We start from the raw sequence: 47,114 nt of genomic DNA on the forward strand, positions 1-47,114 counted from the left end.
GGGTGGGTTTGTTTTTTTTTTTTTGATACTGGGGGTGTCTTTGTGGGCCTTTAGTTTTTTATAATACCATGCTTGTGGCCCCAGGGAAGCGCTTCCCAGGGGCCACAAGTGTACGTTCGCGCCGGGCGTGTTGCCCGGACCGTGTTACCCGGGCGCGGAACAGGACACTAAAGTGGCTCTTGAGTGCGCTGCTGCGCACCCGGGTGCCGGCCAGCGGCACCCCGTACGCCAAGGGGTGACGGCCGTGCAGAACGACGCCAGCGGAACGGGCGCCATCATCGACTGGGCTGCCCTCGAAGGCGCCGCGCTCGCGGCCATGAAGAACGCCTACGCGCCCTACTCCGGCTTTCCGGTGGGGGCCGCGGCCTTCACCGCGGACGGCCGGATGGTAAGCGGCTGCAATGTGGAGAACGCCAGCTATGGCCTCACGCTGTGTGCCGAGTGCGTCCTCGTCGGGAACCTGCAGATGACCGGCGGCGGCCTCCTGCGCGCGTTCTACTGCGTGGACGGCAGCGGCAACGTGCTCATGCCCTGCGGACGCTGCCGGCAGCTGCTGTACGAGTTCCGGGCCCCGGGCATGGAACTCATGACCACGCAGGGGATTATGACCATGGACCAGGTGCTGCCTGACGCATTCGGTCCCGAACAACTGGAGGGAACCCGGTGACCCAGAGCAGCGAGCCGTTCGACGCCGTCGAGATCATCCGGACCAAGCGCGACAAGGGCGCACTCAGCCCCGAGCAGATCGACTGGACCATCGACGCGTACACCCGCGGTGTCGTCGCGGAGGAGCAGATGGCGGCCCTGAACATGGCCATCCTGCTCAACGGCATGGACCGCGCCGAGATCTCCCGTTGGACTGCGGCGATGATCGCCTCGGGCGAGCGGATGGACTTCTCCGGCCTCCGGCGGCCCGACGGAGGCGTGAAAGTAACCACCGACAAACACTCCACGGGCGGGGTGGGGGACAAGGTCACCCTGCCGCTGGCGCCCCTCGTCGCGGTATTCGGGGTGGCGGTGCCGCAGCTGTCCGGGCGCGGGCTGGGCTACACCGGCGGCACACTGGACAAGCTCGAGTCCATTCCGGGCTGGCGCGCGGACCTGGGCAACGATGAAATGCTGGCCCAGCTCCAGGAGGTTGGCGCGGTGATCTGCGCTGCCGGACCGGGGCTGGCCCCGGCGGACAAGAAGCTCTATGCGCTCCGGGATGTCACTGGCACCGTCGAGTCCATCCCGCTGCTGGCGTCGTCGATCATGAGCAAGAAGATCGCGGAGGGCACGGGCTCGCTGGTGCTGGACGTCAAGGTGGGCAGCGGGGCGTTCATGAAGGACGAGGCCGGCGCGCGCGAACTCGCCGAAACCATGGTGGCCCTTGGCAAGGACGCCGGGGTGGAAACCGTGGCCCTGCTGACCAACATGGGCACGCCGCTGGGGCTGACAGCCGGCAACGCCATCGAGGTGGAGGAATCCGTCGAGGTCCTCGCCGGCGGAGGCCCGGAAGACGTCGTCGAACTGACGGTGCGGCTCGCTGAGGAGATGCTGAGGTGCGCCGGTCTTCCCGACGCCGATCCGGCCGCTGCGCTCAGGGACGGCCGGGCCATGGACGTCTGGAACCGGATGATCGCGGCGCAGGGCGGGGACCCGCGGGCCAAGCTGCCGGCGGCCAAGGAGGCGGAGACCATCTACGCGCCCGCAGACGGCGTCCTCGTGGAGCTTGACGCGTTCGCCGTGGGTGTGGCGGCGTGGCGGCTCGGCGCCGGCCGGGCCCGCAAGGAGGATCCGGTGCAGGCAGCCGCGGGTGTGCGCCTGCACGCCAAGCCCGGTGCCTTGGTGCGTGCCGGCCAACCGCTGATGACCCTGCTGACGGACACGCCCGGGAGGTTTGCCCGGGCCAAGGAGGCGCTCGAACACGCCGTCACGATCGCCCCTGGGGGTTCCCGGCCTGCGCAGCAGCTCATCATCGACCGCATCGCCTGACCGTGCAGGCCATCAATGACTTCATCCTGGCGGCCGCCGGCCAGCCCTGGGTCCTGTTCATAGTCCTGGGCTGCTGCATCATCGACGGCTTCTTCCCGCCCATTCCCAGTGAATCGGTGGTGGTGGGGCTGGCCGCCGTCGCCGCGACGGCAGACGTTCCGAATCCGTGGCTGCTCGCCGCCGTGGCAGGGCTGGGCGCCTTCACCGGCGACAACGCGGCCTATCTCATCGGCCGGGGAGTGGGCATCCAGCGCTGGGCGTGGATGCGCGGGCCGCGCATGCAGCGGGCGTTCCGGTGGGCCGGGCGGGAACTGCGCAAGCGGCCGGCCTCGCTGATCCTCGTGGCGCGGTTCGTCCCGATCGGCAGGGTGGCCGTCAACCTGACCGCGGGTGCCACACACTATTCGCATGCGCGCTTCGTCGGGCTGACTGTGCTTTCCGCCACGCTCTGGGCCTCGTATTCCGTGGCCATCGGGCTGTTCTTCGGCCAGTGGTTTGAGGAAAACCACCTTCTTGGGGCCGTGATTGCCATTGTTTGCGCCATCGTGCTGGGCATCCTGGTGGACCTCGGCATCAACCGGCTCCGGGGCCGCATTCAGGATCCGCTCGAAGAACGTTGACTTTCCATTCAAGGCGTAGCGGACTATCCTCCCGCCGTGCGACACTAGAGAGCGATTTGCGTCACCTCATGTCTTGTTATATGCCCTAGGAGCAACAGCCGCGTGGAGTTTATTAATGAGGCCGTGCTCCATGCAGCGGGTCAGTGGTGGATTTATCCCATCTTGCTCATGTTCTTCTTCGTTGACGGGTTCGCCATGGTGGTCCCCAGCGAGACGCTCATCGTGGCGCTGGCGGCCTTCTCCCGGCACAGCGGCGAGCCAAATCTCTGGATCCTCGGCCTGACGGCCCTCACCGGCGCCATGGCCGGTGACAACATGGCCTACATGCTGGGCCGGAAAATCGGCCTGGAGCGCTGGAAGTGGATGCGCCGGCCCAGGGTGCAGAAGGTCTTCGGCTGGGCGCGCTACGAGTTGGAGAAGCGCGGCGCCGTGCTGATCTTCACCGCACGCTACATTCCGTGGGGGCGCGTCGCCGTGAACTACGTCGCCGGCACCACCGGATACCCGCACCGCAGGTTCTTCGTGCTGGATGCCTTCGCCTGCTTCACGTGGGTGGGATATTCGATAGGCATCGGCCTCGTCGCCAGTTCCTTCCCGTGGCTCCACCACAACCCCCTGCTGGGGGCCGGCATCGCCGTGGTGTTCGCCATTATCCTGGGCATCATCATCGACCACGCCCTGCGCTGGTGGCACAAGCGGCTCGGCCGCAACGACGCCGCCGCGCCGGAGAAGGGCAACGTCGCGGAGAAGGGCAACGTCCGGGCAGAGCGCAGCGTCCCGGAAAACACCGGCCGCGTGGCCTGACAGGAAGGCCCGGCGTGCGGTTCGGCGGCCTCCCGGGGCTGCCTGTAGCTGCGCCGTGTGCGCGTTGGCATTGCCGCCGGTCCAACCCTAGAGTTGGTACGTGACTGAGCCAATCGTTGACGCCGCCCCTGCCCTTGACTTCGACCTGAAGAGCCTGCCCAAGGTATCCCTTCACGACCACCTGGACGGCGGCCTGCGCCCTGCCACCATCATTGAGCTGGCGGAAGCGGTGGGGCACACCCTCCCGTCCACGGACCCGACAGCCCTGGGTGAATGGTTCCGCGAGTCCGCCGACTCCGGCTCGCTGGTCCGCTACCTTGAGACGTTCGACCACACGGTCGCCGTCATGCAGACCAAGGAAGGACTGTTCCGGGTCGCCAAGGAGTTCGTGGAGGATCTGGCGGACGACGGCGTGGTGTACGGCGAGGTGCGCTGGGCACCTGAGCAGCACCTCCAGAAGGGACTGACCCTGGACGAGGTTGTCGAGGCCGTCCAGGAAGGCCTCGAGGCCGGCGTCGAAGCCGTGGCCGAAACCGGCCGCGAGATCCAGGTGGGCCAGCTGATCACGGCCATGCGGCACGCTGACCGCGGCCAGGAAATCGCAGAGCTCGCTGTCCGGCACCGGGACAAGGGCGCCGTCGGCTTCGACATCGCCGGCGCCGAAGACGGCTTCCTGCCCTCGCGCTTCCGGGACGCCTTCACCTACCTGGCCGAAAACAACTTCCCGGCCACCGTGCACGCCGGTGAAGCCGCCGGACTGGACAGCATCCAGTCCGCCCTGGTTGACGGCCGCGCGCTCCGCCTGGGCCACGGCGTCCGCATCGCCGAGGACATCACAGTGGAGTTCGACGAGGACGACACCGACGACGAGGACAGCGACAACATCGGCCTGGTCACCCTCGGCAACCTGTCCAGCTGGATCCGTGACCGCGGCATCGCCCTGGAGATCTGCCCTTCCTCGAACCTGCAGACCGGCGCCATCGCCGGCTTTGGCGAGGGCATCGAAAGCCACCCGCTGGACATGCTGTACCAGCTGGGCTTCAACGTGACCATCAACACGGACAACCGCCTCATGAGCGGCGTGACGCTCACCGACGAGTTCGAGCTGCTGGTGGAAACCTTCGACTACGACCTCGACGACCTGCTGGAGCTCACGCTCAACGCCGCCGAGGCGTCCTTCCTGCCCCTGGAGGAAAAGGAAGCCCTCGTGGAATACATCAACGACGCCTACGGCGACCTTGGCTGAAGCCGTCCGGCAGCCTGAACCCGCCGGCCCAGTGGGGGAGCTGCTGAGGGTGATCGCCGCCCTCCGAGAGCACTGCCCCTGGATGGGAGCCCTCACCCACGAGTCGCTCGTGGAGTACCTGCTGGAAGAGGCCTACGAAGTGGCCGAGACCATCGAGACCGGGGCGGACGAGGCTGAACTGAAAGGCGAGCTGGGCGATGTGCTGCTCCAGGTGGTGCTCCACGCCCGGCTCGCCCAGGAACGCGGGGTGTTCGGTTTTGGCGACGTCGCCCGCGGCCTGACCGAGAAGATGATCCGCCGCAACCCCCACGTATTCCGCCCGGACGGTTCCCTCCAGGACTCCTTCCCCGCCACGGTGGAGGAGATCGTGCTGAAGTGGGATGCCGTGAAAAAGGCCGAAAGCCCGCAGCGCAGCACGCCGTTCGAGGGCATCCCGGTAGCTCTGCCTGCCTTGGCCCAGGCCCAGAAAACCCTGGACCGGGCCGAACGGGCAGGGCTCCAGGCCACAGAAAAGCCGGCGGTCGAGCTCGCCGGCTCAATCGAAACCGAAGCCGAACTCGGCGAGCTGCTGCTCGCCGTCGTACGCTCTGCCCGGAGCAGGGGGTTCGACGCCGAACGCGCCCTCCGCGGGGCCGTGCGGCGGTACCAGAACGGCCAGCCGGAAACTTCCGCGCCCGGATCATGACGTCCGGGTTCTGGATAGGTTTCCGTAACGTGCACCACTCTCGACTACGCTAGTCCCTGACGAGGACGTCGAGATTTTCCGCTAGAAACCCCCGTAATATCGCCCACAAGGAGCAAATCCATGGCGCTTATCGATGCCATCCACGCCCGCGAGATCCTCGATTCCCGTGGCAACCCCACCGTTGAAGTTGAAGTTCTCCTCTCCGACGGCCAGATCGGCCGCGCTGCCGTTCCGTCCGGTGCCTCCACCGGCGAGCACGAAGCAGTTGAACTGCGCGACGGCGACAAGGGCCGCTACCTCGGCAAGGGTGTCCAGAAGGCCGTTGACGCCGTCATCGACCAGATCGCACCGGCCCTGACCGGCTTTGACGCCACCGACCAGCGCAGCATCGACCAGGCCATGATCGACCTGGACGGCACCGCCAACAAGGGCAAGCTGGGCGCCAACGCCATCCTCGGTGTCTCCCTGGCCGTTGCCAACGCCGCAGCAGCCTCCGCCGACCTGCCGCTGTACAAGTACCTGGGCGGCCCGAACGCGCACGTCCTGCCGGTTCCGCTGATGAACATCCTCAACGGCGGCTCGCACGCGGACTCCGACGTCGACATCCAGGAATTCATGATCGCCCCGATCGGCGCCGAGACCTTCTCCGAGGGCCTGCGCTGGGGCGTTGAGGTGTACCACAACCTCAAGTCCGTGCTGCAGCAGAAGGGCCTCTCCACCGGCCTCGGCGACGAGGGCGGCTTCGCCCCGAACCTGCCGTCCAACCGCGCTGCCCTGGACCTGATCCAGGAAGCCATTCAGAACGCCGGCTACACCCCGGGCACCGACATCGCCCTGGCCCTGGACGTCGCCTCCTCCGAGTTCTTCAAGGACGGTGCCTACCAGTTCGAAGGCAAGGCCCTGAGCGCCGCCGAGATGAGCGCCTACTACGCCGAACTCGTTGCCGACTACCCGCTGGTTTCCATCGAGGACCCGCTGGACGAGAACGACTGGGATGGCTGGAAGATCCTCACCGACACCATCGGTGACAAGGTCCAGCTGGTGGGCGACGACCTGTTCGTCACCAACCCCGAGCGCCTGCAGCAGGGCATCGACGCTGCCACGGCCAACTCCCTGCTGGTCAAGGTCAACCAGATCGGCTCGCTGACCGAAACCCTGGACGCCGTTTCCCTGGCCCAGCGCTCCGGTTACACCACCATCACCTCGCACCGCTCCGGTGAAACCGAAGACACCACGATCGCCGACATCGCCGTTGCCACCAACGCCGGACAGATCAAGACCGGTGCTCCGGCCCGCTCCGAGCGTGTTGCCAAGTACAACCAGCTGCTGCGCATCGAAGAGGAACTCGACGACGCCGCACGCTACGCCGGCCGCAGCGCGTTCCCGCGTTTCAAGGCCTAGTAGCCAAAGAAACAGCTGACCGGTGGCTATGGTGGAAAGACCATAGCCACCGGTTTTGTTTTTGGTGCCACACGTTACAGGAGTGTCATGGCTACCCGCCGTCCCAAAGTTCCCAGGGTGACCCCACCAGCACAGCAGACCACCGCCGAATCGGCCGGGGGAGACGTTATCCAGGCGGACTTCGGCGGCCCGCGCCCAGGGCATGCCGCCCACGAAACAGGCACGGGACACGGTGGCAAGGCGGAGGGCAGGCCCGGCGGTACCCAGGCGGGTGCGGCGACCCGGACCGCTTCCAGATCAACGGGCACCGCCACCAAGGGAGCAGGTGCGAAAGCAGGCGCCGCCGCAAAAGCCGGCGCTTCCGCGAAAACTGCCGCAGGCAGGACAGGCAGCACGGCCGCGGGGAAATCAGGCAGTGGCCGCACGAAGTCCGGGTCCTCTGCAGCCGCGGCGGAGGCAGACAACCTCGACCCCGTACCTGCCAAGGCATTCTCCGGCCGCATGCTGGCGCTGGCTGTGGTGATGGTTGCCATCACCATCATGCTGGCCCCCACCGTGAAGATCTTCATCGACAAGCGGGCGGAAATTGCGGCCCTGGAATCGGACATCGCGGACAGCAAATCGGACCAGGACAACCTCAAGCGGCAGGTTTCGCGCTGGCAGGATCCCAACTACGTCAAGCAGCAGGCGCGCGACCGCATTAACATGGTTATGCCGGGAGAGACCGGCTACTGGGTATTCGGCAGCGACCTGCCGGCCGGCGCTACAGGCAGCGAGCCCAGTGCAGCAGAAACAGAAGACCCCGCCGACGTGCCCTGGGTGGATTCCCTCTGGGAGTCCATCAGGCGCTCGGCAACAGACTAGGAGCGGTGCCCGCCGCCGGACTGCCTACCGGATTCTCGGGGCAGCCAGATCCGGGCAGGAAGGACGGCCACGCCAGTGGACGACAACACGGCAACCGCCCCCGGTGAATCCAGGCAGCCATCAGCGCAGGACCTCGATGTGCTCAGCCGCCAGCTGGGGAGGCCGGTGCGCGACGTTGTGGAAATCCCGGCGCGCTGCGTCTGCGGCAACCCGCTCGTCGCCGCAACATCCCCGCGCCTGAGCAACGGGACTCCCTTCCCCACGACGTTCTACCTGACCCACCCCGTCATCACGTCGGCGGTCTCCCGCCTTGAGGCGGCCGGCCTCATGAACGAAATGAACGACCGGCTTGCCGCCGATGAGTCCCTGGCTGCCGCCCACCGGGCTGCCCACGAGGCCTACCTCGCTGCCCGTGCCGAGATCGGGGCGCGGTCGGGGATCGGTGCCGTGCCGGAGATCGACGGCGTCTCCGCCGGTGGCATGCCAACCCGCGTCAAGTGCCTGCACGTTCTGGTGGGACACTCGCTGGCCGCCGGGCCGGGAGTGAATCCGCTGGGCGACGAGGCCATCGCGGCCATCAGCGAATGGTGGACCGTGGACCGCTGCTACTGTGGGGGTGCCTGGGACACGGCCGGTGAGGCCCCGTCGCGGGACCTGAGCCGCCACGGCCCGCAGGGCCTACCGGGGATCGTCGGCCGCCCGGCGCCCGTCCGCAAATCCAAGACAGATGCCACGGTGGAACCACGAAAGACGGAGGCCGGCGCATGACCCGGGTGGCCGCCATTGACTGCGGAACCAATTCCATCCGCCTGCTCATCGCCGACATCGACCGCAGCAACGGCGCCACCAAGCTGACCGACGTCGTGCGTGAAATGCGCGTGGTGCGGCTCGGCCAGGGCGTGGACGCCACCGGCGAGCTGGCGCCCGAGGCGCTGGAGCGCACCTTCGCGGCCACGGCGGACTACGCCGCGCTCATCCGCGAATACCAGGCCCAAAAGGTGCGCTTCGTTGCCACCTCCGCCAGCCGGGACGCCCGGAACCGCCAGGTCTTCGTCGACGGCATCCGGAACCTCATCGGCGTGGAGCCCGAGGTGATCACGGGCCACGAGGAAGCCGCGCTGTCCTTCGCCGGCGCCAGCAGCGTGCTGCCCATTTCGGCGGAGGACAAGGTGCTGGTGGTGGACCTCGGCGGCGGCAGCACGGAGTTCGTGCTCGGCGACGCCAACGGCGTGATCGCCGCACGGTCCGTGGACATCGGCTGCGTCCGGCTGACCGAACGCCACCTCATCTCCGACCCGCCCACGGCCGAGCAGATCGCCGCCGCGGAGGCCGACGTGGATGCCGCCATCGCCGAAGCGCGGCTGGACGTTCCGCTGGAACGCAGCACCGCCGTCGTCGGGGTTGCCGGGTCCATCACCACCATCACGGCCCATGCCCTCAAGCTGCCCGAATACCTGCCCGCGGCCATCCATGGCGCCGAACTGTCCATCTCCGCCGTGCAGGCGGCGGCCACCGACCTGCTGCAGATGCCGCGGGCGCAGCGGGCGGAACTGCCCTACATGCATCCCGGCCGGGTGGACGTCATCGGCGCCGGCGCGCTGGTCTGGCGGCGCATCCTCACCCGGATGGGCGAGCTCAGCGGCGGCCGCATCATTACGGCTACGGCCAGCGAGCACGATATTCTTGACGGAATTGCCCTGAGTGCCGAGGCACAAAGCTAAACCGAGTATTGGATCCTGAATGACCAGCGCAACAGCCCGGCTCCGCCGGACGGTCTCGGCCCTTCTGTCCGCGGTGCTTGCCGGTGGCATCGCCGCGTCCGCAGTCGCCACCGCACCTGCCGCGCAGGCGGACTCCTGGCGGGACAAGGAGTACTGGCTCAAGGAAGCCGGCATCACCAAGGCGTGGGAGGTGTCCAAGGGCGCCAACGTGAAGGTGGCCGTGATCGACAGCGGCGTTGACGGCAACCATCCCGATCTCAAGGGTGTGCTGGCGGGCGGCCACGACGTCTCCGGCGCGGGCGAGCCCGACGGTGAGAAGAGCATCGGTGCCAAGCCCGAGCACGGCACGCTAGTGGCCACCATGCTTGCGGGCCGCGGGCACCAGGCGGCGAAGAAGGCCACGGCAAGCGCCAAGCCTTCCCCGAGCGCGTCTGCGTCCAAGGCCATGCCCGACGGCATCATGGGCGTGGCCCCCGAGGCACAGATCCTCTCCGTGTCCACCTGGCTGGGCTCAGCCAACCCCGGCGGCAAGAGCGACCAGGACCAGATCCCGGAGGCCGTGCGCTGGGCCGTGGACAACGGCGCGAAGGTCATCAACATTTCGCTGGGCAGCACGTCGCCGGAGTGGCCGCAAAGCTGGGATGCGGCTTTCCTGTACGCCGAGCAGAAGGACGTGGTCATCGTGGCGGCGGCCGGCAACCGGGTGGGCGGCAACGTTCAGGTGGGGGCCCCGGCCACCATCCCCGGCGTGCTGACCGTCGCAGGCCTGGACAAGAACGGACAGGCGAGCACCGACTCCTCCTCCCAGGGCATCAGCATCGGCGTCGCCGCGCCTGCAGAGAAGCTTGCCGGCGGACTGCCCGGCGGCAGCTACGCGGAGTGGGCCGGCACGTCCGGCGCCACCCCCATCGTCTCCGGTGTTGCGGCACTGATCCGTTCCAAGTGGCCGGAGATGAGCGCCAAGCAGGTCATCAACAGGATCGTCTCCACCGCCAAGGACGAGGGCGCACCTGGCAAGGACCCGCTGTACGGCTTCGGCGTCCTGAACGCGGAAGCGGCCCTGAAGGACGATGTGGCCGAAACGAAGGCCAACCCGCTGGGGTCCATCGCGGACTGGATCCGCGTCCACCGGCGCGGGAACCTCGCCACGCCCGCTCCCGAGCCGACGGCCGAGGCACCCGCACCGCAGGCCACGCTGCCCAGGGCGACCGTGCCCGTTGCCCAGCCCCCCTCGCAGCTGGACAGCGCGCTGCCGGCGGCCGTGGTCATCGGGTTCGGTGCGCTTTTCATCGCCATCATCGCGGCCGCGGCGGTACAGCTGCGGCGCGCCTACCGGGCGTCCGGCCGGGGAACGGAGGAGCCGGAAACCGGTGCAGTGACACGGGTGGACCAGGCCGACCGGACCAGTTAGTGAAGATTTTCACAAAGTACTGTACTCTGAAGATATGGCAACCACCCCACAGCTCCAGGATCGTCCGCGTGTGCTCGTCGTCGGCGGCGGGTACGTCGGCCTCTACGTAGCCCTCAAACTGCAGAAGAAGATCGCGAACGCAGGCGGCATCGTCACCGTCGTTGATCCGCTGCCCTACATGACATACCAGCCCTTCCTGCCGGAAGTTGCCGGCGGAAACATCGAGGCCCGCCACGCAGTGGTCTCGCACCGCCAGCACCTCAAGCAGACCGAGCTCATCCAGGGCCGCGTCCTCTCCATCGACCACGCCAACCGCACGGCAGTGGTTGCCCCGGCTGACGGTGGCGAGAACTTCGAGATCCCGTACTTCGACGTCGTGCTTGCCGCCGGCGCCATCACCCGCACGTTCCCGATCAAGGGCCTGGCGGACAAGGGCATCGGCCTGAAGACCATCGAGGAAGCCGTTGCGCTGCGCAACAAGGTCCTCGACCGCATCGAGCGCGGCTCCACCATGACCGACCCCGCCGAGCGCGCCCGTGCCCTGACCTTCGTCGTGGTGGGTGGCGGCTTCGCCGGCATCGAGTGCATCACCGAAATGGAAGACCTCGCCCGCGCCGCGGTCAAGAACAACCCGCGCGTCAAGCAGGAGGAAGTCCGCTTCGTCCTGGTCGAGGCCATGGGCCGCATCATGCCCGAGGTCACCGCGCCGCAGGCCGAGTGGGTTGTGGAGCACCTCCGCAGCCGCGGCATCGAGGTCCTGCTGAACACCTCGCTGGACAACGCGGAGGGCTCCCTCAAGCTCATCAACCTGCCTGACAAGTCCCCGGCCCAGGAATTCGAAACCGACACCCTCGTGTGGACTGCCGGCGTGCAGGCCAACCCGATGGTCCGCTCCACCGACTTCCCGCTGGAGCCCCGCGGCCGCGTCCGCGTGCTGCCGGATCTGCGCATCGGCGGCGACGAAGGCATCATCGACAACGCCTGGGCTGCCGGCGATATCGCCGCGGTTCCCGACCTCACGGGCGGCGGCCTGCCGGACGGCACCTGCGTTCCCAACGCCCAGCACGCGCTGCGCCAGGCCAAGCGCCTCGCCAAGAACCTGTGGGCCTCCCGCTGGGAGAAGCCGCTCGTTGACTACAAGCACAAGAACCTCGGTGCTGTGGCCGGCTTCGGTGAGTGGAAGGGTGTTGCCAACATCAACCTGCTCGGCCGCATCGGACTCAAGGGCCCCCTGGCCTGGCTGGCACACCGCGGCTACCACGGCATGGCCATGCCGACCTTCGAGCGCAAGTTCCGCGTGGTCTTCAACTGGATCCTGAGCTTCTTCGCAGGCCGCGACACCACCCAGCTGCTGGACCTGGACAACCCGCGCGGCGCCTTCGTGGCCGCTGCAACCCCGGCTCCGAAGCCCGCGGCCCCCGCCGCTCCGGTTCCGGCGGAGAACTCCGCAGCCCCTGCCCAGGGCGGCGCCAAGGACCCCGTCACGGCCGAGGCCAAGTAACAAATTACGACGGCGGCCGTTCCCTTTCGGGGGAACGGCCGCTTTGTCGTTTGCCGGGCTTCGTTGTTGCTTGGGTCTCCCGGCGGCGTCCCGGTGCACCCATAGACTGGCTCCATGACGGGTGAAAAGAACCTCCAGACGCTCCTTGCCTCGATGCATCCGGTGCTCCGGAAAGGGGAGTACGTCTACGTTCTCTGGCCTCACGGCAGGCCGCTCGCGGGGCACATCGAGGCCGCCGTCCGGGAAGCCGAAGGGCTCACGGTGGTCCTGCCCCGGGCCGAGGCGGACGCGCTGGACCTGCCCTACGACTTCGTGGCGGCCTGGATCACGCTGGAGGTCCACTCGGCGCTGGAGGCAGTGGGCCTGACCGCGGCTGTCAGCAGGGCACTGACCGAGGCCCGGATCAGCTGCAACGTGCTGGCCGGCTTCCACCACGACCACCTCCTGGTGCCGGTGGCGGACTCTGCCCGTGCGCTGGAGGTCCTGGCCGAGCTGGCGGCCGCCAACGTCCCCGGGCCCGAACCCGTGCGGGAAGTCATCCTGCGCAGCGAGGAACCAGGCGACCGTGAGGCCCTCCTTGCCCTGACCGCCGAAGCCTTCGCCGTTTCCCCGGTTACCGGCTTGCCTGTCGAGGGGGAGCCCGTTGAGGTCAAGGTACTCCGGGAGCTGTTCGTCGCCGAGGAATATCTGCCGGAGTTCAGCATCGTCGCCGAACTCGACGGCGAAATCGTGGGCCACGTGATCAGCACCCGCGCCTGGGTGGAGGACCTCGAGCTCCTTGGCCTCGGGCCCATTGGGGTGACGCCGCGGCTGCAGCGCCACGGCCTCGGCTCCGCGCTCATGCGCGAAACAGTCACCCGGGCCAACGCCGCGGGGGAGAAGGGCATCGCGCTGCTGGGATCCACCGAGTATTACCCCCGGTTCGGCTTCGTGCCGGCGTCGTCCCTGGGCGTGCAGGCGCCCGACACCAACTGGGGCGACCATTTCCAGATCCTGCCCCTCGCGCTGTGGCCCGGCGGAGTCCACGGCACCTTCCGGTACGCGGGGCCGCTGGCCGCCCTCTGAGGCGATACGATTGACCGGGCGCCCCAGTAGCCCAATTGGCAGAGGCAGCGGACTTAAAATCCGCGTGTTGTGGGTTCGAGTCCCACCTGGGGTACTACTTTCCTCCTTCGCGCCGCCGGTGTTCCAATATGCAACGAGTGTTATGAGGATGTGACCTTAGTCACTTATGTTCCCGCTCGAATTGGATTAGCTTGAACTTAGCTCAGGAACCCCTGACCAAAATCGCATCAAAGGCCGTTCGCACCTTTCGATCGAGGAGACTCTAAATGATTTCACTCCCCCAGGCGGCGCCAAGGGTCGCTAAGCTCACAGTGCTTGGCATCGGCGTCGCCCTTTTGGCCACGGCTTGTGGTGGCGGTTCCACCCCAAGCGCGACCGAATCCTCAGCAGGAGCGACTGGCGGCATCGCGTGCCCTGCTCCCAGTGCCACGGCCGGGGCAACCAGCAGTTCCACAGAGACCGGCAACGTGCCGGCAGCAACCACCACCACACCCACACCGCTGAAACTTGGATCGCTCCTGCCGACGACGGGGTCGCTGGCGTTCCTCGGCCCACCCGAAATCGCCGGTGTTAACCTCGGCGTCAAGGAAGTCAACGCCGCCGGCGGCGTGCTCGGCAAGCCCATCCAGGTGGTCCACCGCGACTCCGGCGACACCAAGACGGACATCGCCACGCAGTCCACCACGGCACTCCTCGGCCAGGGCGTCAGCGCCATCATCGGTGCCGCCTCCTCCGGTGTGTCCAAGACCGTGATCAACCAGATCACGGGCGCCGGTGTCATCCAGTTCTCGCCCGCGAACACGTCCCCCGACTTCACCACCTGGGACGATAAGGGCCTGTACTGGCGCACCGCTCCGTCCGACGTGCTGCAGGGCAAGGTCCTTGGTAACTACATGGCCACCTGTGGCGCCCAGACGGTGGGCATGATTGTCCTGAACGATGCGTACGGCACGGGCCTGGCGAAGAACGTCAAGGCAGCCTTTGAGGCAGCCGGCGGCCAGGTTGTGGCCGAGGAGCTCTTCAACGAGGGTGACTCGCAGTTCAGCAGCCAGGTGGACAAGGTCATTGCCGCCAAGCCGGACGCGATTGCCCTGATCACCTTCGACCAGGCCAAGAGCATCGTTCCGCTGATCACCGGCAAGGGCATCAAGCCCACGCAGCTGTTCATGGTGGACGGCAACACGTCCGACTACAGCAAGGATTTCAAGGCCGGCACGCTGAAGGGCGCGCAGGGGACCATCCCCGGCACCTTCGCCAAGGAGGACTTCAAGAAGAAGCTCCTGGCCATCGATCCGGCCCTGAAGGACTACAGCTACGCGGGTGAGTCCTACGACGCCGTCAACCTGATTGCACTCGCGTCCGAGGCCGCCAAGAGCACCAAGGGCACGGAAATCGCCAAGCAGCTCAAGGCAGTCTCCGAGGGCGGTGAAAAGTGCACCGACTTCCCGTCCTGCGTCACCCTGCTCCGCAATGGCAAGGACATCGACTACGACGGCGAATCCGGTCCGGTGACCTTCTCCGACGCCGGTGACCCGACGGAAGCCTCCATCGGCATCTACGAGTACCAGGACGACAACACCTACAAGCCGTCCAGGGAAGAATTCGGCAAGCTGTAAGCCGCTTCCCGCCGCACGACAGGAAACCCCCGGCCAGTTCAACCTGGCCGGGGGTTTCCTGTTGTGCGGTGACTGGTTATGCGGGGCCTAGTCCTCGTCCGCCAGCGTGCCGAGGTACAGCTGGATGACCTTCGGGTCTTTCATGAGCTCGCGGCCCGTACCCGTGTACGCGTCCCTGCCCTGGTCCAGGACGTAGCCGCGGTCGCAGATCTGCAGGCAGCGGCGGGCATTCTGTTCCACCATGATGACGGACACGCCGGCCCGGTTGATCTCGTGAACGCGCAGGAAGGTCTCGTCCTGCTTGACGGGGGAGAGGCCTGCGGACGGTTCGTCCAGCAGCAGCACTGCCGGCTCCATCATCAGGGCCCGCCCCATCGCCACCATCTGGCGTTCGCCGCCGGACAGGGAGCCGGCACGCTGCGCCCGGCGTTTTCCGAGTTCCGGGAACAGGCTGGTGACGAACTCGAAGCGCTCGGCGAAGTCCTTGGGCCGCTGGAACATGCCCATCTGCATGTTCTCCTCAATGGTGAGCGTGGCGAAGACGTTGTTGGTCTGCGGCACGAACCCCACTCCCTGGGTCACCAGCTTGTTGGCCTTCAGCCCGGTGAGGTCGCGTCCCCGGACCATCACGGATCCGGAATGCACCTTGACCAGCCCGAACATGGCCTTCAGCAGGGTGGACTTGCCGGCCCCGTTCGGGCCGATGATGCCGATCAGCTCGCCCTTCCGGGCCTCGATGCTGCACCCGTTGAGGATGTTGACGCCGGGGAGGTAGCCGGCCACCAGGTCCGTGACCTTGACGACGACGCCGTCCTCAGCTGCGCTGCTTGCGGCCGGGGCCGCGCTCGTGGCACTCATTCCTTGTCCTTTTCTGCCTGTGCGGCAGGCTCTGTGCGTCCCGCGGTCTCTGCACGTACGGGAGTTGTGCGTCCGGCGTCGGGATCGGCCTCGGTGATCGTGGGCGCCTCGGCATCGAAGGCGATGATGCCCGCGTCCTCGGTGCCGACGATTGATTCGTCATCCGCCGCGAGTTCCTGTTCCAGTTCCCTGATGCCCTCGGTGTCGCCAAGATCGACGTCGTGGTGGGCGCCCAGGTAGGCGTCGATGACGGCGGGGTCCTTCATGACCTCGCCCGGAGGGCCCTCGGCCACGATCTTTCCTTCGGCCATGACCACCACCCAGTCCGCGATGTGCCGGACCATGTGCATGTCGTGTTCCACGAAGAGGACGGTCATGCCCTCGGACTTCAGGTTCTTGATGTGGTCCAGCAGCGACTGCGTCAGCGCCGGGTTGACCCCTGCCATCGGTTCGTCCAGCATCACCAGCTTGGGCCGGACCATCAGCGAACGTGCCATTTCCAGCAGCTTGCGCTGGCCGCCGGAGAGGGAGGCCGCGTAGTCGTCCTTCTTGGTGTCGAGCTTGAACTTCTCCAGCAGGACGTTGGCGTGCTCGGTGATTTCCTTCTCGCGCCCGCCCCAGATGTTCTTGAACAGGGCCTTGGACAGCCTTTCACCAGGCTGGTTGGACGCGCCGAGCCGCATGTTCTCCATGACGGTCAGCTTGCCCATGACCTTGGTGAGCTGGAACGTGCGCACCATGCCCATCCGCGCCACCTTGTAGGAGGACACCCCGGCGATGCTGTGGCCCTCGAACTGCCACTTGCCCGAGTTCGGCGTATCAAAGCCGGTGAGCAGGTTGAACAGGGTGGTCTTGCCGGCCCCGTTGGGCCCGATCAGGGCGGTGATCTTGTGCCGCGGGATCTCCAGGTAGTCAACGTCGACGGCGTTAATGCCGCCGAAGCTGCGGGTGACGTTTTCGGCGACGACGATCGGATCCCGCTTCTTGCAGCCGGGGGCGTTGTCCCCGACGGCGATCGGACGGGTGTCGGTCATGTAGTCGACGCCCTCTTCCACTGATTCCTCGCTGTATTTGCTCATGCGAACGCCAGCTCCTTCTTATTGCCAAAGACGCCCTGCGGCCTGAAGATCATCAGCAGCATCAGCGCGATGCCCACCAGGATGTAGCGCAGCTGGCCCGCCTGGACCGTGGTCAGCCAGGTCACCGCGCCGGATTCGATGAGACCGTACAGGACACCCTGCGTGAGGGACAGGACCACCCAGAAGATCATGGCGCCGATCACCGGTCCGAGGACCGTGGCCATGCCGCCCAGCAGCAGGCAGGTCCACAGGAAGAACGTCAGCTCGGTGCCGTAGTTGGCCGGCTGCACTGCGCCGCGGGGGAGCGTGAAGATCATCCCGGCCAGTGCACCGAACGTGCCGCCGATCACGAGCGACTGCATCTTGTGGGCGTAGACGTTTTTGCCGAGCGAGCGCACCGCGTTCTCGTCCTCGCGGATGCCCTTCAGCACGCGGCCCCAGGGGCTGCGCATCAGGAGCCAGACGAGGACGCAGCCCACAGCCACGAGTCCCCAGCCCACCACCCGGATGAAGAAGTCACGGTTGTTCATGCCGAAGTAGGAACCCTCGGGGAACGGGTTCATCGAATAGAACCCGCCCTCGAAGGCAGCGAGCCCGTTGGCGGAGCCGGTCACGGAGGTGAGCTGGTTGGTGGTGACGACGTAGCGGACGATTTCCGCTGCCGCGATGGTGACGATGGCCAGGTAGTCCGCCCGGAGGCGGAGCGTGGGAATGCCGAGCACCAGTGCAAAGAGCACGGAACAGACGACGGCGATGAGCAGGCCCACGAAGAACGGCACCCGGAAGGTGAGCGTGGAGATGGCAAAGCCGTAGGCCCCGACGGCCATGAACCCGGCCTGGCCGAAGTTCAGCAGGCCTGAGTAGCCGAAGTGAACGGCGAGGCCGAGGGCGGCAAGAGCGTAGGCCGCCGTCGTCGGGCTGAAAAGTTCACCGGCCGCGCTGGAAAGGATAAATCCGAAGTCCATGGCTGTCTCCTAACCCACGCGCTCGCGACGGCCCAGGATGCCCTGCGGCCTGAACAAGAGGACAACGATCATGATGAAGAGTGCTCCCACGTACTTGAGGTCGGCGGCGAGGCCGAACACGGTGGTCAGTTCGACGAAGATGCCCACGATGACTGATCCGACGAGGGCGCCGAAGACGGTGCCCAGGCCGCCGAGGGTCACGCCGGCGAAGATGAGCAGCAGGATCTGCGAGCCCATGTCGAAGGTGACGCCGGGGCGGTAGTAGGCCCAGAGGATGCCGCCCAGCGAGGCCAGGACACCGCCGACGATCCAGACCAGGCGGATGACGCCGTCGACGTCGATTCCGGAGGCGGCGGCCAGAGCGGGGTTGTCTGCCACCGCGCGGGTGGCCTTGCCCAGCCTGGTCTTCAGCAGCACGATGCCGATGAGGGCGATCACGGCGGCGCTGATGACCAGGGACCACAGGTTGTTGGGGGAGATGGAGACCGGGCCGAGCTGGATTTCCGCGCTCTGCGCGAACGGCAGCTGCTGTGTGGCCCCGCCGAAGTAGAACTGGATGATGTAGCGGATGGCCAGGGCAAGGCCGATGCTGACGATCATCATGGGTACCAGGCCGGTGCCGCGGCGGCGCAGCGGGCGCCAAAGCCCGGCGTCCTGCGCGTAGCCGAACAGTCCGCCGCCGAGCAGGGCCAGGATGATGGCCAGCCAGAACGGCAGGTTCAGGGCGCTGAATCCAAAGACCAGCACGGCGCCGAGGGTCACCATCTCGCCATGCGCGAAGTTGGTGAGCCCGGTGGTGCCGAAGATCAGGGACAGGCCCACTGAGGCCAGGGCCAGCAGCAGGCCGAAGCTCAGCCCGGCCACGAGCCTGTTGAGCAGGTTCTGGCCAAAGTCCTGCTGCTGGACCACGATGCCCTTGCCGAAGGCGAAGATGACCGAGAGGTTCGACGTCTGGCTGAAGGTGACGGTGCGGGGATTCGACTGGCCTTCGGCGAGCTTGATCCCCTTAGGAAGGGTTGATTCGTCCAGCCGGATCTCATAGGTGCCCTGCTGGGGAACACCAATGCTCCATGCCCCGTTGGCGCCTGACTTGGCCTCGCCGGTGAAGGACCCGCTCTTTGCGGTGATCTTGACGCCTTCAAGGGGGCGCCGTGAGTCGTCGCGGAGGAAGCCGCTGATGGTGTCTGTGAACTGCTGGTTCGACGGGGGTGGTGTCGGAGCTGGAGTGCCTGCCTGCGATGCCGGTGCTGCGACCAGCAGAAGTGCCACGACGGCGGAGGCAATGGCCCCCCATACCTTCAGCAGCCCGGCCGGCCGCCGGATAGGCAGCCCTCTCGGTGTGCGTCTCAAAATGAAAACCTCCACAGGGGGGTGGTTACGGCTGCCTCATTGCAGCCGCTGCGAACGGAGGACGACGGATATACCTGCTGGTGGAACGGGTCTTGACTAGCTGTGATATCCGTCACCCTGACCCGATTATCGTACAGCGCAAGCAGTACAAACCGCGTGGGCGGAGCTGACCATCAGATAGCGATCCGGTAACAACTGAAACGCACGTCCACCAGCAGGAACTTTCCCTGCCGCCGGTCCGTGGAACTTGGTAGCGTGACCAGTAGATTCATCACTCAACCCCATACATGGAGGACACCCGCAATGGCACTTGGCGGAAACCCGATCTTCAACGGAAAGAATTTCCGTGGAGCCACCCAGGCGCCGCCTGTCCCGCAGGCGTACGGCCAGAACTACTACGGCCAGGGGCGCGCTCCCGGCTCGGTCATGGACGCCCAGTCCGGCTGGATGTCGCAGCAGCAGCACATGACCAATGACCAGCTGCAGCAGATGTACAACCGGCCTGCCGCCGGCCCCGCCGAAACCGGGCGGATGACCTTCGACGACGTCATCGTCAAGACCGCCATCTGCCTCGCCGCAGTGGTGGTCGGCGCCGCCGTCACCCTCACGGTGAGCCTGTCGCTCGCCAGCATGCTGATGATCGTGGGCGCGCTGGGCGGCTTTGTCCTGGCCCTTGTGAACACGTTCAAGAAGCAACCCTCGCCGGCCCTCATCCTGGCCTACGCCGCCCTCGAGGGCTTCTTCCTCGGCGGCCTGACCCGCATCCTCGACGGGATGTACCCGGGCGTCGGCCTGCAGGCGGTCATCGGCACGCTGTCCGTCTTCGCCGTGACCCTGGTGCTGTTCAAGAGCGGCAAGGTCCGTGCCACCCCCAAGGCGATGCGCTTCTTCATGATCGCCACCATCGGCTACGCGGTCTTCGCCCTGATCAACATGGTCATGATGTGGACCGGTGCCGTGGATTCGCCCTTCGGCCTGCGCACGAGCTTTGAGATCTTCGGCATTCCGCTGGGCGTTTTCATCGGCCTGCTCGCGATCGGCCTCGCCGCCTTCTCGCTGATCATGGACTTCACCAGCATCGAGGCCGGCGTCCGCGCCGGAGCCCCGGAGCGCTTTTCCTGGACCGCTGCCTTCGGCCTGACCGTCACGCTCGTGTGGCTGTACGTTGAAATCATCCGCCTGCTGGCCATCCTCCGCGGCGACGACTAGAACAAAACCCGGCGCACCGCCGTCGTGCGTCCTTAAGGGAAGTGGGTCCCGCCAAACCGGCGGGGCCCACTTCCGCGTTACGGCTGGAGTTTTTGTCCACTTGTCACGACTTCGGGGGCCTTTTGGGGCCATTATCTGTACAAAAACTCCAAGCAAAACAGTTAGGTGAGGCGCTCCAGCACCACGGCCATGCCCTGGCCGCCGCCGACGCAGAGGGTGGCAAGGCCCATGGTTCCGTCCGTTTCGCGCAGGCCGTTGAGCAGCGTGGCGGTCATCCGGGCGCCGGTCATGCCGAAGGGGTGGCCCAGCGCGATGGCGCCGCCGTGCACATTGAGTTTCGCGGGATCGATTTTCAGTTCGCGGGCGCTTGCCACCACCTGGACGGCAAAGGCCTCGTTGAGCTCCACGAGGTCGATGTCCCGCATGTCCAGGCGGGCACGGGCCAGCGCCTGGCGGGAGGCCTCCACCGGACCCATCCCCATCAGTTCGGGGGACAGCGCCGTGGCGGCGGTGGAGACGATTCTGGCCAGCGGCGCCAGTCCGAGGTCCCGGGCCAGGTCGTAGCTCATGACCACCAGGGCTGCGGCGCCATCGTTGAGCGGGCACGCGTTGCCGGCCGTGACGGTGCCCTCCCGGCGGAAGACCGGTTGCAGGGCGCTGACGGCGTCGAGGGTCACGCCGGGCCGCGGCGAATCGTCCCGGTCCACCACGGTGCCGTCGCGCCGCTTGTACGGCGTGATTTCGCGGGCATAGAAGCCGGAGGCAATCGCGGCCTCGGCCCGGTTCTGGCTCAGCACGGCCCATTCATCCTGGTCGGCGCGGCTGATCCCGTAGGACGTGGCCACGTTCTCGGCCGTCTGGCCCATGGCGATGTAGATGTCCGGCATCCTGCCGCCCAGCCGCGGATCCGTCCAGGGCGTGTTCGACTCTGCGCGAGCGGCCGAGCGCTGCCGGGCCGGTTCGAACCATGGGTTGTGGTTTTGAGCCCCGGTTTCGCCAGCCCCGGCCCAGTCCTGGTAGCGGGACACGGCCTCGACGCCGGCGGTGACGAACGCCTGGCCCTCGCCCGCGCGGATGGCATGGAAGGCCATCCGCAGGGTCTGCAGGCTGGAGGCGCAGAACCTGTTGACGGTGGCGGCGGGCACGTTGTCCAGGCCGGCGAGGATGGTGACGACGCGGGCCATGTTGGAGCCCGCTTCGCCGCTGGGTTCGGCGCAGCCGAGGTAGAGGTCATCCAGCCCGGGCCCGGTGTCCCCGGTGGGGTCGAAGGCCGGCAGTTTGGCCAGTGCCGCCCGGACCATGGCCGCCGCCATGTCGTCCGGCCGCTCATCCTTCAGAGAGCCCTTGAATGCGCGGCCGATCGGGCTTCTGGCGGTTGAAACAATGACTGCTTCAGGCATGCGACCAGCCTACGCCCGTGCCCTGTGCATTAACCGCTACGCCAGCCGCATGGCCCCCGCCGCCGGGGTGACCGTGAAGATGTCCGGTGCCGTGTACCCCGCCTCCGCGAAGGCACGTACGACGGCGGCACGCACCTGCTGCTCGCCGCTCACCGGAGTCAGGGCGATGGCCGCCCCGCCGAATCCTCCGCCGGTCATCCGGGCACCGATGGCGCCGCCCGCCCGTGAGCTCTCGACGGCCAGATCCAGTTCCGGGCAGGAGATCTCGAAGTCGTCGCGCATGGAGGCATGGCTGGCGTCCAGCAGGGGGCCGATGGCCGACGGTCCCTGCTGCGCCAGGAGTTCCACGGTCTGCAGCACGCGGTCGTTCTCTGTGACGACGTGCCGGACGCGGCGGAACGTGACCTCGTCCAGCAGCCCGCTGGCCTCCTCGAGATCGGCCGGTGCAACATCGCGCAGTGCCTTGACGCCCAGCACCTCGGCGCCCAGTTCGCAGGAGGCACGGCGGGAGGCGTAGCCGCCGTCGGCGTGGGAATGGGACACCTTGGTGTCGATGACCAGCAGGACAAGTCCAGCGGCCTCGGCCTCGAAAGGGACCAGCTGGACGCTCTGGTCGCGGCAGTCCAGGAACACGGCATGGCCCTTCGAACCGCGCAGCGAGGCGGACTGGTCCATGATGCCCGTGGGCGCGCCGACGAAGTCGTTCTCCGCGCGCTGGGTGGCCAGAACCATGTCCTCCGGGCCCATGCCGGCGCCGGTGAGGTCGTTGAGCGCGGAAATCACCGCGCATTCGATGGCGTGCGAGGAGGACAGGCCGGCGCCGAGCGGCACGTCGGAGTCAAGCAGCAGGTCCAGCCCCGGGACGTCGATGCCGCGCTGCTGCAAGGCCCAGATGACGCCCAGCGGGTACTTGGTCCACCCCTTGGCCGCTCCGCCCTCCAGCGAAGCGGTGTCCGCCGTCGTGATTCCCTGGTCGCCGTAGGTCGAGAGCATCCGGACGGTGGAATCGGGCCGGACCGCCACGGCCACGCGGGCGGTCCTGTCGATCGCGAACGGGAGCACGAAACCCTCGTTGTAGTCCGTGTGTTCGCCGATCAGGTTGACCCGGCCGGGGGCCTGCCACACGCCGTCCGGCTGGCGGCCGTACGCGGCGGAGAACCGGGCCCCGAAGTCGGTGGTGGCGGGGGCGGTCATGCGTGGGCTCCTTCGATGAGGTCCGGTTCGGTCAGTCCGGGGGCAACCGGGGCGAGCGCTTCGGCCGGCGATGCCGGAACCGTGACCGAGCGGAGCCGCTCCGCCACCTGTTCGGGCGTGGTGTCGTTGATGAAGGCGCCCATGGCCGCCTCGGAGCCGGCGAGGAACTTCAGCTTGTCCGCCGCGCGGCGCGGGGATGTCAGCTGCAGGTGCAGGCGGCTGGCCGGGCGGAGCAGGTCGTCCACCGGGGCCTGGTGCCAGGCCGAAATGTAGGGCGTCGGGGTGGGGTAGAGGGCGTCCAGACGCTTGAGCAGGTCGAGGTAGACGTGGGCCAGCTCGTCCTTCTCCTCCCCGGTCAGCCCGGCCAGGTCCGGGACCTGGCGGTGCGGGACGAGGTGGATCTCCAGCGGCCACCGGGCAGCAAACGGAACGTAGGCGCTGAAGCTGTCGCTTTCCAGCACCATCCGGCTGCCGTCCTCCCGCTCGGCGCGCAGCAGCGAGCCGGTCAGCGTTTCCTGCCCGCCGGCGTCGTCATAGAACCTGCGGGCGGCGGCGCCCATGACGGCGCCGCGCGGCGTGACGTAGGGGTAGGCGTAGATCTGGCCGTGCGGGTGGTGCAGGGTGACGCCGATGTCCGCACCACGGTTCTCGAACGGGAAAACCTGCTTGATGCCGGGCAGCGCGCTGAGGGCCGCCGTCCGGTGAGCCCACGCCTCCACCACTGTGCGGGCTCGGGTTTCACTCAGGCCGCTGAAGGATCCCGTGTGCTCCGGGGTGAAGGTGACCACCTCGCAGCGTCCGAACGCCGGGCCGGTGGTTCCCCAGCCCGGGTTGGCGGGGACCGGACCCACTGCCGGGCCGAGGGAGGGGAAGCGGTTCTCGAACACCACGACGTCGTAGTCCGGCGCGGGGATCTCGGACGGGTTGGCGTCCGTGGTGGGGCAGATGGGGCACTGGTCCGCGGGCGGCAGGTGGGTGCGCGTTTGCCGGTGCGCGGCCACGGCCACCCATTCGCCGGTCAGCGCGTCATACCGGACTTCGCCCGGCTCGCCGCGGGGCGGGAGGTCCCGGCGGTCCCGGGGGAGCTCCACGGAGCGCGGCCGGGTTGAACCGGCGTCGTCGAAATAGAGCAGTTCCCGGCCGTCGGCGAGCTGGGTGCTGGTGATGTGGGTCATGCGTCGTGTCCTTTGAACGCGGGTGGCTTGGATGCCCGGTTGGTGGGTGTTTGGTTCGCGGGTGTTTGGTCTAACGGCGCCAGCCGCAGCTCGCCGACCGACTGCCGGAGAAGGTCCTCGGTGGCAGGGTTGGCGGGGCCTGTGCGGATCCGGTCGTCGGTGATGAGGATGCCGACGGCGGACAGCGGGGCGATCCCGGCGAGGCCTACGGTCCCGAACTTGGTGGCGTCGGCGAGTACAGCCAGCGTGTCCGAGGCCCCGATCATGGCGGCATTGACCTCGGACTCGAGGAGGTTCGGCGAGGTGATGCCGGCCTTCGGGTCGAAGCCGTGCACGCCCATGAAGCAGAGATCGGCGTGCAGGTTGTCCAGCGCGTGCACCGTCACCGGACCCACGAGGGCCTCGGACGGTGTGCGCTGGCCGCCGAGGACCACGGTGCGGATGCCGCCGTCAGCGGCCGCCGCCAGCGCGCTGGCCACCATAAGGGAGTTGGTGGCCACCGTGAGCCCGAGATCCTGGGGGAGCAGCCGGGCCAGCTCGTGGGTGGTGGTGCCGCCGGAAACCAGCAGGGTCATGCCCGGGCGGAGCAGGGTGAGCGCCTCCGCGGCGATGGCCTGCTTCGCCTCCGTTTCCCGTGCCGACTTTGCGCCGAACCCCGGTTCGATGGCGCTGAACGAGGAAGCACGGGTGGCGCCGCCGTGGACCCGCAGCAGCAATCCTTCGGCGTCGAGCGCGTCGATGTCGCGCCGGACGGTCATTTCGGACACCCGGAGCACGTCCGCGAGTGCCGCGACCCGGACTGTGCCTTCGGCGTCGAGCTCCTGGAGGATCCGGTGCTGCCGCTGCGTTGCGAGCACGTGGCTCCTCCTTTCCCTGCGGCTCAGCTTCGTGTGGGCCCCGTCACCTTGGGGCACCCCTCCATTGTCACACAAAGCGATCAAAAACAAATACTTTCTAACAAAAGATAACAAGATCCCGAGGGGCGGCGTGCGTTGTACGGTAGGTCCATGACTTCCGGCGCCACATCCGAAACCAGCGAATCCCTCCAGTCCCAGCGGCGGTACGCCACGGGCAGGCAGTACGAGCTCAGGCGGGGCGACGCGCTCGCCGTGGTCACCGAGCTGGCCGCCGGGCTGCGGTGGTACAGCCGGGGAGAGGTGCAGCTGACCGAGTCCTACGGGGATTCCGACATTCCGCCCGGCGCGACGGGCATCACCCTGGCGCCGTGGGCCAACCGCGTGGAGGACGGGGTATGGCACCTGAACGGCAAGAAACAGCAGCTGGACATTACCGAGGTGTCCAAGAACAACGCCAGCCACGGGCTCCTGCGCAACGCGTCATACTCGCTGGTCGCCGAATCCGAGTTTGCGGTGACCCTGGAGGCCCCGGTGTTCCCCCAGCACGGCTACCCGTTCCTGGTGCGGCACCGCGTGGAGTACTCCCTGGCCGAAGACCTGGGCCTGGAGGTGCGGCAAACGCTGATTAACGATTCCGACGCCGAGGCGCCGTTCGTGCTGGGGGCGCACCCCTATCTCCGGATCGGCGATGTTCCCTCCGAGGAGCTCACCCTGACTGTGAACGCTGCAACGCGGCTGGTGGCGGATGAGCGGCTTATTCCGCGCAGCGCCGAACCCGTTTCGGCAGACAGTGACCTGCGGGGTGGCAAGACTGTGGGGGACCTGGATCTCGACGCCGCCCTGACGGATCTGGCGTTCGACGGCGGGACCGCCCGCCACACGCTGACCGCGCCGGACGGCCGCAGCGTCAGCCTCTGGCAGGACGGGACCTGCCCGTTCGTCCACGTGTTCGTCAGCCGCACCTACCCCGGCCGGCCGGCAGCCGTGGCACTGGAACCGATGACAGGCCCGGCCAATGCCTTCAACTCCGGGGACAGCCTCCGCTGGCTGGCCCCCGGGGACTCGTTCACCATCACCTGGGGCATCCGCGCTGACCTGGGGTAGGACGGGCGAGCCTTGTTTCCCATAGCCGGGCGGCTAGGGAAGTATTGGGCTATGACGCCAGCAAAGGACGCCACACCAGACGACGCAGCCAACACGACAAGCGCGGCCCGGCCGTTCGGGCGCGGCCCGTTCGAGCGCCTCGAACCGCGGCGCATCCGGACCGACCGTGACTTGGAGCAGGACATTCCCTATGGGGTGCGCATTGCGGCGGCATGGTCCTGGCGGTTGGGCCTGATCCTCCTGGTGATCGGGGCGCTGGTCTGGCTGCTGGCCAAGGTCAGCTTCCTCATCATTCCCGTCATGGTGGCGGCCCTGCTGGCCGGCCTGCTGAGCCCCGTGGTGCGGTGGCTGCGGACGTCGCACATCCCGCAGGGACTGGCCGTCGCCATCACGGTCCTTGGCTTCATCGGCCTCATCGCAGGTTCCCTGGCCCTGGTCGGCCGGCAACTGGCCCTCGGCTTCCAGGAGCTGTGGGGTGAGGCGCTGACCGGCGTCCAGCAGGTGCAGGACTGGCTGGCCGAGGGCCCGCTGCACCTGACGGCCACCCAGATCGACCAGTACATCCAGGAGGCCACGGCCGCGCTGCAGAACAACAGCAGCAGCATTCTCAGCGGCGCCCTGTCCTTCGGGAGCACCGCCGGCCACTTTGCGGCGGGACTGGTCCTGGCGCTGTTCATCCTCATCTTCTTCCTCCTGGAGGGCAGCCGCATCTGGGGGTTCCTGGTCCGGCTCCTGCCGCGGCAGGCGCGGATCCCCGCCGACGGCGCCGGCCGGCGCGGGTGGACCTCCATGGTCAGCTATGCCCGGATCCAGCTGTTCGTGGCCTTCGTGGATGCCGTGGGCATCGGCGTCGGTGCGGCCATCATCGGTGTCCCGCTGGCCCTGCCGCTGGGCGTGCTGGTGTTCATCGGCTCCTTCATCCCCGTGGTCGGTGCGCTCGTGACGGGCGTTATCGCCGTACTCCTGGCCCTGGTGGCCAACGGCCCGATCAACGCCCTGATCATGCTGGGCATCGTGCTGCTGGTGCAGCAGCTGGAAAGCCACATCCTGCAGCCGCTGGTCATGGGCAAGGCCGTTGCCCTGCACCCGGTGGCCGTGATCCTCTCCGTTGCCGCCGGTTCCTACCTCGCGGGCATCCCCGGGGCACTGTTCTCGGTCCCCATCCTGGCCGTAGCAAATTCGGCGATTCGGTATATTGCTGCCAGAACGTGGGAACATGAACTTGTGCCGGCTGCCGCGGGTACCGCAGACCTGGCCGCTGCCGACGAGGACAACACGTTCAAGAATGTCCGGCTGCCGGGCCCGCATTCCGGCCACGGCAACCCCGCCGGCACTGCACACGGCGCCCCGGACGGCAAGGCCGCCCCGGGTGCCGAGGCCGAATCACCCAAAGGAGAATAGTTCGTGAACACCCCCGAAAGCCTTCCCGTCACGCTGGACGATGTCCTTGAGGCGCAGAAGCTGCTGGACGGGATTATTGCGCGGACCCCGGTGGAGTCCTCCCGGGCCCTGGGTGCCATGGTGGGCGGCGAGGTCTACTTCAAGTGCGAGAACCTGCAGCGCGCCGGTTCCTTCAAGGTGCGCGGCGCCTACGTGCGCATGGCACGCCTCTCCGAATCTGAAAAAAGGCGCGGCGTGGTGGCCGCTTCCGCAGGCAACCACGCGCAGGGCGTGGCCGTCGCCGCCAAGAGCCTGGGCATCAAGGCCCGGATTTACATGCCGCTCGGCGTGGCTCTGCCCAAGCTCGCCGCCACCCGCAGCCACGGCGCCGAGGTGGTCCTGCACGGGCACAACGTGGATGAGGCTTTGGCCGAGGCCCAGCGGTATGCCGACGACACCGGAGCCGTCTTCGTCCACCCCTTCGACAACGTGGACGTGGTGGCCGGCCAGGGCACCCTGGGCCTGGAGATCCTCGAGCAGGTGCCCAACGTCGACACCATCCTGATGGGCGTCGGCGGCGGAGGCCTGCTGGCCGGCGTCGCTGTGGCCGTCAAGGCCCGCGCCAAGGAACTCGGCCGCGAAATCCGCATCATCGGCGTGCAGGCGGAGAACGCGGCCGCGTACCCGCCCTCGCTGGCGGCGGACGCCCTGGTGCCGCTCAAGAGGGTTTCCACCATGGCCGACGGCATCGCCGTGGGCCGGCCCGGGCAACTGCCGTTCAGCATCATCCGCGAACTGGTGGACGATGTGGTCACGGTCAGCGAAGACTCCCTGGCGCGCGCCCTGATCTTCCTGCTGGAACGCGCCAAGATGGTGGTGGAGCCCGCCGGTGCGGTGGGCGTGGCGGCCCTCATGGACGGCAAGATCGAGAACCCCGGAACAACCGCCGTCGTGCTGTCCGGCGGCAACATCGACCCCATGCTGATGCTCAAGGTGATCCAGCGCGGCCTGTCCGCCGCCGGCCGCTACATGACCGTGCGCATGATGCTTGATGACCGCCCGGGCTCGCTGGCCACCATCGCCCGCATCATCGCCGAGAACGACGCCAATGTCACCGGCCTCGACCACACCCGCGTGGGCGGCTCCATCAGCATGGGCGACGTGTCCATCACGGTGAACCTGGAGACCAAGGGCCACGAGCACGGCGAACAGGTCCTCGGTGCCCTGCGTGCCGAGGGCTTCCAACCGATCGTGGTGCACTAGGAGCGGCCATGCTGGACAGGCCGGGGGAGGCGCCCGCCACCAGGCAAACGGCGGCCGCCCGTGCCAAGGCCGGACTGCTGGTGGTGGGATCGTTCGTGGCGCTCCTGTTCGCCATCGAGCTGCTCAACACCGTGCTGCTGCACTCGCTGAACGGCGTCTTCGGGCTCAGGCCCAGAAGCGCCGACGGCATCCTGGACGTGTTCACGTTCCCGCTGCTGCACGCCAACCTCAACCACGTGCTGTCCAATGCGCTGCCGCTGATCATCTTCGGGTTCCTGGTGTTCCTGTCCGGGATCCGGGTCTTCCTCACGGCGGTCGCCTGCAGCTGGCTGGGCTCCGGCCTGGCCGTCTGGCTGTTCGGCGCCGGCGGAGTCACGGTGGGCTCCTCCGGCCTGGTCTTTGGCCTGTTCGCGTTCCTCCTGGTGCGCGGTTTCTTCAACCGCAGCTGGTGGCAGATTCTCCTCTCCGTGGTGCTGTTCCTGGCCTACGGCAGCATCCTTTTCGGGATCATTCCGAACGTGGCCGGCTACGTGTCCTGGCAGGCCCATCTGGGCGGCGCCGCCGGCGGCGTCCTGGCCGGCGTGGTGCTGCGGGTACGGGCCACCCGGCGCTGAACGCTGTTGCCCGTCCCAAGCAGAACTAAGGCGATTTAAAGCACGACGCCGGCCGTCCCCGGAAAGGGGGAGGCCGGCGTCGTGCGTTTGCTGCGACCGCGGACGGAGGCTGTGTTAGCCCGAGTAAGGCTTGGCGGAAATAATCTCCACCGAGATGTCCTTGCCGTTGGGGGCGGTGTAGCTGAGCTTGTCGCCCTCCTTGTGGCCCATGATGGCGGAACCGAGGGGGGACTTATCGCTGAAGACGTCCAGGTCGGAGTCGCCCGCGATTTCGCGGGAGCCGAGCAGGAAGGTCTCCTCGTCGCCGGCGATGCGGGCGACGACGATCATGCCGGGCTCAACGATTCCGTCATCGGCAGGTGCCTCGCCGACGTGGGCGTCGCGGAGCAGGACGGTCAGCTGGCGGATGCGGGCCTCGATCTTGCCCTGCTCTTCCTTCGCAGCGTGGTAACCGCCGTTCTCCTTGAGGTCTCCCTCCTGACGGGCAGCGTCGATCTTCTGGACGATTTCCGCACGGCCGGGGCCGGAAAGGTGGTCCAGCTCTGCCTTCAGGCGATCAAAAGCTTCCTGGGTAAGCCAAGCTGCGGGCGCACTGTTAGTGGTAGACACGGACTTCTCCTCTAGTGGGTGTACAGGCGGTCATACAAACAAAGACCCCGCCACGGTGGCCACCTGTGGAACTCAGCAACCATCTCAGCGGGGTAAAGGTATTGATCCATTGTAGTCAATCCTGTGGAGTAAACCCAATAACCAAGCGGCGTGGGTCACACGGCTTCTTCCGCTGCCCGTTTCCCGGCTGCCCTGTGGGCGGGCGATCAGGCCGCGGGCTTAGGGATCCAGCAGTTGTCCACGACGCCCGAGACGGCCTGCGATTCGGTGCGCAGGACAACCCGCTGGGCGACGGTGCGCCCGCCGTCGGTGCTCTGGCCCTGCGCCTCATCGACAGGCGGAATGTCGACCACCTTCCAGCCGACCACCGCGAACTTGGAATCGAGCGCCTTGATGGCGCACTTGACCGCGGTGCCGGGTTCCCTGGTCACCTGGAAGTCCACCTCGGCCTGGGTGGCATCGGTGGTCCGGTAGCCGATGTCCTTGAACGTCACCGACGCCGTGGCATTGGACGTGGAAACCCAGGCCAGAAAGCCCATCCCGACTGCCAGCGCCGCAATTATGGCCCAGCGCCTGGCTTTTCCGGACAGTCTGCGCTTTGGACGGCCATAGCGATTGGCTAGGCTAATGTCTGCAGGCTGGGCAGTGGCCGACTTGTCCTCGGTAGTCACCCTTCCAGTTTAGTGGCGATCAACCCGGGAAAAATCCGGCGCCAGCATTGCAGTCCGTCCCAGGAGAAAGAGGAGCAGTCCCAGATGACAGCGTCCCCCAGCCAGTCGTCCAAGCTTCGCCTGCTGGCAGTCCACGCCCACCCGGATGACGAATCCAGCAAGGGCGCAGCCACCATGGCGATGTACGCCGCGGCCGGTGTGGACGTGATGGTCGCGACCTGCACGGACGGTTCGCGCGGTGACATCCAGAACCCCGCCATGGAGTCCGCGCCGCATCCGAAGCGGGACATGGCAGGCGCCCGCCGCCTGGAAATGAACGAGGCCGCCCGGATCCTTGGCATCCGGCAGCGCTGGCTGGGTTTCGTGGATTCGGGGCTGCCTGAGGGCGATCCGCTCCCGCCGCTGCCGGCCGGCTGCTTCGCACTGCAGCCGCTGGAACGCGCCGCGGCCCCGCTCGTGAGGCTGATCCGGGACTTCAAGCCGCACGTCATGGTCAGCTATGACGAAAACGGCGGCTATCCGCACCCGGACCACATCATGGCGCACCGGGTTGCGGCCGAAGCCTTCGACGCCGCGGGGGACCCCGCCAGGTATCCGGGCACCGGGGAAGCCTGGGAGCCCAGCAAGCTCTACTACGACCGCGCGTTCAGCCCGGAACGCTTCCGTGCCCTGCACTTTGCGCTGGAGGAGGCCGGGCTCCAGTCGCCCTACGCCCAGCGCCTTGCTGCCTGGCTCGAGGCCGACGCCGAAGGGCACACGCCGCCGCTGCCCACCCACGAAACCACCACCCAGGTGGACTGCGGCGCCTTCTTCGAGACCCGTGACGACGCGCTCAGGGCCCACCGGACCCAGGTGGACCCGCTGGGCTTCTTCTTCGCTGTCACGGCGGAGATGCAGGCGCGCGTCTGGCCCTGGGAGGACTACACGCTGATCCGCTCGAACGTGGCCCCGGAGCTGCCGGAAAAGGACCTCTTCGCGGGGCTAAGATAGAGACAAGAGACATTTTCTATCCCGTGTAGAAAATGCTCATTGGAAGACCCCGCGTACAAGACCGTGTGGCGGCCGAAGCGGCCGCGCGCGTACCAGCGGGCCGGACGCCAGCCCAGACGGCCGACGGCGGCCCCAGCCTTGAGAAGGTTTGAACAGTGCACCATTTGCTCATTGCCCTGGCATCGTCCCCGGCACCCTCGCCGTCGCTGCGCCCCGGGCTGTCCCAGGATCAGGTCACGCCCGGACTCCTGGGCTTCCTGCTGACCGCCTTCATCGTGGTGCTCACCGCGCTGCTGATCGTGGACATGGTGCGCCGCATCCGCCGCGTCCGGTACCGTGCGCAGGTTGAGGAAGAACGCCAGGCCGCCGCCGAGGCGGCGGACATCGCCCGCGACGACGCCGCCAACGGCAATGCAGGCCGCACCGACACCTGATCCCGCATCAGGGCAGCCCGGGCCGGGGGAGCGCAACGCCCTCGGCACCGAGCCTTCTGCCTACCTGCGCCAGCACGCCGGCAACCCGGTGCACTGGCAGCCCTTCGGGGACGCCGCCTTTGCGGCCGCTGAGTCCCGGGACGTCCCGGTGTTCCTGTCCATCGGCTACGCCGCCTGCCACTGGTGCCACGTCATGGCCCGCGAGTCCTTCGAAGACCAGGGCACTGCTGAGTACCTGAACAGCCATTTCGTGGCGGTCAAGGTGGACCGCGAGGAACGTCCGGACGTTGACGCGGTCTACATGGCCGCCACGCAGGCCATCAGCGGTGAGGGCGGCTGGCCCATGTCCGTCTTCCTGACCCCCGCGGGCCTGGCCTTCCACGCGGGCACCTACTTCCCGCCGCGGCCCATGCCCGGACGTCCGTCCTTCCGCCAGGTCCTCCAGGCCGTGTACGAGGCCTGGACCGAACGCCGCGATGCTGTTGAGGACAACGCCCGCTCGCTGGCACAGAACATGGGCCAGGTGCAGCTCGCGGCCGCCGTGGACGTCTCCCGTCCCCCGGAACCGCCCGACGCCGGCCTGCTGGCTGCCGCGGTCCGTTCCCTGGCAGAGTCCGAAGACCCCGACGACGGCGGGTCCGGTACCGCCCCCAAGTTCCCGCCGTCGGCCGTTCTGGAGTTCCTGGTCCGGCACGCGGCGGTTCCCTCCGATACCGCCGAAGAGGCCCGGGAGATGGCCGGGCGCACCCTCGCGGCCATGGCCCGCTCGGCTCTCTTCGACCAGCTCGACGGCGGCTTCGCCCGGTATTCGGTGACGCGCGACTGGTCCGTTCCGCACTTCGAAAAGATGCTGTACGACAACGCCCAGCTGCTGCGGACCTACGTCCACTGGATCAGGCTCGGCGGGACAGCTGGCCTGCCGGCGGCGGAGGCTGCGGATGTGACGGCGCGGACCGCCGACTGGATGCTCTCCGCGCTGGGGCTGCCGGACAGTGGACTGGCAGACGGTGGACTGGCAGACGGTGGACTGGCGTCCTCGCTGGATGCGGACTCTGTGGTGGACGGGGAGCACCGCGAGGGGGCCAGCTACCTCTGGACTGCAGGCGGTCTTGAGCTGGTGCTCGGTGCGGAGGATGCCGCGGCCGTCGCCTGGATGATGAATATCGGCACCCGCGGCACCGTCTCGGAGCTCGGCTCGCCGCTGCACCCGGGCCGGGCCCTGGATGGCGACGAGGCACGGCTCTGGCGGGAGGTCAGGCCACGCCTTCAGGAAGCCAGGGCACGGCGGCCGCAGCCCGCGCGGGACGAGAAGGTGGTGGCCGGCTGGAACGGACTCGCCGTGGCAGGGCTCGCCGAAGCCGGTGCCATCCTGGACCGGCCGGACCTGGTGACGGCCGCGGGGGGATCGGCGGACTGCTGGAGGACTACGCATTCTGCGCGGACGGCTTCCTGGCGCTGTGTTCGGCCACGGGTGCCCAGCGCTGGTACGCGCTCGCCGAGGCGCTGATCCAGGCCGCCTGCGCCCGTTTCATCGACGGCGGAAGTCTCGCCGACTCGGCCGGGGAATCTGAACAGGTGGTCAGCGCCCAGGGCGGAACGCCCGGCCTGGAACCCTTTGACAACGCCACGCCCAGCGGTGCGGCCGCCTTCGCCGGCGTCCTGCTGAGCTACGCTGCCCTCTCCGGCTCCGCCGAACACCGCGCCATGTCCGGGAACATCCTTTCCCTGGTGCCCCCGCTCGCAACGCGGGCCCCGCGGGTGGCGGGCTGGCTGCTGGCCACAGCGCAGGCCGCGCTGGCCGGGCCGGTGGAGGCCGCCGTCGTCGGGCCTGCCGGTCCCGGACGGGACGCGCTGCACCGCGCGCTGCTGCTGTCCCCGAGCCCGGGACTGGTGGTGGCGGCAGGAGAAGCGGACGACGGCGGAAAGCCGGCCCAGGTGCCGCTGCTGCGGCACCGGCCCGCCGGACCCGGCGGCGCACCCCTGGTGTACGTGTGCCGCGGCATGGTCTGCGACCGGCCCGTGGCCACCGCCGGGGAGGCGCTCGAAGGCGTCAGCTCAGCACGGCAATGAGGATGGCTGCGAAGTGCGCGGCGAAGGCCAGCACCGTGAACGCGTGGAACAGTTCGTGGAAGCCGAAGTGCTGGTAGCTGAAGTTCGGCTTCTTGAGCGCGTAGAACACGGCCCCGGCGATGTAGAGTGCGCCGCCGACGCAGATGAGCAGCGCCGCCGGGATGCTCGCCGCGAAAAACGCGGGAAGGTAGAACAGCGACCCGCAGCCGAGGCCGACGTAGATGGGCACGTACAGCCAGCGCGGCGCGTCGGTCCACAGCAGGCGGAACAACACGCCCAGGACCGCCGCGGACCAGATCAGCCAGAGCAGGATCTGCGCCGTCGGCCTGTCCAGGAGGCTCCACGCGAGCGGCGTGTAGCTGCCGGCGATCACCAGCATGATGTTCGTGTGGTCCAGCCGTTTGAGGACCCGCTTGACGCCGGGGGACCAGTTGCCGCGGTGGTACACCGCGCTGACGCCGAACAGCAGGACGCCGGTGAGGGCGTAGATGGCGGACGTGATCTTCCGGTCCGCCGTCGGGGCCAGGACTACCAGGACAACCCCCGCAGCCAGGGCGAACGGCGCGGTGACGGTGTGGATCCAACCCCGCCATTTGGGCTTGATGGTCAGCAGTTCCGCGATGCGTGCCGCGGCGTCGTCGACGGCGGTGGGCTCTGACCCTGTTGGGTCCGGGGCGCCCGTGCCGCCGTCCGGGGCATTGCTCCTCATGCCCTCAAGAATAACCTACGGTTCAGTAAGTTACCCACAAGTAACGTATCGTTGGCGCGGTGAGGGGAGCTTCGTCGTCGGTCCGCGGTGCGGCCGCCTGCACGCGGCCGCCGCCTCCGGGCGGTAGCCTAGGACTTGCACAAAAGTCGTACAGCAGGAAGTCAGGTGAATCTCCGGATGGAATGGCCCGGGTTCCTCTATGGCTTCTATGAGCGCAAACTACTGCGCTCCCTGGAACCCGAACGGATCCCACGGCACATCGGCGTCATGGTGGACGGCAACCGGCGCTGGGCCCGGCAGTTCAATGCCCCCACCAGCCAGGGCCACCAGGCCGGCGCGGACAAGATCCACGAGTTCCTCGGCTGGTGCCAGGAGCTGGGCGTCCGGGTGGTCACGCTGTACATGCTCTCCACGGACAACATGAGCCGCTCCGGCGAGGAGCTCGATCTCCTCATGGGCATCATCGCCAATACCCTGGACCGGCTGGACGAGGATGCCGACATTTCGGTGCACGCCATGGGCGCCCCGGAACTGCTCCCTGACTACCTGGCGGAGCGCCTGACCAAGCTCACGGCCCGCACGCCGGTGCGCGAGAAACTGCACGTGAACGTGGCCGTCGGCTACGGCGGCCGGCGCGAGATCGTGGATGCGGTGCGCGAACTGCTGCACGACGCCGTGGCGCACAATGCCGACATCAGCGAACTTGCCGACTCACTGAGCGTGGAGGACATCTCGCGCTTTCTCTACACCCGCGGGCAGCCTGACCCGGACCTGGTAATCCGGACCTCCGGAGAGCAGCGGCTCTCAGGCTTCCTGATGTGGCAAAGCGCCTACAGCGAGTTCTACTTCTGCGAGGCGCTCTGGCCCGCATTCCGGAAGGTGGATTTCCTCCGCGCCTTGCGCGACTATGCGGGCAGGCAGCGGCGCTTCGGCTCCTAGCCCTGTGCGGCGTCTGTTGGCCTCTCTGCGGGCCTCTCTGCGGGCCTCCTCCGTTCACGCCGAATTCACACGCCGGCAACAGGAATCGCCGGCCGAAGACGTTGGAAATTAGTTCGGGGCGATTTACGTTAAACCCATCAGCAGGCAAACCGCCGGCTGATCGGGGAGGCCAGTACATGGAGCGATTTATCGCACCGGCTGTATGGGAGGCCGGATCCGGCCTCGTGGCCGAACCGCCTCACCAATAACAATTCCGGGCATGTGCCCCGGGGCTGGAGTCGATGTGGCTATTTCTGAACAACTGCCCGACGTCATCACGGACAAGGGTGAGAAGGCTACCTCTCGCGCCATGCGAGCCAATTCAAAGACCGGTGCGGACATGAAAGACGCCGCAGCCGGTCTTGCTGTTTCCGGCCCAAAGACTGAAACCCAGCCGTCAGTCTCCACTTTCGTTATCGACACCTCCGTGTTGCTTTCCGACCCCCGCGCCCTGCTGCGGTTCGCGGAGCACGAAGTCATTGTGCCGATCGTGGTGATCACCGAACTTGAAGGAAAGCGGCACGACCCTGAACTGGGCTACTTCGCACGGAAGGCGCTCCGGCTCCTCGACGACCTTCGCATCCAGCACGGCGGGCTGAACCGGCCCATTCCGCTGGGCGACGCGGGCGGCACGCTCATGATCGAGATGAACCACATCTCGGCCGAAGTCCTGCCGGCCGGATTCCGTGGCGGGGACAACGACAGCCGCATCCTCGCCGTCGCCAAGAACCTCTCCAACGAGGGGCGCAACGTCACCGTGGTGTCCAAGGACCTCCCGATGCGGGTCAAGGCCTCGGCCATGGGCCTGCTGGCCGACGAATACCGCAACGAGCTCGTGAAGGACTCCGGGTGGACGGGGGTAGCCGAGATCGACGCCAGCGACGAGGAAATCTCCACGCTTTACGGCCACGAACCGGTCTTCATTCCGGCTGCTGCAGAGATGCCCGTCAATACCGGCCTGGTGGTGCTCTCCAGCCGCGGATCGGCACTGGGCCGTGTGGGTGCTGACAAGCAGGTCCGCCTGGTCAAGGGGGACCGCGACATCTTCGGCCTCCACGGGCGCTCCGCGGAACAGCGGCTCGCCATCGACCTGCTGATGGACCCCGCCGTGGGCATCGTCTCCATGGGCGGACGCGCGGGCACCGGGAAGTCAGCCCTTGCCCTGTGTGCCGGCCTGGAAGCGGTGCTGGAGCGCCGGGAGCACCGCAAGGTGATCGTCTTCCGCCCGCTCTTCGCTGTGGGCGGCCAGGAGCTCGGCTACCTGCCGGGCTCGGAGGCGGAAAAGATGAACCCCTGGGCGCAGGCGGTTTTCGACACCCTGGGTGCTCTCGTGAGCCAGGAAGTCGTGGAGGAGGTCATGGACCGCGGCATGCTGGAAGTCATGCCGCTGACCCACATCCGCGGACGCTCCCTGCACGACGCCTTCGTGATCGTGGACGAGGCCCAGTCGCTCGAAAAGAACGTCCTGCTGACCGTCATGAGCCGGATCGGGCAGAATTCGAAGATCGTCCTCACCCACGACGTCGCCCAGCGCGACAACCTCCGGGTGGGACGGCACGACGGCATCGCAGCCGTCGTCGAAACGCTCAAGGGCCACCCGCTCTTCGGCCACATTACGCTCACCCGCTCCGAACGCTCGCCCATCGCGGCGCTCGTCACGGACCTCCTCGAAGGGGCGTAGACCGAGGAAAAGCCGCTGGTTGAGCTTGCCGAAACCGAGCTCAACCGGCGGCGATCCCCAGGAGGAACTTCGCCGCCGGTTCGTGGCCTTCCACCTTCAGTTGCCAGTCTGGGCGGCTGAGTCCTTCCGGGGTGAGGCGGACCCGTTGGACTGTTTCCGGCTTGCCGGCCCAGGACATGCGGGTTACGCCGTTCAGTTCGTAGCCCAGCGACCTGGAGACGCCCAGGGATGCCGTGTTCCAGTCGGCCGCTTCGGATTCGCAGGCTTCGGCGCCGAGCCAGTCGAAGGCGTAAAGCGCGACGGCGGCCCTCATCTCCTTGCCGAAGCCGCGGCCCTGTGCGCTTTTCCGCAGCCATGATCCGGTGGTGACCGTCCGGAGAAGCGAAAAGTCCCGCGCCGAGAGGTCCTGGCAGCCAAGGAACGTGCTCTCGTGCCAGATGCCGAGCGTCAGCGTCCAGGAATCCGGTGTGGACGCGGCGCGGCACTGCCAGTACCAGCGGGCCATGTTTGGGCCGAGCTCGTCGGCGGGCACCGCGGTCCACGGCGTGCCGAACGGGTTGCGGCCCTGGTCGTGGATGCCGCTGGCCGCAGCTTCGACGGCATGGGGAATGTGGTCGTCGCGCACTGGCCGAAGGGTGAGCCGGGGAGTGGTCAGGGTGAGGGTGAACGGGGGCCACACGGAGGTCAGCTCGGTCATTCCGGAAGCCTAACTGATCCGCGAGGAACGCCCTTGTGGGCTGCCGCCGTCAGCTGGTGTGGTGCGACAGTCCGAGGGACAGCCGGGTATTGCCGGGTCCCTCCAGCACCAGGGCGACCGCCTTGTTGGGAAGCTCGAAGACCATGGTGGCGTCGGCTGATTCCCCTCGCCGCAGCTGCGTCTTCCCGGGCGACGTCCACAGCGGGCGAATGCTGTTGGCACCCAGCCCCGTCACCGTGAACTGCGACGTGTCCAGGCCGATGCCGTCTCCTTCCAGCGCGGTGAACTGCACCAGGATGCGCACCCGGTGGGTCCCTGCAGACGCGCCTTCGTCCAGCACCTGAACGCGTTCCGGCGGAAGCCAGCCGTCCTTTTCCAGCGGGATGATGCCGTTGACCCTCGCCGTGCCGCCGGGAATCACCGCGCTGGCGCCCAGCGGTGTACTGGCCTCCGGCTTGGCGGTGAGGAAGAGGTATCCCAGCACGAGTCCCATGGCACACAACAGCGAGAGCGGGATCAGCAGCAGCTTCCGGCGGCGCCGGGTACCGGTCCCGCCGGTGCCCGCGGTGCCAGGAGTCGAGATGTCTGGGGCCATGGTTGACATGGCACGAGTTTGAAGCGGCCAGGTTGGAAAAACCCTGTATGGCACCCCGCATTCCGGGCGGCCAGCCAGGGCAGGCGCTGTCAGGCAGGCGCTGTCAGTCAGGCGCTGTCAGGCGGGGCGGCCCGTCACGCGGGGTTGGGCCGCAGCGGCCACTGGATGTGCTCCCGCACATCCGTAAGGTTCATTGGCTCGGCGACGAAGAGATCATCCAGCATGTACTCGTCCACCGCCAGGATCCGGATTCGGTGCCCGGGAAGCCGCCCCTCGCCCTCGAGCGGTTCGGCGGCCACGCACACGCCGGTGCCTGCATCGATGCGGATCCTGGTCCGGCCCGGTCCGCAGAGGGGCGCTGCCGGATCCAGCGGACGGTATCCGGGGTTGGGCGACGCCACGGTTTCCAGCGCCGGACGGCCCTCGTGCGTCACCGCCTGAACGGGCTCCAGGATCTCCACGGCGTTGGCGTTGGGAAACTCCAGCGGCACCGGGGTATTGCCTGCCAGCTCCACCGGATCCAGCGCAGCGGCGAAGCGGCCATTTCCGAACGCGGGTTCACCGTAGGCGGCCTCCGGGCGGCGCCGGACCAGCCCGCCGTCGTCGTAAACCGGGGTGACCAGATGCGCAGGAAGAAGCCACGACTTCCGGGTTGCACTGATGTACAGGCCGTCACGGGAATCGTTGATGCCCGTGGTGCTGCCGAGCAGCGTGCCGTCGGCGGACTCCAGGCGGAGCGCACCGGGCCGGCGCAGCCAGGCTCGGACCACATCGCTGCCCGGTGTCTCGGTGTATTCGAAGCGCAGGGACTGCCATTTCCACGGAGACGAGCGGCACAGGTTGCGAAAAGAGGCAGCCGAGGTGGGCGGAGCACCGCCGCCGTGTTCCTGCCGGTGTTTGGCGTCCCAGGTCCCCATATCCACAGTTTACGCGCGGCCCTCAGCGCCGGGCCGGGCAATCCAGTAGCATCCGAGGGTGATCCAACGACTGGGGGAACTCTGGGAAGCCGCACCCGCCGCGTTCTGGCTGGTGCTTGCCTCGTGCGCCTACTTTGCCGTGATGGCCGTGCGGCTCACGGTGATCGACGTCCGCCACCACCTTTTGCCGAACCGGATCGTCTTCCCCTCCTATGCTGTGGCCGGCGTGCTGCTGCTGGGGGCGGTGCTGACCCTCGCCGTCGGGGATCCGTCGGGAGTGCCCGACGGCGGGGCCCGCCTTTTCGGCGTGCCGGCGCTGCGGATTCTGGCCGGGGGAGCGGTGCTGTGGCTGTTCTACTTTCTGCTGCGGCTGGTGTACCCGCCCGGCATGGGGTTCGGCGACGTGAAACTCGCCGGCGTCCTCGGCCTGTATCTGGGTTACCTCGGCTGGACGCACGTCTTTGCCGGGACGTTCGCCGCGTTCCTCCTCGGCGGGCTGTGGAGCATCGGCGTGCTGGCGCTGCGGCGCGGGACGCTCAAGTCGGCCATTCCGTTCGGGCCGTTCATGCTGGCAGGAGCGGCCGCGGCGATGGTGCTGCTGCCGGCTTAAGCCCTACCCTCATAGCGCGAACGTACACTTGCGGCCCCGCAGCAGCAGCCCGGCGGGAGGTCAGCGGCGCTGGCCGGCGAGCTCGCCGTCGTCGTCCTTCACACCGTCCGCCGTACGCACCGCCGATTCGAGCACTGCCGTTTCGAGCACTGCCGGTTCCTCCATTTCAAGCCCGCGCAGGGCGGCCTCGAGCCGCTCGGCCTCCTCGCCGCCCACCGCCTCGCCGCGCGCCACCATGCCGGCGGTGTCCGAGAGCGGGATCTGCTTCAGGGTGATGGCCAGGACCAGGGCAACGGCGATGAAGGGGACGAGGTACCAGAACACCGGCGCGAGGGAGTCGGCGTAGGCGTTGACGATCGCATCCCGGAGCTGCGCGGGAAGCTGGCCGAGGGTCTGCGGGTCCAGTGTTTTGGTGGACTGGGAGGCCTGGTCGGCCGAGGCACCTGCTCCGGTGAAGGCGCCGGTCAGGGACTCCGCAAGCCGGTTGGTGAAGATGGAGCCAAACACCGCCACGCCCAGGGCGGCCCCCACTTCGCGGAAGTAGTTGTTGGTGCTGGTGGCGGTGCCGATCTGGTCCGCCGGAACGGAATTCTGCACCACCAGGACGATGACCTGCATGATCAGGCCGAGGCCGGACCCGAAGAGGAACAGCTGGACGCAGATGACCCAGATGGGCGTTTGGGCGGACAGCGTGGTGAACCACAGCATGGCGGCGATGGTCAGGCTGGCGCCGAGAATCGGGAACATCTTGTACTTGCCGGTCTTGGAAATCCGGATGCCGGAGTAGATGGACGTTCCCATCAGGCCGGCCATCATCGGGAGCATGAGCAGCCCGGACTCGGCGGCGGAGGTTCCCGATGACATCTGCAGGAACGTGGGCACGAAGGCGATGGCGGCGAACATGCCCAGGCCCAGGGTGAAGCCGATGGCGGTGGAGTTCACGAAGATCCGGTTCCGGAACAGGCTCAGCGGAATGATGGGGTCCTCGGCGCGGCGCTCAACCAGGACGAAGGCAGCGGCGGCAAGAACCAGTCCGGCACCGAAGGCCCAGGTGACAGGCGAATCCCAGCCCTCGTCCTTCTTGCCGCCAAAGTCCGTGAAGAAGATCAGGCAGGTGGTGGCGACGGAGAGGAACAGGACGCCCAGGATGTCGATCCGCTTCCCGGCCTTCTTGTTGGGCAGCGTGAGGGTGAACCAGGCGATGGTGAAGGCGGCGATGCCGATGGGGATGTTGATGTAGAAAGCCCACTCCCAGGTGAGGTGGTCGACGAAGAACCCGCCCAGCAGTGGGCCGGCCACAGCCGAGAGGCCAAAGATGGCGCCCAGCGGACCCATGTACTTGCCGCGCTCCTTGGCGGGAACGATGTCCGCGATGATGGCCTGCGAGAGGATCATCAGGCCGCCGCCGCCCAGGCCCTGGACGGCACGGAAGATGACGAAGCCCCAAAAGTCCGTGGCGAAGGCACAGCCCACGGAGGCAAGCGTGAACAGCGCGATGGCCACCAGGAAGAGGTTCCGGCGGCCCAGGATGTCGCCGAATTTGCCGTAGACCGGCATGACGATGGTGGTGGCGAGGAGGTACGCGGTGGTGATCCAGGCCTGGTGCTCAACACCGCCGAGCTTGCCGACGATGGTGGGCATGGCCGTGGAGACGATGGTCTGGTCGAGGCTGGACAGCAGCATGCCGGCGATCAGCGCGGAGAAGATGATCCAGATGCGTTTCTGGGTCAGCAGCAGCGGTGCGGCTGCGGGTTTGGAACTGACGGCGGTGCTCATGGCTGTCCTTCTGCGGGGGTGTTGGTGGGCCGGGAATAAGGCTGGGAGAGCAGGAACCTGGCGGCTTCGAAATTTTCGAGCAGCAGGTCGCGGTATGTGCGGGTGTTGCCTTCGGAGAAGTAGGCGAGGCTGGTGTGCCGGCCGATGTTGCCCATGACCACCACGGCCATCCGCACCACGGGGTGGCTGGCCGGAACGCCTTCGCGTCTGGCAAGGAGCTCGGCGAAGTGGGCTTCCCGCTCCTCGGTCGCGCCGATGATCTTGAGCATCAGCTGCGGCTCCTTCTTGATGACGCCGATCAGCTGGCGTGTCTCTTCCTCTGAGCTGCTCATCCGCTCGGACATGCTCAGCGAGAGCTGCAGGAGGTCCTGGAGCAGGCTGGCGGAGATCCCACCCGCCGGGGACCCTTGCCCGCCCCGCAGGAACTCATCGAAGACGTCCGCGGGCAGTTCGTCGTCCACGTGGCCCAGGATGGCGTCTTCCTTGGTGGGGAAGTAGTTGAAGAAGGTCCGCCGGGAGATTCCTGCCTGTTCGCAGACATCCTCAACGGTGTAGCCGTTGAGCCCGCGCTCGGAGGTCAGGGAACGGGCGACGGCGGTAATCGCCGCCCGCGTCGCGGCCCGCTTGCGCTCGCGCAGGCCGCCAGTAGTTGCACTCTCATTCACAGAGTAAAGTTTTGCACTCTACTCTCCAGAGTGCAACTTTGGAGTTCTGGTGGTCGGGCTCTTCGGGTGGGCCTTTTGGAGTTTTTGTACAGATATCACGACCTGGAGGGCCGCCAAGTCGCGATATCTGGACAAAAACTCCAAAAAGGAACGACGACGGCCGCCCGCCTTCGCTGGGAAGGTGGGCGGCCGCCGTCGTACTTAAGAGGTGCCTCCGCAGGGGAGGCGGTGGGGAATTAGGCCTTGTGGGCCGGGGTCGTCATGGTGGTGACGTCCAGTGCCTTGTCGAGGTCTGCTTCGGAAACCTTGCCTTCGCCCTCGCCGACGAAGCCCAGCTTCTCGGTGGCCTGGCGGACCGTGAGGCCCTCGGCAACAGCGGTCTTGGCGATCTTGGCGGCGTTCTCGTACCCGATGTACTTGTTCAGCGGCGTGACGATGGACGGCGAAGCCTCGGCGAGGAAGCGGGCGCGCTCGACGTTGGCGGTGATGCCGTCGATCATCTTGTCGGCCATGACGCGGCTGGTGTTGGCCAGCAGGCGGACGGACTCGAGCAGGTTCGCGGCCATCACCGGGATGCCGACGTTCAGTTCGAAGGCGCCGTTGGTGCCGGACCAGGCGATGGCGGTGTCGTTGCCGATGACCTGGGCGCAGACCATGATGGAGGCCTCGCAGATGACGGGGTTGACCTTGCCCGGCATGATGGAGGAGCCCGGCTGCAGGTCCGGGATGGCGATTTCGCCGAGTCCGGTGTTGGGGCCGGAGCCCATCCAGCGCAGGTCATTGTTGATCTTCATGAAGGAGATGGCAATGTTGCGCAGCTGGCTGGATGCTTCGATGAGGCCGTCGCGGTTGGCCTGTGCCTCGAAGTGGTCGCGGGCTTCGGTCAGCGGCAGGCCGGTGTCCGTGGCGAGCAGTTCGATGACGCGCTCCGGGAAGCCGGCCGGGGTGTTGATGCCCGTGCCGACGGCGGTGCCGCCGAGGGGAACTTCGGCCACGCGGGGGAGTGCGGCGTTGATGCGCTCGATGCCGTAGCGGACCTGCGCGGCGTAGCCGCCGAATTCCTGGCCCAGGGTGACCGGGGTGGCGTCCATGAGGTGCGTGCGGCCGGATTTGACGACGTCCTTGAACTCAGCGGCCTTGCGCTCCAGCGATTCGGCGAGGTAGCCGAGGGCCGGGATGAGGTCGTTTATCAGCGCCGAGGTGGCGGCAACGTGGACGGAGGTGGGGAACACGTCGTTGGAGGACTGCGAGGCGTTGACGTGGTCGTTGGGGTGGACCACCTTGTCGCTGCCGGCGGCCTTCAGGGCGCGTGAAGCCAGCTCAGCGAGGACCTCGTTGGTGTTCATGTTCGAGGACGTGCCGGAGCCGGTCTGGAAAACGTCGATGGGGAAATCGCCGTCGTACTTGCCCGTGGCCACCTCATCGGCAGCATCCGCGATCGCCTTGGCCAGCTCGCCGTCGAGCACACCCAGTTCAGCGTTGGCCTGGGCAGCGGCCTTCTTGACCCGTGCCAGTGCTTCAATGTGGGCACGTTCCAGGGTTTTTCCGGAGATCGGGAAGTTCTCGACTGCACGTTGCGTCTGCGCGCGGTACAGGGCGTTCACGGGGACGCGGACTTCGCCCATCGTGTCATGTTCAATGCGGAACTCTTCAGTGGAAGTCATGGGGCTAGCTTAGGACGCCCGGGCGCCGCACCGAAAACCGTGAACGGCTTGCGAACGGTGGCCCGCCCGGGCGTCCTCAGGCTGCTTTTAGAGCTCGCCGATTCCGGAAACCAAGTCCGCACGGCCGTCTGCGAGGCTGTACGAGAGTCCGATGACCGCTGTCCGGCCGGACTCGATTGCGTCCGAAATCACACGCGAGCTGTCCACCAGGCGCTGGGAGGTCTGCTTGACGTGCTCCACCACCATGTCGTTGACCTCGGTCTGCTCGTTCCGCAGGGACGTGAGGACGGACGGCGTGATCCGCTCCACGAGGTCGCGGATGAAGCCCGCCGGCATCTGGCCGGTTTCGACGGCCGACTTCGTGGCGGTGACCGCACCGCAGCTGTCGTGGCCGAGCACCACGATCAGCGGGACGCCCAGCACGCCGACGCTGTATTCGAGCGAGCCGAGGACGGCATCGTCGATGACCTGGCCCGCGGTGCGGACGACGAAGACGTCTCCGAGTCCGACGTCGAAAATGATCTCGGCGGCGAGCCGGGAGTCGGAGCAGCCGAAGATCACCGCGAACGGGTGCTGGGTCTCCACGAGCGATGAACGCCGCGAGGCGTCCTGGTTGGGGTGCGAGGATTCACCGGTGACGAATCGTTCGTTGCCTTCGCGCAGACGGCGCCAGGCCAGGGCAGGGGTCAGGTAAGTGGTCACCGCCCCACCTTACGGTGCGGGGCTCGCCGTGGGGGAAACAATGACAGCAGGGTTACTTTCCAGGGATTTGACGACGGCGGCGGCCACGACCGCGAACTCCTCCAGGTTGGCGTCTCCCGCCAGCACCACGGTGGTGCCGCGGTAGGCGAGCACCATGCTCTTCTCGCCCTTGCCCGTGTCGTGGAGTTCCCACTCCTTGCCCCCGGCGTTGCGGGTGCCGGTGACAGGTGCGTTCTTGGTCTGCTGCAGGAGCCACGTGGGGTTGGCCTTGCTGGTCTGGGTCAGGCCGATGAATTTTTCCTTCGGGGTCACGTAGCCGACCTCCCAGGCCGCGACCCCCGTGCCCGCAGCCGCCGTCCAGCGGGCGTAATTCGGATGGAATGTGTCGCCCGGCGCGGGGGCTACCGGTGTGAATCCCGCCACACCCCTAGCGTTGCCGGCTACGGCGCTGACGTCGATGTCCGGACGGTAGCCGTCCGATTTCGGGGAGGGGTTCATCAGGACGATGGGCAGGAACGCCGCGATGCTCACCACGAGGGCGATGATCATTCCGATCACCGAGGCGTTGGCCCGCTTCGCCGCTGCGGCGGCGATTACGGGCTTGACGGGCTGGCTGGCCGGCGCGGGGGAGGGGGCGGGAGCCTGCACGCGGCTCGAGGGGGCGGACTGGTCCTGCATATCACTCACCCTTCTATAGTCGCCCATGGGCGGTCCGAACTCACATTCGAAGCCGGCGGCGGTGAGGCCCGGCGTCCGTTACAAGGCGTGGTCATCCGCCGCCCGAGGGGCTGCTCCACGACTATGATCAGTTACAGAGGAATCACCGCGATGGTCGACTCAGGCCCCGCGGGTTCAATGATCGCCACTCGAAGAAGAGGTTCACGTGTCACCAGCGTCCATTACCCAGAAGTACTCAACGCTTTCCCCGTCGCTCGCCGTCGGAACCGACGAGCCGGACCGCAACCTCGCCCTTGAACTCGTCCGCGTCACCGAGGCCGCTGCAATCGCCGGCGGCCACTGGGTTGGCTTCGGCGACAAGAACAAGGCCGACGGCGCCGCCGTCGACGCCATGCGTTCCTTCCTTCACACCGTCCACTTCAACGGCGTCGTGGTCATCGGTGAAGGCGAAAAGGACGAAGCCCCGATGCTGTTCAACGGCGAACAGGTGGGTGACGGCACCGGCCCCGAGTGCGACGTCGCCGTCGACCCCATCGACGGAACCCGCCTGACCGCCCTCGGCATCAACAACGCCCTGGCCGTCCTGGCCGTCGCCGAGCGCGGCTCCATGTTTGACCCGTCCGCCGTGTTCTACATGGAGAAGCTGGTCACCGGTCCCGAAGCCGCCGACATGGTGGACCTGCGCCTGCCCGTCAAGCAGAACCTGCACCTGATCGCCAAGGCCAAGGGCGTCAAGGTCAACCAGCTCAACGTCATGATCCTTGACCGCGACCGCCACCGCCCGCTGGTCGAGGAGATCCGCGAAGCCGGTGCGCGCACCAAGTTCATCATGGACGGCGACGTCGCGGGTGCCATCGCGGCTGCCCGCTCCGGCACCGGTGTGGACGCCCTCATGGGCATCGGCGGAACCCCGGAAGGCATCGTTGCCGCCTGTGCGATCAAGTCCCTCGGCGGCGTGATCCAGGGCCGGCTGTGGCCCACCAGCGACGACGAGAAGCAGAAGGCGATCGACGCCGGCCACGACCTTGAGCGGGTCCTGTCCACCAACGACCTCGTCACCAGCGACAACTGCTACTTCGCCGCCACCGGCATCACCGACGGCGACCTGCTCCGCGGCGTCCGCTACAACAAGGAGAAGGTCCTGACGCAGTCGATCGTCATGCGCTCCAAGTCCGGCACCATCCGCTTCGTGGACGGCGAGCACCAGGCCAGCAAGTGGGAAGGCTACGCCCGCAAGAGCTAGCCTCCCTCTCGCATAGCGCGAACGTACAGTTGTGGCCCCGATTCCCACCGGATTCGGGGCCACAAC

Annotated in this window: 44 protein-coding genes, 1 tRNA gene and 1 pseudogene; 27 read left to right on the forward strand and 19 right to left on the reverse strand. The window is 67.3% G+C overall.

The window, feature by feature from the left end:
• The first annotated feature begins 235 nt into the window (after positions 1–235).
• The 15 genes from ACFRAH_RS21935 (at position 236) to ACFRAH_RS22005 (ending at position 14,911) form a co-directional block, all read left to right on the forward strand.
• Entirely contained in the window at positions 236–667 is a 432-nt protein-coding gene (locus ACFRAH_RS21935; RefSeq protein WP_377993056.1) for a cytidine deaminase, read from the forward strand.
• Positions 664–1,977 (forward strand): thymidine phosphorylase, encoded by a 1,314-nt coding sequence (locus tag ACFRAH_RS21940; RefSeq protein WP_377993019.1) that lies wholly within the window; start codon positions 664–666, stop codon positions 1,975–1,977. The genes ACFRAH_RS21935 and ACFRAH_RS21940 overlap by 4 nt, the downstream gene beginning before the upstream one ends.
• Positions 1,978–1,979: 2 nt before the next feature.
• Positions 1,980–2,597 carry a DedA family protein gene (locus ACFRAH_RS21945; RefSeq protein WP_377993020.1) on the forward strand — a complete coding sequence of 206 codons (618 nt, stop codon included), beginning with the start codon at positions 1,980–1,982 and terminating at the stop codon, positions 2,595–2,597.
• Between the two features lie 102 nt (positions 2,598–2,699).
• On the forward strand, positions 2,700–3,401 hold the full coding sequence (locus ACFRAH_RS21950) for a DedA family protein (protein ID WP_377993021.1): 702 nt from the start codon (positions 2,700–2,702) through the stop codon (positions 3,399–3,401).
• Positions 3,402–3,501: 100 nt separating this feature from the next.
• Entirely contained in the window at positions 3,502–4,647 is a 1,146-nt protein-coding gene (locus ACFRAH_RS21955) for an adenosine deaminase (protein WP_377993022.1), read from the forward strand.
• Positions 4,648–4,729: 82 nt separating this feature from the next.
• Entirely contained in the window at positions 4,730–5,332 is a 603-nt protein-coding gene (locus ACFRAH_RS21960) for a MazG nucleotide pyrophosphohydrolase domain-containing protein (protein WP_377993057.1), read from the forward strand.
• 120 nt (positions 5,333–5,452) lie between these two features.
• Positions 5,453–6,733: a phosphopyruvate hydratase gene (gene eno, locus ACFRAH_RS21965; RefSeq protein WP_377993023.1), complete on the forward strand. Its 1,281-nt coding sequence runs from the start codon at positions 5,453–5,455 to the stop codon at positions 6,731–6,733.
• Positions 6,734–6,820: 87 nt separating this feature from the next.
• Entirely contained in the window at positions 6,821–7,597 is a 777-nt protein-coding gene (locus ACFRAH_RS21970; protein WP_377993024.1) for a septum formation initiator family protein, read from the forward strand.
• 75 nt (positions 7,598–7,672) lie between these two features.
• Positions 7,673–8,365 (forward strand): DUF501 domain-containing protein, encoded by a 693-nt coding sequence (locus ACFRAH_RS21975; RefSeq protein WP_377993025.1) that lies wholly within the window; start codon positions 7,673–7,675, stop codon positions 8,363–8,365.
• The gene (locus ACFRAH_RS21980) at positions 8,362–9,318 is read left to right on the forward strand and encodes an exopolyphosphatase (protein WP_377993026.1); all 957 of its coding nucleotides are present in this window, start codon (positions 8,362–8,364) and stop codon (positions 9,316–9,318) included. The genes ACFRAH_RS21975 and ACFRAH_RS21980 overlap by 4 nt, the downstream gene beginning before the upstream one ends.
• Positions 9,319–9,337: 19 nt before the next feature.
• Positions 9,338–10,729 (forward strand): S8 family serine peptidase, encoded by a 1,392-nt coding sequence (locus ACFRAH_RS21985; RefSeq protein ID WP_377993027.1) that lies wholly within the window; start codon positions 9,338–9,340, stop codon positions 10,727–10,729.
• Positions 10,730–10,763: 34 nt separating this feature from the next.
• Complete coding sequence (locus tag ACFRAH_RS21990; protein ID WP_377993028.1) at positions 10,764–12,230, forward strand: NAD(P)/FAD-dependent oxidoreductase; 1,467 nt, start codon at positions 10,764–10,766, stop codon at positions 12,228–12,230.
• A gap of 114 nt (positions 12,231–12,344) precedes the next feature.
• On the forward strand, positions 12,345–13,295 hold the full coding sequence (locus tag ACFRAH_RS21995) for an N-acetyltransferase (protein ID WP_377993029.1): 951 nt from the start codon (positions 12,345–12,347) through the stop codon (positions 13,293–13,295).
• Between the two features lie 20 nt (positions 13,296–13,315).
• Positions 13,316–13,389, forward strand: a tRNA-Leu gene (locus ACFRAH_RS22000).
• A gap of 172 nt (positions 13,390–13,561) precedes the next feature.
• Positions 13,562–14,911 (forward strand): ABC transporter substrate-binding protein, encoded by a 1,350-nt coding sequence (locus tag ACFRAH_RS22005; RefSeq protein ID WP_377993030.1) that lies wholly within the window; start codon positions 13,562–13,564, stop codon positions 14,909–14,911.
• 87 nt (positions 14,912–14,998) lie between these two features.
• On the opposite strand, the gene ACFRAH_RS22010 is transcribed toward ACFRAH_RS22005, so the two are convergent.
• The 4 genes from ACFRAH_RS22010 to ACFRAH_RS22025 are packed head-to-tail and all read right to left on the reverse strand — an operon-like array spanning position 14,999 to position 19,118.
• Complete coding sequence (locus tag ACFRAH_RS22010) at positions 14,999–15,769, reverse strand: ABC transporter ATP-binding protein (RefSeq protein WP_377993031.1); 771 nt, start codon at positions 15,767–15,769, stop codon at positions 14,999–15,001.
• Positions 15,766–16,848, reverse strand: a complete 1,083-nt coding sequence (locus ACFRAH_RS22015) for an ABC transporter ATP-binding protein (RefSeq protein WP_377993032.1) — start codon at positions 16,846–16,848, stop codon at positions 15,766–15,768. The genes ACFRAH_RS22010 and ACFRAH_RS22015 overlap by 4 nt, the downstream gene beginning before the upstream one ends.
• The gene (locus ACFRAH_RS22020; RefSeq protein ID WP_377993033.1) at positions 16,845–17,813 is read right to left on the reverse strand and encodes a branched-chain amino acid ABC transporter permease; all 969 of its coding nucleotides are present in this window, start codon (positions 17,811–17,813) and stop codon (positions 16,845–16,847) included. Before ACFRAH_RS22020 ends, ACFRAH_RS22015 begins: the two co-directional genes overlap by 4 nt.
• Positions 17,814–17,822: 9 nt before the next feature.
• A complete protein-coding gene (locus ACFRAH_RS22025; RefSeq protein ID WP_377993058.1) occupies positions 17,823–19,118 on the reverse strand; it encodes a branched-chain amino acid ABC transporter permease in 1,296 nt (431 codons plus the stop codon).
• A 348-nt stretch (positions 19,119–19,466) separates the two neighbouring features.
• On the opposite strand from ACFRAH_RS22025, the gene ACFRAH_RS22030 reads away from it, so the two are divergent.
• The gene (locus ACFRAH_RS22030) at positions 19,467–20,372 is read left to right on the forward strand and encodes a Bax inhibitor-1/YccA family protein (protein WP_377993034.1); all 906 of its coding nucleotides are present in this window, start codon (positions 19,467–19,469) and stop codon (positions 20,370–20,372) included.
• A 161-nt stretch (positions 20,373–20,533) separates the two neighbouring features.
• Here the strand turns inward: ACFRAH_RS22030 and ACFRAH_RS22035 are convergent, their stop codons facing one another.
• The 4 genes from ACFRAH_RS22035 to ACFRAH_RS22050 are packed head-to-tail and all read right to left on the reverse strand — an operon-like array spanning position 20,534 to position 24,998.
• Positions 20,534–21,772 (reverse strand): acetyl-CoA C-acetyltransferase, encoded by a 1,239-nt coding sequence (locus tag ACFRAH_RS22035; RefSeq protein ID WP_377993035.1) that lies wholly within the window; start codon positions 21,770–21,772, stop codon positions 20,534–20,536.
• A gap of 36 nt (positions 21,773–21,808) precedes the next feature.
• Positions 21,809–22,966: a galactokinase gene (gene galK, locus ACFRAH_RS22040; protein WP_377993036.1), complete on the reverse strand. Its 1,158-nt coding sequence runs from the start codon at positions 22,964–22,966 to the stop codon at positions 21,809–21,811.
• On the reverse strand, positions 22,963–24,141 hold the full coding sequence (gene galT / locus ACFRAH_RS22045) for a galactose-1-phosphate uridylyltransferase (RefSeq protein ID WP_377993037.1): 1,179 nt from the start codon (positions 24,139–24,141) through the stop codon (positions 22,963–22,965). The genes galK and galT overlap by 4 nt, the downstream gene beginning before the upstream one ends.
• Positions 24,138–24,998, reverse strand: a complete 861-nt coding sequence (locus ACFRAH_RS22050; RefSeq protein WP_377993038.1) for a DeoR/GlpR family DNA-binding transcription regulator — start codon at positions 24,996–24,998, stop codon at positions 24,138–24,140. The genes galT and ACFRAH_RS22050 overlap by 4 nt, the downstream gene beginning before the upstream one ends.
• A gap of 150 nt (positions 24,999–25,148) precedes the next feature.
• Between ACFRAH_RS22050 and ACFRAH_RS22055 the strand changes: the two genes are divergently transcribed.
• From ACFRAH_RS22055 to ACFRAH_RS22070, 4 genes are read left to right on the forward strand one after another with little or no spacing between them, the layout of a single operon-like run.
• The gene (locus ACFRAH_RS22055; protein ID WP_377993039.1) at positions 25,149–26,102 is read left to right on the forward strand and encodes an aldose 1-epimerase family protein; all 954 of its coding nucleotides are present in this window, start codon (positions 25,149–25,151) and stop codon (positions 26,100–26,102) included.
• Positions 26,103–26,153: 51 nt separating this feature from the next.
• Complete coding sequence (locus ACFRAH_RS22060; protein WP_377993040.1) at positions 26,154–27,503, forward strand: AI-2E family transporter; 1,350 nt, start codon at positions 26,154–26,156, stop codon at positions 27,501–27,503.
• Between the two features lie 3 nt (positions 27,504–27,506).
• Positions 27,507–28,745, forward strand: coding sequence for a threonine ammonia-lyase (gene ilvA, locus ACFRAH_RS22065; RefSeq protein WP_377993041.1), 1,239 nt, complete (start codon positions 27,507–27,509; stop codon positions 28,743–28,745).
• Positions 28,746–28,753: 8 nt separating this feature from the next.
• A complete protein-coding gene (locus tag ACFRAH_RS22070) occupies positions 28,754–29,359 on the forward strand; it encodes a rhomboid family intramembrane serine protease (RefSeq protein ID WP_377993042.1) in 606 nt (201 codons plus the stop codon).
• Positions 29,360–29,473: 114 nt separating this feature from the next.
• On the opposite strand, the gene greA is transcribed toward ACFRAH_RS22070, so the two are convergent.
• Together greA and ACFRAH_RS22080 are read right to left on the reverse strand one after the other, a co-directional pair.
• A complete protein-coding gene (greA, locus tag ACFRAH_RS22075) occupies positions 29,474–29,968 on the reverse strand; it encodes a transcription elongation factor GreA (RefSeq protein WP_377993043.1) in 495 nt (164 codons plus the stop codon).
• A 206-nt stretch (positions 29,969–30,174) separates the two neighbouring features.
• Positions 30,175–30,639: a DUF4307 domain-containing protein gene (locus tag ACFRAH_RS22080; RefSeq protein WP_377993044.1), complete on the reverse strand. Its 465-nt coding sequence runs from the start codon at positions 30,637–30,639 to the stop codon at positions 30,175–30,177.
• 84 nt (positions 30,640–30,723) lie between these two features.
• On the opposite strand from ACFRAH_RS22080, the gene mca reads away from it, so the two are divergent.
• The 3 genes and pseudogenes from mca to ACFRAH_RS22095 all read left to right on the forward strand — a co-directional run bounded on the left by mca (position 30,724) and on the right by ACFRAH_RS22095 (position 34,133).
• Positions 30,724–31,629: a mycothiol conjugate amidase Mca gene (gene mca, locus ACFRAH_RS22085; protein ID WP_377993045.1), complete on the forward strand. Its 906-nt coding sequence runs from the start codon at positions 30,724–30,726 to the stop codon at positions 31,627–31,629.
• A 155-nt stretch (positions 31,630–31,784) separates the two neighbouring features.
• The gene (locus tag ACFRAH_RS22090) at positions 31,785–32,063 is read left to right on the forward strand and encodes a hypothetical protein (protein WP_003798018.1); all 279 of its coding nucleotides are present in this window, start codon (positions 31,785–31,787) and stop codon (positions 32,061–32,063) included.
• Positions 32,041–34,133, forward strand: a pseudogene (locus ACFRAH_RS22095) (thioredoxin domain-containing protein). The gene ACFRAH_RS22090 and the pseudogene ACFRAH_RS22095 overlap by 23 nt, the downstream one beginning before the upstream one ends.
• On the opposite strand, the gene ACFRAH_RS22100 reads toward ACFRAH_RS22095, so the two are convergent.
• The gene (locus tag ACFRAH_RS22100; protein ID WP_377993059.1) at positions 34,114–34,755 is read right to left on the reverse strand and encodes a hemolysin III family protein; all 642 of its coding nucleotides are present in this window, start codon (positions 34,753–34,755) and stop codon (positions 34,114–34,116) included. The pseudogene ACFRAH_RS22095 and the gene ACFRAH_RS22100 sit on opposite strands and share 20 nt — an antisense overlap.
• 264 nt (positions 34,756–35,019) lie before the next feature.
• Between ACFRAH_RS22100 and ACFRAH_RS22105 the strand changes: the two genes are divergently transcribed.
• Positions 35,020–35,781: an isoprenyl transferase gene (locus tag ACFRAH_RS22105; RefSeq protein ID WP_377993060.1), complete on the forward strand. Its 762-nt coding sequence runs from the start codon at positions 35,020–35,022 to the stop codon at positions 35,779–35,781.
• Between the two features lie 283 nt (positions 35,782–36,064).
• Positions 36,065–37,501: a PhoH family protein gene (locus tag ACFRAH_RS22110; protein ID WP_377993046.1), complete on the forward strand. Its 1,437-nt coding sequence runs from the start codon at positions 36,065–36,067 to the stop codon at positions 37,499–37,501.
• Positions 37,502–37,541: 40 nt separating this feature from the next.
• On the opposite strand, the gene ACFRAH_RS22115 is transcribed toward ACFRAH_RS22110, so the two are convergent.
• From ACFRAH_RS22115 to ACFRAH_RS22125, 3 genes are all read right to left on the reverse strand, one after another.
• On the reverse strand, positions 37,542–38,198 hold the full coding sequence (locus ACFRAH_RS22115; protein WP_377993047.1) for a GNAT family N-acetyltransferase: 657 nt from the start codon (positions 38,196–38,198) through the stop codon (positions 37,542–37,544).
• Positions 38,199–38,247: 49 nt separating this feature from the next.
• The gene (locus tag ACFRAH_RS22120; RefSeq protein WP_377993048.1) at positions 38,248–38,802 is read right to left on the reverse strand and encodes a hypothetical protein; all 555 of its coding nucleotides are present in this window, start codon (positions 38,800–38,802) and stop codon (positions 38,248–38,250) included.
• A 125-nt stretch (positions 38,803–38,927) separates the two neighbouring features.
• Positions 38,928–39,710 (reverse strand): hypothetical protein, encoded by a 783-nt coding sequence (locus ACFRAH_RS22125; protein ID WP_377993049.1) that lies wholly within the window; start codon positions 39,708–39,710, stop codon positions 38,928–38,930.
• 58 nt (positions 39,711–39,768) lie between these two features.
• Between ACFRAH_RS22125 and ACFRAH_RS22130 the strand changes: the two genes are divergently transcribed.
• Positions 39,769–40,320, forward strand: a complete 552-nt coding sequence (locus ACFRAH_RS22130; RefSeq protein ID WP_377993050.1) for a prepilin peptidase — start codon at positions 39,769–39,771, stop codon at positions 40,318–40,320.
• A 60-nt stretch (positions 40,321–40,380) separates the two neighbouring features.
• On the opposite strand, the gene ACFRAH_RS22135 is transcribed toward ACFRAH_RS22130, so the two are convergent.
• The 5 genes from ACFRAH_RS22135 to ACFRAH_RS22155 form a co-directional block, all read right to left on the reverse strand.
• Complete coding sequence (locus ACFRAH_RS22135; RefSeq protein WP_377993051.1) at positions 40,381–42,096, reverse strand: MDR family MFS transporter; 1,716 nt, start codon at positions 42,094–42,096, stop codon at positions 40,381–40,383.
• The gene (locus ACFRAH_RS22140; protein ID WP_377993052.1) at positions 42,093–42,761 is read right to left on the reverse strand and encodes a TetR family transcriptional regulator; all 669 of its coding nucleotides are present in this window, start codon (positions 42,759–42,761) and stop codon (positions 42,093–42,095) included. Before ACFRAH_RS22140 ends, ACFRAH_RS22135 begins: the two co-directional genes overlap by 4 nt.
• A 236-nt stretch (positions 42,762–42,997) precedes the next feature.
• A complete protein-coding gene (locus ACFRAH_RS22145; RefSeq protein ID WP_377993053.1) occupies positions 42,998–44,425 on the reverse strand; it encodes a class II fumarate hydratase in 1,428 nt (475 codons plus the stop codon).
• 87 nt (positions 44,426–44,512) lie between these two features.
• Positions 44,513–45,127: a carbonic anhydrase gene (locus ACFRAH_RS22150; protein WP_377993054.1), complete on the reverse strand. Its 615-nt coding sequence runs from the start codon at positions 45,125–45,127 to the stop codon at positions 44,513–44,515.
• Positions 45,128–45,136: 9 nt separating this feature from the next.
• Positions 45,137–45,805 (reverse strand): DUF4245 domain-containing protein, encoded by a 669-nt coding sequence (locus ACFRAH_RS22155; protein ID WP_377993055.1) that lies wholly within the window; start codon positions 45,803–45,805, stop codon positions 45,137–45,139.
• A gap of 205 nt (positions 45,806–46,010) precedes the next feature.
• Here ACFRAH_RS22155 and glpX point away from each other — a divergent pair, with 205 nt between their 5' ends.
• Positions 46,011–47,048 carry a class II fructose-bisphosphatase gene (gene glpX / locus ACFRAH_RS22160; protein ID WP_331574111.1) on the forward strand — a complete coding sequence of 346 codons (1,038 nt, stop codon included), beginning with the start codon at positions 46,011–46,013 and terminating at the stop codon, positions 47,046–47,048.
• The last annotated feature ends 66 nt before the right edge of the window (positions 47,049–47,114 follow it).

It is taken from the genome of Arthrobacter sp. NPDC056727 (assembly GCF_042790555.1).
Classification (GTDB): domain Bacteria; phylum Actinomycetota; class Actinomycetes; order Actinomycetales; family Micrococcaceae; genus Arthrobacter.

What these genes read in the sequence shown, in the direction of transcription:
- ACFRAH_RS22020 (WP_377993033.1), bottom strand. Translation starts at nt 17,813, where the DNA reads ATGGACTTCGGATTTATCCTTTCCAGCGCGGCCGGTGAACTTTTCAGC.
- mca (WP_377993045.1), top strand. Translation starts at nt 30,724, where the DNA reads ATGACAGCGTCCCCCAGCCAGTCGTCCAAGCTTCGCCTGCTGGCAGTC.
- ACFRAH_RS22070 (WP_377993042.1), top strand. Translation starts at nt 28,754, where the DNA reads ATGCTGGACAGGCCGGGGGAGGCGCCCGCCACCAGGCAAACGGCGGCC.
- galT (WP_377993037.1), bottom strand. Translation starts at nt 24,141, where the DNA reads ATGACCCACATCACCAGCACCCAGCTCGCCGACGGCCGGGAACTGCTC.
- ACFRAH_RS22125 (WP_377993049.1), bottom strand. Translation starts at nt 39,710, where the DNA reads ATGGGGACCTGGGACGCCAAACACCGGCAGGAACACGGCGGCGGTGCT.
- ACFRAH_RS22060 (WP_377993040.1), top strand. Translation starts at nt 26,154, where the DNA reads ATGACGCCAGCAAAGGACGCCACACCAGACGACGCAGCCAACACGACA.
- eno (WP_377993023.1), top strand. Translation starts at nt 5,453, where the DNA reads ATGGCGCTTATCGATGCCATCCACGCCCGCGAGATCCTCGATTCCCGT.
- ACFRAH_RS21970 (WP_377993024.1), top strand. Translation starts at nt 6,821, where the DNA reads ATGGCTACCCGCCGTCCCAAAGTTCCCAGGGTGACCCCACCAGCACAG.
- ACFRAH_RS22010 (WP_377993031.1), bottom strand. Translation starts at nt 15,769, where the DNA reads ATGAGTGCCACGAGCGCGGCCCCGGCCGCAAGCAGCGCAGCTGAGGAC.
- ACFRAH_RS21995 (WP_377993029.1), top strand. Translation starts at nt 12,345, where the DNA reads ATGACGGGTGAAAAGAACCTCCAGACGCTCCTTGCCTCGATGCATCCG.
- ACFRAH_RS22155 (WP_377993055.1), bottom strand. Translation starts at nt 45,805, where the DNA reads ATGCAGGACCAGTCCGCCCCCTCGAGCCGCGTGCAGGCTCCCGCCCCC.
- ACFRAH_RS22035 (WP_377993035.1), bottom strand. Translation starts at nt 21,772, where the DNA reads ATGCCTGAAGCAGTCATTGTTTCAACCGCCAGAAGCCCGATCGGCCGC.
- ACFRAH_RS21990 (WP_377993028.1), top strand. Translation starts at nt 10,764, where the DNA reads ATGGCAACCACCCCACAGCTCCAGGATCGTCCGCGTGTGCTCGTCGTC.
- ACFRAH_RS21960 (WP_377993057.1), top strand. Translation starts at nt 4,730, where the DNA reads ATGGGAGCCCTCACCCACGAGTCGCTCGTGGAGTACCTGCTGGAAGAG.
- galK (WP_377993036.1), bottom strand. Translation starts at nt 22,966, where the DNA reads ATGACCGCCCCCGCCACCACCGACTTCGGGGCCCGGTTCTCCGCCGCG.
- ACFRAH_RS22015 (WP_377993032.1), bottom strand. Translation starts at nt 16,848, where the DNA reads ATGAGCAAATACAGCGAGGAATCAGTGGAAGAGGGCGTCGACTACATG.
- ACFRAH_RS22105 (WP_377993060.1), top strand. Translation starts at nt 35,020, where the DNA reads ATGGAATGGCCCGGGTTCCTCTATGGCTTCTATGAGCGCAAACTACTG.
- ACFRAH_RS22135 (WP_377993051.1), bottom strand. Translation starts at nt 42,096, where the DNA reads ATGAGCACCGCCGTCAGTTCCAAACCCGCAGCCGCACCGCTGCTGCTG.
- ACFRAH_RS22030 (WP_377993034.1), top strand. Translation starts at nt 19,467, where the DNA reads ATGGCACTTGGCGGAAACCCGATCTTCAACGGAAAGAATTTCCGTGGA.
- ACFRAH_RS21980 (WP_377993026.1), top strand. Translation starts at nt 8,362, where the DNA reads ATGACCCGGGTGGCCGCCATTGACTGCGGAACCAATTCCATCCGCCTG.
- ACFRAH_RS21985 (WP_377993027.1), top strand. Translation starts at nt 9,338, where the DNA reads ATGACCAGCGCAACAGCCCGGCTCCGCCGGACGGTCTCGGCCCTTCTG.
- ACFRAH_RS22005 (WP_377993030.1), top strand. Translation starts at nt 13,562, where the DNA reads ATGATTTCACTCCCCCAGGCGGCGCCAAGGGTCGCTAAGCTCACAGTG.
- ACFRAH_RS22120 (WP_377993048.1), bottom strand. Translation starts at nt 38,802, where the DNA reads ATGTCAACCATGGCCCCAGACATCTCGACTCCTGGCACCGCGGGCACC.
- ACFRAH_RS22115 (WP_377993047.1), bottom strand. Translation starts at nt 38,198, where the DNA reads ATGACCGAGCTGACCTCCGTGTGGCCCCCGTTCACCCTCACCCTGACC.
- ACFRAH_RS22055 (WP_377993039.1), top strand. Translation starts at nt 25,149, where the DNA reads ATGACTTCCGGCGCCACATCCGAAACCAGCGAATCCCTCCAGTCCCAG.
- ACFRAH_RS22145 (WP_377993053.1), bottom strand. Translation starts at nt 44,425, where the DNA reads ATGACTTCCACTGAAGAGTTCCGCATTGAACATGACACGATGGGCGAA.